The sequence below is a fragment of the Prochlorococcus marinus XMU1408 genome, from assembly GCF_003208055.1.
Classification (GTDB): Bacteria; Cyanobacteriota; Cyanobacteriia; order PCC-6307; family Cyanobiaceae; genus Prochlorococcus_B; species Prochlorococcus_B marinus_A.
On record NZ_QJUE01000005.1, the window covers coordinates 115344 to 173014 of the forward strand.

General features: G+C 35.8%; 60 protein-coding genes, 2 tRNA genes and 1 other RNA gene (2 of these 63 cut by a window edge). 33 read left to right on the top strand and 30 right to left on the bottom strand.

Going from position 1 to position 57671, the window contains the following annotated elements:
* Positions 1 to 1188, top strand: the 3' portion of a protein-coding gene (locus tag DNJ73_RS07020; protein WP_158467002.1) for a tetratricopeptide repeat protein. The gene continues 30 nt to the left of window position 1, outside the view; 1188 of the gene's 1218 nt are visible here — the last part of the coding sequence; the start codon falls outside the window, past its left edge; the stop codon is at positions 1186 to 1188.
* Positions 1189 to 1549: 361 nt separating this feature from the next.
* Here the strand turns inward: DNJ73_RS07020 and DNJ73_RS07025 are convergent, their stop codons facing one another.
* Positions 1550 to 2035 carry a DUF2214 family protein gene (locus DNJ73_RS07025; RefSeq protein ID WP_158467003.1) on the bottom strand — a complete coding sequence of 162 codons (486 nt, stop codon included), beginning with the start codon at positions 2033 to 2035 and terminating at the stop codon, positions 1550 to 1552.
* 260 nt (positions 2036 to 2295) lie between these two features.
* Between DNJ73_RS07025 and DNJ73_RS07030 the strand changes: the two genes are divergently transcribed.
* On the top strand, positions 2296 to 2688 hold the full coding sequence (locus DNJ73_RS07030; RefSeq protein ID WP_158467004.1) for a hypothetical protein: 393 nt from the start codon (positions 2296 to 2298) through the stop codon (positions 2686 to 2688).
* 709 nt (positions 2689 to 3397) lie between these two features.
* On the opposite strand, the gene DNJ73_RS10035 is transcribed toward DNJ73_RS07030, so the two are convergent.
* On the bottom strand, positions 3398 to 3538 hold the full coding sequence (locus DNJ73_RS10035) for a hypothetical protein (RefSeq protein ID WP_187152617.1): 141 nt from the start codon (positions 3536 to 3538) through the stop codon (positions 3398 to 3400).
* A gap of 158 nt (positions 3539 to 3696) precedes the next feature.
* Between DNJ73_RS10035 and DNJ73_RS07035 the strand changes: the two genes are divergently transcribed.
* A complete protein-coding gene (locus tag DNJ73_RS07035; RefSeq protein ID WP_158467005.1) occupies positions 3697 to 3921 on the top strand; it encodes a copper-binding protein in 225 nt (74 codons plus the stop codon).
* A gap of 23 nt (positions 3922 to 3944) precedes the next feature.
* Here the strand turns inward: DNJ73_RS07035 and lexA are convergent, their stop codons facing one another.
* The 6 genes from lexA to DNJ73_RS07065 all read right to left on the bottom strand — a co-directional run bounded on the left by lexA (position 3945) and on the right by DNJ73_RS07065 (position 9469).
* Positions 3945 to 4553, bottom strand: a complete 609-nt coding sequence (lexA, locus tag DNJ73_RS07040) for a transcriptional repressor LexA (protein WP_158467006.1) — start codon at positions 4551 to 4553, stop codon at positions 3945 to 3947.
* 65 nt (positions 4554 to 4618) lie between these two features.
* Entirely contained in the window at positions 4619 to 5575 is a 957-nt protein-coding gene (argF, locus tag DNJ73_RS07045; protein ID WP_158467007.1) for an ornithine carbamoyltransferase, read from the bottom strand.
* Positions 5576 to 5627: 52 nt separating this feature from the next.
* Complete coding sequence (gene ftsH, locus DNJ73_RS07050; RefSeq protein WP_158467008.1) at positions 5628 to 7502, bottom strand: ATP-dependent zinc metalloprotease FtsH; 1875 nt, start codon at positions 7500 to 7502, stop codon at positions 5628 to 5630.
* Between the two features lie 105 nt (positions 7503 to 7607).
* Positions 7608 to 8702, bottom strand: coding sequence for a bifunctional diaminohydroxyphosphoribosylaminopyrimidine deaminase/5-amino-6-(5-phosphoribosylamino)uracil reductase RibD (gene ribD, locus DNJ73_RS07055; RefSeq protein WP_257473406.1), 1095 nt, complete (start codon positions 8700 to 8702; stop codon positions 7608 to 7610).
* A 1-nt stretch (position 8703) separates the two neighbouring features.
* Positions 8704 to 9201, bottom strand: a complete 498-nt coding sequence (locus DNJ73_RS07060; RefSeq protein WP_187152618.1) for a DUF3122 domain-containing protein — start codon at positions 9199 to 9201, stop codon at positions 8704 to 8706.
* Positions 9194 to 9469, bottom strand: coding sequence for a hypothetical protein (locus tag DNJ73_RS07065; RefSeq protein WP_158467010.1), 276 nt, complete (start codon positions 9467 to 9469; stop codon positions 9194 to 9196). Before DNJ73_RS07065 ends, DNJ73_RS07060 begins: the two co-directional genes overlap by 8 nt.
* Before the next feature lie 98 nt (positions 9470 to 9567).
* Here DNJ73_RS07065 and cbiE point away from each other — a divergent pair, with 98 nt between their 5' ends.
* Positions 9568 to 10854: a precorrin-6y C5,15-methyltransferase (decarboxylating) subunit CbiE gene (gene cbiE / locus DNJ73_RS07070; protein WP_158467011.1), complete on the top strand. Its 1287-nt coding sequence runs from the start codon at positions 9568 to 9570 to the stop codon at positions 10852 to 10854.
* A 4-nt stretch (positions 10855 to 10858) separates the two neighbouring features.
* Here cbiE and DNJ73_RS07075 read toward each other — a convergent pair whose 3' ends face one another.
* Together DNJ73_RS07075 and pheS are read right to left on the bottom strand one after the other, a co-directional pair.
* Positions 10859 to 11767, bottom strand: a complete 909-nt coding sequence (locus tag DNJ73_RS07075; RefSeq protein WP_158467012.1) for an NAD(+) kinase — start codon at positions 11765 to 11767, stop codon at positions 10859 to 10861.
* Between the two features lie 95 nt (positions 11768 to 11862).
* Complete coding sequence (gene pheS, locus DNJ73_RS07080) at positions 11863 to 12870, bottom strand: phenylalanine--tRNA ligase subunit alpha (protein WP_158467013.1); 1008 nt, start codon at positions 12868 to 12870, stop codon at positions 11863 to 11865.
* A 68-nt stretch (positions 12871 to 12938) separates the two neighbouring features.
* On the opposite strand from pheS, the gene surE reads away from it, so the two are divergent.
* Complete coding sequence (gene surE / locus DNJ73_RS07085) at positions 12939 to 13727, top strand: 5'/3'-nucleotidase SurE (RefSeq protein ID WP_158467014.1); 789 nt, start codon at positions 12939 to 12941, stop codon at positions 13725 to 13727.
* 3 nt (positions 13728 to 13730) lie between these two features.
* Here surE and DNJ73_RS07090 read toward each other — a convergent pair whose 3' ends face one another.
* Positions 13731 to 14294, bottom strand: coding sequence for a DUF3611 family protein (locus DNJ73_RS07090; protein ID WP_158467015.1), 564 nt, complete (start codon positions 14292 to 14294; stop codon positions 13731 to 13733).
* 60 nt (positions 14295 to 14354) lie between these two features.
* Between DNJ73_RS07090 and DNJ73_RS07095 the strand changes: the two genes are divergently transcribed.
* From DNJ73_RS07095 to DNJ73_RS10040, 6 genes are all read left to right on the top strand, one after another.
* Positions 14355 to 15275, top strand: coding sequence for a bifunctional riboflavin kinase/FAD synthetase (locus tag DNJ73_RS07095; protein ID WP_257473407.1), 921 nt, complete (start codon positions 14355 to 14357; stop codon positions 15273 to 15275).
* Positions 15276 to 15432: 157 nt separating this feature from the next.
* A complete protein-coding gene (locus tag DNJ73_RS07100) occupies positions 15433 to 16479 on the top strand; it encodes a thiamine phosphate synthase (protein ID WP_158467017.1) in 1047 nt (348 codons plus the stop codon).
* A complete protein-coding gene (gene thiS, locus DNJ73_RS07105; protein ID WP_158467018.1) occupies positions 16476 to 16703 on the top strand; it encodes a sulfur carrier protein ThiS in 228 nt (75 codons plus the stop codon). The genes DNJ73_RS07100 and thiS overlap by 4 nt, the downstream gene beginning before the upstream one ends.
* A 9-nt stretch (positions 16704 to 16712) precedes the next feature.
* On the top strand, positions 16713 to 17678 hold the full coding sequence (locus DNJ73_RS07110; protein WP_158467019.1) for a DUF1517 domain-containing protein: 966 nt from the start codon (positions 16713 to 16715) through the stop codon (positions 17676 to 17678).
* A 159-nt stretch (positions 17679 to 17837) separates the two neighbouring features.
* On the top strand, positions 17838 to 17972 hold the full coding sequence (locus DNJ73_RS10225) for a hypothetical protein (protein ID WP_257473409.1): 135 nt from the start codon (positions 17838 to 17840) through the stop codon (positions 17970 to 17972).
* Between the two features lie 65 nt (positions 17973 to 18037).
* A complete protein-coding gene (locus tag DNJ73_RS10040; protein ID WP_187152619.1) occupies positions 18038 to 18175 on the top strand; it encodes a hypothetical protein in 138 nt (45 codons plus the stop codon).
* Here DNJ73_RS10040 and larB read toward each other — a convergent pair.
* The 4 genes from larB to era are packed head-to-tail and all read right to left on the bottom strand — an operon-like array spanning position 18172 to position 21437.
* A complete protein-coding gene (gene larB / locus DNJ73_RS07120) occupies positions 18172 to 18819 on the bottom strand; it encodes a nickel pincer cofactor biosynthesis protein LarB (protein ID WP_158467021.1) in 648 nt (215 codons plus the stop codon). The two genes, DNJ73_RS10040 and larB, sit on opposite strands and share 4 nt — an antisense overlap.
* 2 nt (positions 18820 to 18821) lie before the next feature.
* A complete protein-coding gene (locus DNJ73_RS07125; RefSeq protein ID WP_158467022.1) occupies positions 18822 to 19277 on the bottom strand; it encodes a TIGR03792 family protein in 456 nt (151 codons plus the stop codon).
* Positions 19267 to 20490, bottom strand: coding sequence for a tRNA (guanosine(37)-N1)-methyltransferase TrmD (gene trmD, locus DNJ73_RS07130; RefSeq protein WP_158467023.1), 1224 nt, complete (start codon positions 20488 to 20490; stop codon positions 19267 to 19269). The genes DNJ73_RS07125 and trmD overlap by 11 nt, the downstream gene beginning before the upstream one ends.
* A gap of 5 nt (positions 20491 to 20495) precedes the next feature.
* Positions 20496 to 21437: a GTPase Era gene (gene era, locus DNJ73_RS07135; RefSeq protein ID WP_158467024.1), complete on the bottom strand. Its 942-nt coding sequence runs from the start codon at positions 21435 to 21437 to the stop codon at positions 20496 to 20498.
* Between the two features lie 54 nt (positions 21438 to 21491).
* On the opposite strand from era, the gene DNJ73_RS07140 reads away from it, so the two are divergent.
* On the top strand, positions 21492 to 22004 hold the full coding sequence (locus DNJ73_RS07140; RefSeq protein ID WP_158467025.1) for a hypothetical protein: 513 nt from the start codon (positions 21492 to 21494) through the stop codon (positions 22002 to 22004).
* A 46-nt stretch (positions 22005 to 22050) separates the two neighbouring features.
* Here DNJ73_RS07140 and DNJ73_RS07145 read toward each other — a convergent pair whose 3' ends face one another.
* The 5 genes from DNJ73_RS07145 to DNJ73_RS07165 all read right to left on the bottom strand — a co-directional run bounded on the left by DNJ73_RS07145 (position 22051) and on the right by DNJ73_RS07165 (position 27843).
* Entirely contained in the window at positions 22051 to 22788 is a 738-nt protein-coding gene (locus DNJ73_RS07145; RefSeq protein ID WP_158467026.1) for a Bax inhibitor-1 family protein, read from the bottom strand.
* A 75-nt stretch (positions 22789 to 22863) separates the two neighbouring features.
* A complete protein-coding gene (locus tag DNJ73_RS07150; RefSeq protein ID WP_158467027.1) occupies positions 22864 to 23841 on the bottom strand; it encodes a PhoH family protein in 978 nt (325 codons plus the stop codon).
* A gap of 38 nt (positions 23842 to 23879) precedes the next feature.
* Entirely contained in the window at positions 23880 to 24212 is a 333-nt protein-coding gene (rpsP, locus tag DNJ73_RS07155) for a 30S ribosomal protein S16 (RefSeq protein WP_158467028.1), read from the bottom strand.
* 86 nt (positions 24213 to 24298) lie between these two features.
* A complete protein-coding gene (ffh, locus tag DNJ73_RS07160; protein WP_158467029.1) occupies positions 24299 to 25750 on the bottom strand; it encodes a signal recognition particle protein in 1452 nt (483 codons plus the stop codon).
* A gap of 38 nt (positions 25751 to 25788) precedes the next feature.
* A complete protein-coding gene (locus DNJ73_RS07165; protein WP_158467030.1) occupies positions 25789 to 27843 on the bottom strand; it encodes an IMS domain-containing protein in 2055 nt (684 codons plus the stop codon).
* A 113-nt stretch (positions 27844 to 27956) separates the two neighbouring features.
* Here DNJ73_RS07165 and pdhA point away from each other — a divergent pair, with 113 nt between their 5' ends.
* Complete coding sequence (gene pdhA / locus DNJ73_RS07170; RefSeq protein ID WP_158467031.1) at positions 27957 to 29033, top strand: pyruvate dehydrogenase (acetyl-transferring) E1 component subunit alpha; 1077 nt, start codon at positions 27957 to 27959, stop codon at positions 29031 to 29033.
* A 12-nt stretch (positions 29034 to 29045) separates the two neighbouring features.
* On the opposite strand, the gene DNJ73_RS07175 is transcribed toward pdhA, so the two are convergent.
* Complete coding sequence (locus DNJ73_RS07175) at positions 29046 to 29987, bottom strand: RpoD/SigA family RNA polymerase sigma factor (RefSeq protein WP_158467032.1); 942 nt, start codon at positions 29985 to 29987, stop codon at positions 29046 to 29048.
* Between the two features lie 158 nt (positions 29988 to 30145).
* Positions 30146 to 31759, bottom strand: coding sequence for an NAD(P)H-hydrate dehydratase (locus DNJ73_RS07180; RefSeq protein WP_257473410.1), 1614 nt, complete (start codon positions 31757 to 31759; stop codon positions 30146 to 30148).
* On the opposite strand from DNJ73_RS07180, the gene mnmA reads away from it, so the two are divergent.
* Positions 31738 to 32952 (top strand): tRNA 2-thiouridine(34) synthase MnmA, encoded by a 1215-nt coding sequence (gene mnmA, locus DNJ73_RS07185; RefSeq protein WP_158467034.1) that lies wholly within the window; start codon positions 31738 to 31740, stop codon positions 32950 to 32952. The genes DNJ73_RS07180 and mnmA overlap by 22 nt on opposite strands.
* Positions 32953 to 32954: 2 nt before the next feature.
* Here mnmA and DNJ73_RS07190 read toward each other — a convergent pair whose 3' ends face one another.
* Positions 32955 to 34427 (bottom strand): apolipoprotein N-acyltransferase, encoded by a 1473-nt coding sequence (locus DNJ73_RS07190; RefSeq protein ID WP_158467035.1) that lies wholly within the window; start codon positions 34425 to 34427, stop codon positions 32955 to 32957.
* Between the two features lie 117 nt (positions 34428 to 34544).
* Between DNJ73_RS07190 and DNJ73_RS07195 the strand changes: the two genes are divergently transcribed.
* From DNJ73_RS07195 to sodX, 3 genes are all read left to right on the top strand, one after another.
* Positions 34545 to 35144 (top strand): FKBP-type peptidyl-prolyl cis-trans isomerase, encoded by a 600-nt coding sequence (locus tag DNJ73_RS07195; protein ID WP_187152636.1) that lies wholly within the window; start codon positions 34545 to 34547, stop codon positions 35142 to 35144.
* A 95-nt stretch (positions 35145 to 35239) separates the two neighbouring features.
* Entirely contained in the window at positions 35240 to 35710 is a 471-nt protein-coding gene (sodN, locus tag DNJ73_RS07200) for a superoxide dismutase, Ni (protein ID WP_036905772.1), read from the top strand.
* A complete protein-coding gene (gene sodX, locus DNJ73_RS07205; protein ID WP_158467036.1) occupies positions 35685 to 36062 on the top strand; it encodes a nickel-type superoxide dismutase maturation protease in 378 nt (125 codons plus the stop codon). Before sodN ends, sodX begins: the two co-directional genes overlap by 26 nt.
* A 33-nt stretch (positions 36063 to 36095) precedes the next feature.
* Here the strand turns inward: sodX and trpC are convergent, their stop codons facing one another.
* The 3 genes from trpC to DNJ73_RS07220 are packed head-to-tail and all read right to left on the bottom strand — an operon-like array spanning position 36096 to position 39301.
* Positions 36096 to 36983, bottom strand: coding sequence for an indole-3-glycerol phosphate synthase TrpC (trpC, locus tag DNJ73_RS07210; protein WP_158467037.1), 888 nt, complete (start codon positions 36981 to 36983; stop codon positions 36096 to 36098).
* Positions 36984 to 37025: 42 nt separating this feature from the next.
* On the bottom strand, positions 37026 to 38468 hold the full coding sequence (gene lpdA, locus DNJ73_RS07215; protein ID WP_158467038.1) for a dihydrolipoyl dehydrogenase: 1443 nt from the start codon (positions 38466 to 38468) through the stop codon (positions 37026 to 37028).
* Positions 38465 to 39301 carry a TrmH family RNA methyltransferase gene (locus DNJ73_RS07220; protein WP_158467268.1) on the bottom strand — a complete coding sequence of 279 codons (837 nt, stop codon included), beginning with the start codon at positions 39299 to 39301 and terminating at the stop codon, positions 38465 to 38467. Before DNJ73_RS07220 ends, lpdA begins: the two co-directional genes overlap by 4 nt.
* 238 nt (positions 39302 to 39539) lie before the next feature.
* On the opposite strand from DNJ73_RS07220, the gene murA reads away from it, so the two are divergent.
* The 4 genes from murA to DNJ73_RS07240 all read left to right on the top strand — a co-directional run bounded on the left by murA (position 39540) and on the right by DNJ73_RS07240 (position 43454).
* Positions 39540 to 40916, top strand: a complete 1377-nt coding sequence (gene murA, locus DNJ73_RS07225; RefSeq protein ID WP_158467039.1) for a UDP-N-acetylglucosamine 1-carboxyvinyltransferase — start codon at positions 39540 to 39542, stop codon at positions 40914 to 40916.
* A gap of 40 nt (positions 40917 to 40956) precedes the next feature.
* Positions 40957 to 41038, top strand: a tRNA-Leu gene (locus DNJ73_RS07230).
* A gap of 8 nt (positions 41039 to 41046) precedes the next feature.
* A complete protein-coding gene (locus DNJ73_RS07235) occupies positions 41047 to 42228 on the top strand; it encodes an aspartate aminotransferase family protein (RefSeq protein ID WP_158467040.1) in 1182 nt (393 codons plus the stop codon).
* Complete coding sequence (locus DNJ73_RS07240) at positions 42207 to 43454, top strand: bifunctional folylpolyglutamate synthase/dihydrofolate synthase (protein ID WP_158467041.1); 1248 nt, start codon at positions 42207 to 42209, stop codon at positions 43452 to 43454. The genes DNJ73_RS07235 and DNJ73_RS07240 overlap by 22 nt, the downstream gene beginning before the upstream one ends.
* Before the next feature lie 16 nt (positions 43455 to 43470).
* On the opposite strand, the gene DNJ73_RS07245 is transcribed toward DNJ73_RS07240, so the two are convergent.
* Both DNJ73_RS07245 and DNJ73_RS07250 read right to left on the bottom strand, forming a co-directional pair.
* Positions 43471 to 44823, bottom strand: a complete 1353-nt coding sequence (locus DNJ73_RS07245; protein ID WP_158467042.1) for an FAD-binding oxidoreductase — start codon at positions 44821 to 44823, stop codon at positions 43471 to 43473.
* The gene (locus tag DNJ73_RS07250; protein ID WP_261792596.1) at positions 44820 to 46136 is read right to left on the bottom strand and encodes an amidohydrolase family protein; all 1317 of its coding nucleotides are present in this window, start codon (positions 46134 to 46136) and stop codon (positions 44820 to 44822) included. Before DNJ73_RS07250 ends, DNJ73_RS07245 begins: the two co-directional genes overlap by 4 nt.
* 205 nt (positions 46137 to 46341) lie before the next feature.
* On the opposite strand from DNJ73_RS07250, the gene DNJ73_RS07255 reads away from it, so the two are divergent.
* The 6 genes from DNJ73_RS07255 to ftsZ all read left to right on the top strand — a co-directional run bounded on the left by DNJ73_RS07255 (position 46342) and on the right by ftsZ (position 51511).
* Positions 46342 to 46414 (top strand) — tRNA-His (locus DNJ73_RS07255).
* A gap of 64 nt (positions 46415 to 46478) precedes the next feature.
* Complete coding sequence (miaB, locus tag DNJ73_RS07260; protein ID WP_158467043.1) at positions 46479 to 47870, top strand: tRNA (N6-isopentenyl adenosine(37)-C2)-methylthiotransferase MiaB; 1392 nt, start codon at positions 46479 to 46481, stop codon at positions 47868 to 47870.
* Positions 47871 to 47920: 50 nt separating this feature from the next.
* Entirely contained in the window at positions 47921 to 48979 is a 1059-nt protein-coding gene (locus DNJ73_RS07265) for a D-alanine--D-alanine ligase family protein (protein WP_158467044.1), read from the top strand.
* Positions 48980 to 49015: 36 nt separating this feature from the next.
* On the top strand, positions 49016 to 49426 hold the full coding sequence (locus DNJ73_RS07270) for a hypothetical protein (protein WP_158467045.1): 411 nt from the start codon (positions 49016 to 49018) through the stop codon (positions 49424 to 49426).
* Positions 49384 to 50244: a cell division protein FtsQ/DivIB gene (locus tag DNJ73_RS07275; protein ID WP_158467046.1), complete on the top strand. Its 861-nt coding sequence runs from the start codon at positions 49384 to 49386 to the stop codon at positions 50242 to 50244. Before DNJ73_RS07270 ends, DNJ73_RS07275 begins: the two co-directional genes overlap by 43 nt.
* A gap of 163 nt (positions 50245 to 50407) precedes the next feature.
* Positions 50408 to 51511 (top strand): cell division protein FtsZ, encoded by a 1104-nt coding sequence (gene ftsZ, locus DNJ73_RS07280; RefSeq protein WP_158467047.1) that lies wholly within the window; start codon positions 50408 to 50410, stop codon positions 51509 to 51511.
* A gap of 34 nt (positions 51512 to 51545) precedes the next feature.
* Here the strand turns inward: ftsZ and ffs are convergent.
* An RNA gene (gene ffs, locus DNJ73_RS07285) (signal recognition particle sRNA small type) lies at positions 51546 to 51642 on the bottom strand.
* A gap of 42 nt (positions 51643 to 51684) precedes the next feature.
* On the opposite strand from ffs, the gene panB reads away from it, so the two are divergent.
* Positions 51685 to 52458 (top strand): 3-methyl-2-oxobutanoate hydroxymethyltransferase, encoded by a 774-nt coding sequence (gene panB, locus DNJ73_RS07290; protein ID WP_158467048.1) that lies wholly within the window; start codon positions 51685 to 51687, stop codon positions 52456 to 52458.
* Here panB and hemW read toward each other — a convergent pair.
* Positions 52445 to 53674 (bottom strand): radical SAM family heme chaperone HemW, encoded by a 1230-nt coding sequence (hemW, locus tag DNJ73_RS07295; RefSeq protein WP_158467049.1) that lies wholly within the window; start codon positions 53672 to 53674, stop codon positions 52445 to 52447. The genes panB and hemW overlap by 14 nt on opposite strands.
* Before the next feature lie 108 nt (positions 53675 to 53782).
* Here hemW and DNJ73_RS07300 point away from each other — a divergent pair, with 108 nt between their 5' ends.
* The 5 genes from DNJ73_RS07300 to cbiB form a co-directional block, all read left to right on the top strand.
* The gene (locus DNJ73_RS07300) at positions 53783 to 54892 is read left to right on the top strand and encodes a PIN/TRAM domain-containing protein (RefSeq protein ID WP_158467050.1); all 1110 of its coding nucleotides are present in this window, start codon (positions 53783 to 53785) and stop codon (positions 54890 to 54892) included.
* 38 nt (positions 54893 to 54930) lie between these two features.
* Complete coding sequence (locus DNJ73_RS07305) at positions 54931 to 55605, top strand: ATP-dependent Clp protease proteolytic subunit (protein ID WP_158467051.1); 675 nt, start codon at positions 54931 to 54933, stop codon at positions 55603 to 55605.
* Positions 55606 to 55674: 69 nt separating this feature from the next.
* Positions 55675 to 56277, top strand: coding sequence for an ATP-dependent Clp protease proteolytic subunit (locus DNJ73_RS07310; protein WP_011295228.1), 603 nt, complete (start codon positions 55675 to 55677; stop codon positions 56275 to 56277).
* A 127-nt stretch (positions 56278 to 56404) separates the two neighbouring features.
* Positions 56405 to 57400 (top strand): ketol-acid reductoisomerase, encoded by a 996-nt coding sequence (gene ilvC / locus DNJ73_RS07315; protein WP_158467052.1) that lies wholly within the window; start codon positions 56405 to 56407, stop codon positions 57398 to 57400.
* A gap of 16 nt (positions 57401 to 57416) precedes the next feature.
* Positions 57417 to 57671: the beginning of an adenosylcobinamide-phosphate synthase CbiB gene (gene cbiB, locus DNJ73_RS07320; protein ID WP_158467053.1), read on the top strand. It continues 741 nt past the right edge of the window; the window shows 255 of its 996 coding nt (coding positions 1-255); its start codon is at positions 57417 to 57419; its stop codon lies beyond the right edge, outside the window.

Here is a 57671-nt window from a genome sequence, read left to right on the forward strand (position 1 = left end):
GAAATAACAGGGCTGCGCGAAAAAAAACTATTCAACGAAGCAATTCAATATCAAAAAGAAGGTAAATATAAAGAATCAGAAAATTGTTACCGTATCTTACTTAAGGAAGATATAAATGATCCTATATTATTCTCAAATTTAAGTGTTATTCTTACACAAACTTCCAGAATAGAAGAAGCTATAAATCTATTAGATAAATCAATTAGTATCCACCCAAATAATCATCTAGCATACTCAAATCTTGCAACAATATATATGCAAAAAGGGCAAACAGATAAAGCAAAAGATTTAATTAAAAAATCAATTGAAATAAAAAGCGATAATGCAGATGCTTATATCACTCTAGGAGCAATACTGAAAAGAAAAGGTCTGTGCAAAGATGCTGAAATTGCAACAAGAAAAGCTCTAGAGCTAAAGCCCGAAATGGCCTTAGGTCATTTTAATTTGGGGATTATTTGCACAGATAATAGTAAACTAGACGAGGCTCAGTCTTGTTTTAAAAAAGTTCTTAAGATAATTCCTAATCATGCAGAAACATATTCATTAATGGGAAAGAATTTTTATAAATTAAAGAACCTTAATGAAGCTGAGGTCTATATGAGACAGGCTATACAATTGAGTCCTAATAATGCAGATAATTACTTTACAATCTCAAATATCCTAATAGATCTCGGGAGGAAAAATGATGCAGAAATCTCTCTGAGAAAAGCTATTGAAATAAATCCAAATCATTCAGAATCATACTGTAATCTTGGAAATATACTAAAGGATCTTGGCAAATACGATCAGGCGGCTATTAAACTCAAAAAGTCAATTACTTTAAACTCAAATTGTGCTGAGGCCTATAGTAATCTAGGAGCAGTTTTAATTGAACTAAATGAATTAAAAGAAGCTGAAGAATTATTAATTAAAAGTATAAATTTAAAGCCTGATTTTACTCAAGCATATCTAAATCTTGGAAATATATATACAACTCAAAATAAATTAGATGAGGCAGAAGAATCTTTTAGAAAAGTATTAGAAATAGACAATAATAATGCATATGCCAACTATAAACTAAGTCAACTATATTGTTTAAGAAATAATTTTAAAGATGCTCTTAATGAAATTGAAAAAGCTATCAATAAAGATCCCACAAACTTTATCTATTTAGGTGAGTCAACAAGAATAAAGTATTTATTAGAGTAATTGATTTTAATATTAGAATCAACCTAAGAATCTCTTATATATATATTATTGAATGCAATATGAAGGTCTTGCTTAACTTTATTATTTATAGTATCAGATTCTCTCTTAAGAATACTTGGTATAATCCTTTTTAAGAAAAAACAATCACAAGCACTACCATAAAGTAGATATTTCATTTTTTATTTACTAGTTACTTTCATAAAATTTAAATAATTTATTTTGCAAATCTTAACCTACAGAATAATAAAGTAACTTTTTAAGGTTAATTATAAACATAAAATATTTCTATTTAATAATTAAAAAGGTTATTCTTATACTATTTATAAACCTATTTACTACATAAACTTTATATTTTATATCTTCAAGCTAATCCAACTCCTCTAGCCATAAGTGTTGCTAAAAATGGAATTGAGGCAAATCCTATAAGTTCTATATTCAATATTAATCTTAATCTTAGAACTAAACTTTGAGTAACTTGTGGAAGAGTACCCTTGCTTAACGGTATTGCCCAAAGGACATATGTAATTGTTGGATATAGAGATAATGAACCCACAAGACCAAAAACGACTATTTTTGTCCAAAAGATAGGATTATTTGTATAAAATTCGGATCCTTGGCCAAATTTTATAACTCTATAAATTCCACTGATTAAAAGTGCAATTCCTGCAATACCATAAATAATGTCTGCAATAACCATGTTGATTGCTTCATGCCTATTTGGATCGGGCTTTAATGAAATTCGTTCATATACCAACGCACCAAAACAAACCATAAAACTTAAATAATGTACATAAGCAATGGAAGCTGATTTCAGCAAATCAATAGGTAGAGCCAGACCAATCACAATTAATTTTTCCGATCAAATTATACGATAGCAAAAATCATTAAGCACAGTCGTGGAGATGGCTATTTGGAGGCGTAAAAGAAAAAATTAAAGCCACTCAAATAATGTAATCAGGTTGAGTAGAACCTTTTCAAAATCAAAATGTTCATACGCTATTGATTTTAAAATATCTAATAATACTTAAATTATCTGTAACAAGTTTATGATTAGTACCCCTTAAGACAATTAATTAGAGTAATTTAAAAAAACTTGGTTAAATGGGAATGGAAAAATTTAAAAAATTGATTTTTCGACTTTTTGCTGTAATTCTTATACTCACTTCGCCCTTTATTGGATCTCATTCAGGCATGACATTATCCATAGAGAATGATTCATCTAGTTATATACAAAGAATTTCTAAATCCTATACTAAAAAATATTGCAATGCTATTGCTTTTGGTCTCTCAAAAGAAAGTGCTATGAACTTCTCTCTAGAAGAAAACAATAAAGTATTTGAGAAAAAAAAATATATGAAACTCATAAATAAAGACGTTCTTGCTGAAGAGATAGCAATCTCTGTTGTAGAAAAATGTGGCTATCCAATCAATTTAATTGGTCAAAAAGGTATTCAAGAGTTCAAAAGTTATTATTTATCAAAAGATAGAAAACACTCTTAAGCTCATTAAAAAATAATTTACTTCAATTTATTAGCCAAAAATAGTAATTAATGAAAATCTGATCATTTCGTTTTGTTGATATATAGTCATTTTCTATCTAACTAAAAAAGCTAGCTAAAGAAGATTCTGAAGAAATTTCTCTAATATTCCAATGAATTTCAAAAGTCTTCTTTATTTTTCTTATTTTCTGCGGTTGCTCCATTAATAAAATTAAATTATCTAATAAATAAATTTACTCGCTTTTTAAAGAGTTGCCCCAAAAGAAATATTCATAACAAAAATTCATATCAAATATTAAAGGAATAAAAAAAAACCAGACACTCTTCAAGCACGAAAATTGGGTTGGTAGAACCTTTTCAAGAGATGGGAGTACAAACTGATACTTTTCCACATTTTTTCTGTTTCCTCATATTACAAAAAGTTTTATCCGAGAATTTTGACAAGAACTTTTTAATGTATCAAGAGATACTAAATGCTTGAAAATTGTTGCAGGAGAAGGGTTTTTACTATACACATGATTTTCTGTAATTAATCCACTTATACAATTGCCATCGTTCCTATTGAGATTTTTTTTAAAGTATGAATTTTGTGGAAAAGTGGAAAAACTCTTTTAAAAGAGCATTTAAAAATCAAAAAAAAATAATTTTTCAATTTTTAAGAAAAGACAAATAAGCTCTAACATCAAACACAGATAGTAGTTCTAGTATTTCTAGCTTGAACAAGATTTCATCTCTTCTACTTCTTTCGTTAATAAATCCAGTTCTTTTTCTAGAGCTTCCATTGTTTTAAATCCCAAGACATCAATCGTCTCATTGCCCAGTGAATTTTCAAATAAAACTTTTTCCATCATCTAATTTTTATTAATAAAGTAAATAATTAAAGACAAATTTCAATTAATTATGTTGAAAGTAAATTTTAGATAGTAAATAATTAGTTCATCTTGATTTATTTACTTTAAATTGCTGACTTAAAGCCTAATAGAGTCTCTTATACAGTCATATTGTAAATATGACTAATCCTTTTTCTCTTTATTGGAATAAAAACTGGACATTTCAAATTGTTCACATGGAAGGTGGGATTTACTTAGAAGCAAAAGGATTGGGAATTCAATTACGAAAACCTTTTTTACCTACTGAAAACCCACTAATTGCCGCAGATAATTTAGTTTGCATAGAAGACAAAAATAGAAAATCGTTGTTTAACTCATGGAAATCAAAAAGTTTTATAGCTTAGATTAACTGTTTCAAAAATTTAAATTAGGTTTTCCTCCAAACAGCCGCCAATTTTCCTTGAACATGCACTTGTTCAGCATCAATTTCTATGGGTTCATAATTTGGATTAGCCGCTTCTAGTCGAACTAAACTCCCATTCCGAAAAAAATGTTTCAAAGTAGTTCCAAGTCCAGGGACCATTGCGCTAACTATGGTTCCATTTCTCAATCGAGAAGGATCATTAACAGGTTCCATTAAGACCATATCCCCATCAGCAATAAAAGAATCAATCATTGAATCTCCATTTACCGTTAAAGCAAAAAGTCCTTTTAATTGAAGTATGGAATTAAAATCCAAGGTTTCCTGAACATCATCAAAAGTTTCAACTAATCCACCTGCAGCTATTGAACCCATAACAGGAATACCGGAAATACTTTCTTCTATTAATTGCAAAGTTCTTGCTTGTCCTTCTTGCCATTTTATCCAACCTTTTTCCTGTAAGTGTCTTAAGCGACTTTGTATAGGCGCTGGAGATCTTAAGCCCATGGCTTGCATCATTTGCCTAATCGAAGGGCTATGATGATGATTACCGATAAAATCAACAAGCCAATCGTAGAGTTCTTGCTGAGCAGTAGTTAAAGCTTCGTCAGGCATTCGGATAGATTAGGCACATTTGTCCTGCAATACATATGTACCACGATTTAAAAAAATCGCAACCCTTAAAGGCCGCCAAGTTGAACAGCGAGCAAGGCTTGCTGAACATGTAGTCGGTTTTCTGCCTGATCAAAAACACTACTATTTTTTCCTTCCAGCACCTCTTCCGTAACTTCCTCACCTCGATGAGCTGGTAAGCAATGTAAAAGGACTACCGAATCATCAGCAAGGTCTATTAATTTTTGATCAACTTTATACTGTTCAAAAATTTCTTTCCTTTTTAAATGTTCCTTCTCTTGTCCCATAGAAGCCCATACATCTGTGTAGATAACTTGAGCCTCTTTGGCTGCTTTAAATGGATCATTACAAATAGATATTTTCGAACCAAATTCAGTGAGAGATCGAGCCTTTTCTAAAATATTTGAATCAGCTTCAAAGCCATTTGGAGAACAAATATTCACATTTACTCCTAACAATGCTCCGCATATCATCAATGAGTTTGCGACATTATTCCCATCTCCAATGTATGAAAGATTGATCCCTTTAAGCTCTCCAAATTTCTCCTGAATTGTTAAATAATCAGCCAGTGCCTGACAAGGGTGTTCAAGATCTGTCAAAGCATTAATTACTGGAATAGAAGACCACTCTGCATATTCTTCTATTTCTTGCTGCGAGAAAGTTCGAATTGCTAGGGCATCACAGTAACGACTTAAAACCCTTGCTGTGTCTTTAATGGGTTCACCTCTGCCAAGTTGTGTTACTTGTGGATTCAAATCAACTGTTTGTCCTCCAAGTCTTGCCATTGCCACTTGAAAGCTTACTCTTGTCCTAGTAGAGGCTTTTTTGAATATCAAACCCAGGACCCTATTTCCAAGGTCTATTCTTCTATTGCCTACTTTTAACTGCTTTGCTAATTCAAATAAAGACAATATCTGATTTGTATTTAAATCAGATGATGAGAGAAAATTGTTTTTACTAAAGGAAGATAATTTAGAAGCTAAGCCAGAAGATGCTGAAGCCATAAAAAAGCCTCAAATATCCTTTATCGGGGATAAAGGATATAAAGTCAAGTAATTAATTTAAAACTTTTTCAGGCATAACACTACTAGACAGCATTTCTTTAAGTTCATCACCCTCTATGACTTCTTTCTCAAGAATTTTCTGTGAAATATCCTCTAATAAAGAAAGATTATTTTTAAGAATATTTAAAGCACTTTCGTGTGCATCATCTACCAAGCTTCTAACTTCTTTATCAATAGCTTGAGCGGTAGCATCACTAAGTTCTCTTCTAGGATTGTTATTACCTCCAAGGAACTGACCACCTCCCTGCTTATCATACGCCAGAGGACCAAGAATATCACTCATTCCATATGTTCCAACCATTTGCTCAGCTAAATCAGTAGCTCTCTGGAGATCATTTGAAGCACCAGTTGTGATTTTTCCAAAAATTATTTCTTCTGCAGATCTTCCCCCTAAAAGAGTAGCTATCTGACCTTGTAATTCTTCTTTTGAATTTAAAAATCTTTCCTCTGTAGGAAGTTGAAGGGTATATCCCAATGCACTCATGCCTCTTGGCACAATTGATATTTTCGCAACTTTGCTACCGCCAGGCATTAAATGACCAACTATTGCATGCCCAACCTCATGGTATGCCACAATCTTCTTCTCATCGTCTTGCAACACTCGACTTTTCTTCTCTAAACCAGCAACGACTCTTTCAATAGCTTCATTTAAATCTTGTTGTTCAACTTCAACTCGTTTGCCTCGTGCAGCTAATAAAGCTGCCTCGTTAACCATATTTGCTAAATCAGCTCCTGCAAATCCACTTGTGGCTTGAGCAATACGGTCTAAATCAATATTGTTTGAGAGCTTTACTTTTTTTGTATATATTTCGAGGATTGTTTTTCTACCAGATAAGTCTGGTCTATCAACTAATACCTGTCTATCAAATCTACCAGGGCGTAATAGTGCAGCATCTAATACCTCAGGTTGGTTTGTAGCAGCAAGTACTATCACTGGTTTATCAGTTGAGGCAAAGCCATCCATTTCTGTGAGTAGCTGATTGAGAGTTTGCTCTCTCTCGTCATTACCTCCGACAACACCCATTGAACCTGATCTACTTTTACCTATTGCATCAAGTTCATCAATAAAGATTATGCATGGTGCTTTCTTCTTTGCTTGCTCGAATAAATCTCTAACTCTTGCTGCACCTGCACCAACAAATAATTCAACAAATTCAGAACCAGATATTATGAAGAATGGTACTTCTGCTTCACCAGCAACGGCCTTTGAAAGAAGTGTCTTACCAGTTCCTGGAGGTCCTACTAAAAGAACGCCTTTAGGGATTCTTGCTCCAATATCCGTATATCGTTGAGGCTTTTTGAGAAAATCTACTATTTCTGTTAATTCATCTTTAGCTTCATCTACTCCAGCAACGTCATCGAAGGTTACTTTTGATTCATCGTCGGGGACATATACCTTTGCCTTACTTTTAGTGAAACTCAGAGCTCCTTGAGCACCTCCCCCTCCCATACTTCTTCTAGCAAAGAACTGAAGAACAAGAATAAAAATTAATGGGGGTACGACCCAACTCAAAATAGTTGTAAAGATATTTGGTTTCTTAGGAGGAGCAGCTGCAAATTCAACGCCTTTATTCTCCAATCTTTGAGGTAAATCCATATCAAAAATTGGAGTAGTCGCTAAAACTGAAGGGGCGCCTTCTTCAGTAGAGGACAATTCATATCTAATTTGATCTTGAGTAATATACGCTCGTTTTACTTCACCATCATTAACTTGATTGATGAAAAGAGAGTATGGAACTCTCGGGACTTGCATATTCTGACTTGGGAAAAAACTACTAAAAAGTAGTAGTGCTCCAAAACCTATTAGAACTAAATTAATTATTCCAAAACGTTTATTAGGTTGATTTTCGTCCTGTCGTATTGGCATTAGCAGAAAATTAATTGATACTAAGTTAAACAATTTTCAACCCAAATCGACCTGTTTAACTGGAGGGAGATCCGAACGAATATATAATTCTAAAGAATTAACCCACTAAAAAAATAGTCTCCAACAAAGATCTTCCATTTTTCGATCTAAAAAAGAATGTTGCAATTTGTAGGAAGATTTTATTGATTCAAATCCAAAACTGTTTAGAGGTGTCATTGCTGACTTGCCTCCGAGGAGTTTTGGGGCAATAAAAACCACTAACTCTTGAACACAATTCATCTCGATTGCTCTTGTAGCAAGAAGAGGGCCACATTCCCAAAGGATTTTATTGCAGCCTCGTTTACCAAGTGCAGAAAGTAATTCAGATGGTTCACTTAAAATTAAAGGCAATTTATCTGGTCCATCTGGTAAGTCATCAAAGAAAGCTTCATTACCCTCAGGTCCATAAGCAATAATTGTTTTAGCAAGTTTTGTATCCCAAAGTCTTGCAGTTTTAGGCAAGTCCAATGACCTAGAGAAAACCACTCTCAAAGGTTCAAAACTTGATAATCCTCTTGATGTCAAAAGAGGATTATCAGCTCTTAGAGTTCCGCCTCCAATAATTACAGCATCACATTTTGCTCTTATCTGATGAACATTCTCCCTCGCATATTCGCTAGTAATCCATTTACTGCATCCATTAGGTAAGCCGATTCTTCCATCAAGACTCATTGCCCATTTAAGAATTCCCCAGGGTCGGCCATTAAGAATTCGGAAAATAAATTCGCGATTAATCCATTCACATTCTTTTCTCAAAACACCCTCAATAACCTCTAATCCAGAATCTTTGAGTCTTGAAATGCCATTTCCTGAAACCCTAGGGTCTGGATCAACCATACCAATAACAACTCTCTTTAACCCTGATTTTAGGATTGCTTCAGTACAAGGAGGGGTTAGCCCATGGTGGCAGCAAGGCTCCAGAGTTACAACTATCGTTCCATCGATTGATTTGTCTTTGGCTTGAGCAAGTGCCTCTATTTCAGCATGAGCTTTTCCTGCCCCTGAATGAAATCCTTCTCCAACAAGTTTTCCATTTGCGTCCAAGACTACAGCTCCAACAAGGGGATTTGGGCTTGTCCTACCCTCTGCCAGAAGAGCTAGCTGGATTGAGCGCCTCATCCATGGCACCCATATTTTTTGATCGAAAGGCAAATCAATCATTTTATCCAGCCAATGTTCTCCATTCACTCACTAAATAAGGAGGGATTGGTAAATCATTTATCAATCCAGGCAAACTAAGTCTCAAAGGCCTATTTTTGTCCAACCCAGCAACCAAAGGGGTTAGATCAAATTCTGCAGCAGAATCATTCAAAAATTCAACATTAGCTTTGTTTGTCTTAGTTATATCTTTTAGAAGCCACGTCTTTCTGCCTGAGTTAACTGTTAAATCAACAGGATGATCAATCCTCAAAGAACCAGGATATCCCAATATTCTTAAAGTTAAATTGTTTGAGACTTTATTACTTGGATAAACAATAATTTGCCATGTTTGATAGTCTATATCTCGCAAGCTTTCTAGACTTCTTTTAATCTCATTTTTATCAAAATTTCCATTTACTTTTGAATCTGCATAGATATTTTTTGGATTAGTAAAAAAGCAACCAAAAATAAAACAACCTGCAATTATCCAACAAAAAGTCCGACGAAATATTTCAATCATTAATGTCATATTTTTCAGATTCAAGAAGGGCATCTAATGCTATTGCTGAGCGAACGAGTGACTGATATTTCTTAATGATACGTTGATTACGTTCAATTATTTTAGAAGAATCATATTTTTCTGAGCGATTAGTGGGATTATTAAAAATTTGTACGCCGTCGTCCATTAATTCTAAATCTTTTTGTTGGTTAATAAGAGCTATCAAAATCTCATGAAGTCTAAACCTTCTGCTTAATGACTCTTCAGTTTCATTTCTTTTAAGATTCACAAAATTTTTAAAATAACTATTGAAGTTTTAGTTGATTTTAAGCGGAAAAATAGTAAAGCTATAAAAAAAGCAATTTTATTCGTATATTTATCTCAGCTATGCCTAATGAGTCTAAGCAGATACACGTAATAGGAATTGATACTTCAAATGCTGAGGGTCTTTTTGAATCCAAAAAAAATCAGATTTTCAAAGCTGAAATAATCGCTGGGCCACAAAGAATTTTAGATTCATTTCAAGTCTGGTTGAAAGAAAACAAAGTGAATAATTACAGAGGAAAGTTCATTTCCACTGATCAATTAAATGATTTCATATCTGTATTAAAAGAAGAAGACAAACAAACAATTATATTTTCAGGAGGCGATCCTCTTTGGTTTGGGATTGGTAGGTTATTAATTCAAAACTTCCCTTTATCAAAGCTTAATTTTGAGCCAGCTGCTACTTCTTTCCAACTAGCTTTTTCTAGACTTGGTAAACCTTGGCAAGACACTCAATGGATCAGTCTTCATGGAAGAGATCCTTTTTTATTTGAAAAAGCAATTAAAAAGCTTCCATCTTCTCTCATAGTATTAACTGATTCGAAAAGAGGAGGGGCTAAAGAAGTTTATAAACTACTTAATTCATTTGGACTTGAGGAAAAATATGAATTTTGGACTTTTGAAAGACTTGGATATAAAGATGAAAGGATTAAAAGAATTAATTCCACTGGTGATTTTCCCATTGATTTGGATCCATTACATCTAGTTATTCTTTTTGAAAAATCAGATCCAATAAACAAGACAACTGAATTACCTTTATTTGGAATTAACGATTCAGTTTTTCTTCAAAATCCAGACTGCCCTGGATTGATGACAAAAAAAGAAGTTAGAGTTCAACTTCTTGCTGAACTTAATCTTCCAAGGCGAGGAGTAATATGGGACATTGGTAGTGGCGTTGGCAGCATAGGTCTGGAAGCATTAAGGCTCTCTCCTCATCTGAAATTAGTCTCAGTTGACAAAAGGATTGGTAGTAAAAATATAATTGAAGAAAACGCAAGGAGACTTGATGTTAATCCATCTTTAATAATAGAAGATGAAGCATTAAATATATTAAAAAAGAACAAAATAAGCAATGATCTTATACATCCAGATAGAGTTATAATAGGAGGTGGAGGCTCAAGTTCACATTTAATTATAAAAGAGGTATTAAAAAAAATAAATGGTTTTTGTATTTTAATAATACCTTTAATATCATTAAAATCCATATCAAAATTAGAGTCAGTTTTAAAGCCCAAAGTTAATAGATTATCGATCAGTCAACATCAATCATATAGAGGAGTAAGTATCGGAGATGATGTCAGATTGTCACCTTTAAATCCCGTTTTTATTTTGAAAGGTGAAATTCAATAATTTTTTATCTTTTATCAGGTTTTGCAACGTGTGGTAGGCCCCAACCCAATTTATTTCTGAGAACTTGAAAGAACTCATGATCTGAAAGTCGGATAAATTTGACTGGATGATCACTTTTTCTAATTAACACCCGGTCCTCTGGCCACACATAACAACCTGCACTACCATCAACAACCATCATCAATCTTTCAGGGGTAGCGGGAAAAACTGTTACTGGTTCTTCATTACTAAACACAAGAGCTCTTGATGCAAGTGAATGTGGAGATATTGGAGTGAGCTGCAGAACTGGACAATCAGGCGTGATCACTGGCCCTCCAGCACTCAGTGAATAAGCAGTTGAACCTGTAGGAGTAGAAAGTATGACACCATCCGCAGAAATATCCACAGGAGCATGCCGACCAACAGAAATTTCAAAATGACACATGCTTGTCATAGGCTCTCTGTGTAATGCCATTTCATTAAGACAAAGAGCTTCCCACCGACATTGATCTCCTCTCATAACACTTACAACTAAGCTTGTTCTTTCCTCGATGTCCCATTGTCTTGCAACTAGATGTTGGAAAATTTTATCTATATCTGTAAGGTAAGCCTCAGCTAAGAAGCCTAAATGTCCAGTGTTAATGGTAAGAATTGGTATGCCAATTGGTGCCGTTTGTCTCGCTGCAGACAAAACAGTCCCATCTCCTCCTAAGACAACAGCAAGCAAAATTGAAGAATCAAAACCATCTGGAATACAAGAGTTGTATCCTTGAGAACTCATATATTGGTCAGGATTGGTAAAACCTAATAAACCACCTGAGCTACTAACTCTTACGACTTCAAAACCAGAATCTTCTAGCTTTTTTTGAAAAGTTTTTGCTGTCTTAACAGCAAGCTCTTTCCCGTCATTAACGATCAGTCCTACACGGGGCACCGATCATACTTCACAAACTATTTATCAATATTAGCAATTAAATCTGAATAATTTTATTTAATACAATTAAAAATTAATTCAAAAAATATTTAACTTTAAAACTGTTCTAAGAATCTTAAATCACTCGTATATAACTTTCTAATGTCATCAACTCCATGACGTACCATACAAAATCTTTCAACACCAAGACCAGCTGCAAATCCACTATATTTTTCTGGGTCAATCCCCAATTCCTCAAGAACAGCTGGATCTACCATTCCGCAACCCATAACCTCTAACCATTTTCCACGCCATTGAACATCAACTTCTGCTGATGGTTCAGTGAATGGGAAATAACTAGCTCTGAAACGAATGGGCAGGTCTCCAAAAAACGCTTTTAGAAATGCCATTACTGTTCCCCTTAGATGGCTAAAGTCAAGCCGTTCATCTATTGCTAATACCTCTATTTGATGGAACACCGGCGAATGAGTAGCATCAACTGCATCTCTTCGATAAACCCGGCCAGGAGAAACAATTCTTACAGGTGGTTTCTTGTCCTCAAGACAACGGATCTGAACAGGAGAAGTATGAGTTCTCAAAAGATATTCACCTCCTAAATAAAAAGTATCTTGCATATCTCTTGCAGGATGATCAGGCGGAATATTTAGTGCCTCAAAGTTGTAGTAATCATTTTCTATCTCAGGTCCTTCAGAGACTTGATACCCTAAGCCCAAGAACAGATCAATTATTTGCTCGGTAGTTGTTACCAAGGGGTGTCGATGTCCTTGAGGCACACCAAAAGGAGAAGCTGTAACGTCTATAGTTTCATTAATTAATATCTGATTTAATACTTGAGTTTTCAAGTATTCAAGTTTTTCTTTTATTAATTCTTGTAATTGAGTTTTTAAAACGTTCGCTCTTTGGCCGATCAAAGGTCTCTCTTCATTGGAAAGATTTTTCATCTCTCCCAATAGAAGTGACAGTTTTCCCTTTTTTCCAAGAAAACCTAACCTTAATTTCTCTATTGTTTCAGAATCTTCAGCAGCAGCAATCTCTTTTGCAGCCTCACTTTCTAATATCTCAAGCTCTTTAATGAGCTGTTTTAGGGATAATGTTGAACTCAATGCATTCCTATCTCAAAAACTAGTTTAATCGTCAATCAGTCCCAGTTCTAAAAAACAACTGCTAAAAAATGAAACCATTGAGAATTTTAATTAGTAATGATGATGGAGTTTTTGCTGAAGGAATAAGAACATTAGCTTCATCAGCAGCAAATAGAGGACATGAAGTTAATGTCGTCTGTCCAGATCAGGAAAGATCCGCAACTGGACATGGTTTAACTTTACATTCACCAATAAGAGCTGAAAGAGCAGACGAATTATTTGGAGAAGGTATTAAGGCGTGGGGTTGTAGTGGGACACCTGCCGATTGTGTAAAACTAGCCCTTAATGAACTTCTTGATCAAAAGCCAGATTTAATTCTTTCTGGAATCAACCATGGACCTAATCTTGGTACTGATATTTTTTGCTCAGGGACTGTAGCTGCTGCTCTTGAAGGTACTTTGGATGGGATCCCCTCTATTGCTGTAAGCATTGCAAGTTTTCAATGGAAAAGTTTTAATTTTGCAGGAAAACTAGCCTTAGATCTCGCAGAAAAAGCAATCGAACAAAGTTGGCCTAAAAATTTATTACTAAATCTAAATATCCCTCCTTGTGATGAAACAAAAATGGGGGCTTTAGTTTGGACCAGACTTTCAATCAGGCAATACGAGGAACAATTTATTCGTCGAATAGATCCAAGAGGTAACACTTATTTTTGGATGGCTGGGGAAGCTGTAAAAGATCTTCAATCAGCTGGTGAAGGACCCAAAGGATGGCCAAGTGATGTATCTCAAATAGCTTTATGCTCTCCTTCTTTAACTCCTATTCAACCTGATCTTTTTTGGAGAGGAAATCTAGATGATTTGCCAAAACTAATATAAAAGTTAGTTTTTCCTATAAATTCGTTGTAATAACCACAAAGAAAAAATCAAACCAATTAAGTGCGCGAATAAAACTTGTGTATTACTTAATACGGAAAGCATTTCTAACGAAGTAATTGGATAATTTTCCATTGCTCTCATTCCTGCACCTATCGATATCCCAGGGGCTTGCATTGAAGCCTGAACAAACAAAGCGCCCGCCAAGGATTGATAACCTACCGATGAAAAAACCAAACCGACTAAATCTACTATCAAGCCTCTTTTAAGTAATCGACTAGTCTCTCCTCTACTTGGACGGGCCTCACTACCTAAGGCTCTCGCAGTTTTTACAATCAGCCAGCCTTGCCAAAGGCTAAATAGCAATAAAATAAATGACAATGTCGTGAGAGACAAACCTGGACCAAGCCCCAATGCTCTCTCAGAATTTCTAGCTAAACTACTTCCAACATTGTTGAACAACAAAACGCCCACTACTACTACACCCAAAATTGTTTGAATCCAAAACCGAATCCAACCAATTCTTCTCATTCCTAAAGAAAGTAATTGAAAGTCGCGTTGATCTGCCATCACGATGAATAAGGCGATAACCCAAACTTGCCATCTAAGCACAAAAATTGCACGTTTATCTTGATCCCTCTCTGTGCTCCTGAAAATGCAAAGCTCCCTACTGCACTGGCTTTAGGTAGTTTCGACGGCCTTCACTTGGGTCATAAAAAAGTAATAAAAGCTATCTTAAAAGAGCCAATTGGTGTGCCAACAGTTGTAAGTTTTTGGCCTCACCCACGCGAAGTTCTCTTCGGTGAATCAAGACTAAGATTAGACTTACCTTCTGAAAAAACCTTTCTACTCAAGCCACTTGGAATAGAACAATTAGTTTTAGTTCCATTTAATAAAATTCTTGCATCTAAAAGTGCTGAAACATTTGTAGATGAAATCCTAGTAAAAACCCTTCATGCTAAACACATAGCAGTTGGAGAGAATTTCAGGTTTGGTCGTAATAGGGAAGGTGATATTTCTACTCTGAAGAATATTGGAGCAACACTAGGCATAAAAGTTTCTGTTGTTCCTATTCTCGAGGACGAACATGGTCGACTAAGTAGTAGCAGAATACGGAAAGCACTTTCTGATGGGGATTTAAAACATGCAAAATATCTTTTGAATCGTCCTTATACCTTTAGAGGGATTGTAGAGAGAGGTAAAGGGTTAGGCAAAAAGATTGGATGGCCAACAGCAAATTTAAAAATAGATGGAAGAAAATTCCTTCCATCATTTGGTGTCTATGCAGCCTGGGCTTCCATAGCAAATAAAAAAGAACGTTACGCTGCCGTTATGAATCTTGGCCCTCAGCCCACAATTGATCCAAACTCATCTTCTGCCGTAGAAGTACATTTATTATCCAAAGAAATCAATCTGCTAAAAAAAGAATTAATTATTGAACCAATCCAAAGGATAAGAGCTCAACAAAAGTTTGAAAGCGTAGAAGCATTGAGCAAACAAATAAACTTAGACGCACAATTAGCAAAAAATATTTTAGCTACCTACGTTTAAATTCAAGTAATTGTGGGATAAGCGTTAGATAACCCCCACACAACAAACAAACCTATGCCCCCTAACAAAAAGACACCCCAAATAAGCACATTCATATTGTTTTCAGAATCATTTTCCACAATAAAATTGAAAAACATATTATCTAATAAAGGATGACATGAAATCAATGCCTGTCACCCCTCCTTCTGATAATCGTATTGCTCAATTAATAGACGCAAACCTTGATCGAGCAAGAGAAGGCCTACGAGTGATGGAAGATTGGTGCAGGTTTGGGCTCAAGAGAAAAGATTTTTCTATCCAAATCAAAGATTGGAGACATCAATTAAGTGCGCATCACCATATCATTTATCGAAAAGCAAGGCTTACATCCCGTGACCCTGCTATGGGCGTTTCACATCCTTTACAAAAGAACAGATTAACTCCAGAAGCAATATTTATTGCGAATTCGTCCAGAGTTCAAGAAGCATTAAGAGTAATAGAAGAATTTACTCGGATAACAGATCCAAAGCTTTCTGAAGTGGCTTCAAAAATCAGATACGAATCTTATGAGTTCGAAATCAAAGTACTAGATACAAAAGAAGAAATAGTCAGGAGAAAAATCCTAAAAGATTGCTCCCTATATCTATTAACATCAAATAAAAAAAACCTCAAAGAAATTGTTCTTCAAGCCTTAGATGCTGGTATAAAGATTGTTCAATATAGAGAAAAATTTTTAAATGATATTGAAAAAATAAATCAAGCTAAAGAATTAGCCTCTCTATGTAAAAAATACAATTCTCTTTTCATCGTCAATGATCGTGTAGATATCGCCCTTGCTGTTGAAGCCGATGGCATTCATCTAGGGCAAGAAGATATTCCAACTAAAATTGCTAGAGAGCTTTTAGGGCCTGAAAAAATTATTGGAATAAGTACACATTGCATTGAAGATATAAAGAATGCCGAAAAAGAAAACTGTGATTATATTGGTATAGGACCTATCTTCCCCTCTGAAACAAAAAAGAAACTTCATCCAATTGGAATTGACTACCTAAGAAAGGGATTAAATGAAACTCTCCTACCGGCATTTGCTATTGGTGGAATAAATAGCTCAAATATCAATAAATTAAATCAGATCAAGAAGCTACGTATTGCCGTTTCAGATGCAATTATCAATTCAAATGACCCCTTTTCAAAAACTGAAGAGCTTTTCAAGTTATTAAAATGAAATTAAAAATCAACGGTGAAATTAAAAGCATTAACAATTCAGATAAAGATTTTTTCCTGGAGGATTTAATTAAATACTTAGGTTATCAACCCCAATTGGTCGTAGTTGAGTTAAATGGTGCCATCATTAACTCGCATAAATGGATCAATACAAAAATAAAAGATGGAGATTGCCTAGAGGTTGTGACAATAGTTGGTGGAGGTTCCTACAGTGAACTCAATTAAGATAAGTAAGTGGCCTATTTTACTAGCTTCAATTTGATTAAAAGAACAAGAATTTTCTCCTTTCTTGGTGTTTTAGCAATAATCTTATCTTTTTTATTTCTGAATCCCAACTTAGCAAACGCTGCTAGTGGAGGGCGAATAGGTGGGGGGAGTTTTCAGGCTCCCTCTTCACCACGAAGACAAAATTACGGAGGCTATGGAAATAATAATTTTCGAGGTTATGGTGGTGGCTACAGAGGAGGTGGGATAGGTTTCCCTTTCTTATTGCCAATATTTGGGTTTGGTGGTGGTGGAATTTTTGGGTTTTTAATACTTATGTCAATCGTTGGCGTGATTGTTAATTCATTTAAAAACTCTTCAGGTTTTTCCAACTCAACGAATACATCAATAGTTTCGCAATCTGCGATTCCATCCAAAGTTTCTTTAATACAATTTCAGATTGGTTTACTTGCAAGTGCAAAAGAAATTCAAATAAAGCTTAGAGAACTTGCTTCCTCTTCAAACACCTCAACTTCATCAGGCCTTCAAAGAGTCCTTCAAGACACAACACTTTCCTTACTAAGAAAGCCTGAATTATGGGTCTATTCAAATATAGAGTCAGGCTCTGTTCCATTTGCCTCCGCAGAATCAACATTTAATCGGATATCAATTACTGAAAGAAGCAAATTAAAAGCAGAACTCACATCAAACTATTCAGGTCAAATTTCTACATCAACAAATAATGAATCCAAGCCTGGAGATTCTGATTCGACAAATGAATACATCGCGATAACGATTCTACTAGCAACTAAAAAGGATTTAAAACTCAAAAACTCAGCAAACAACGAAATCATTACAGAAGCATTGAGACTCTTAGGATCGATATCATCAAATGACTTAATCGCTTTAGAAGTTATATGGCAACCCGACGGAGAGGGAGAGACGCTGAAAGAAGAAGAGTTAATAATTCAGTACCCAAATCTTAAACATTTATAAAGTCAGTACCCAAAATAACCAAAAACCTGATTTCTTTATATTTTTTTCATCTTATTTACGTAAACAACAAACAATTTTTACCTAAATAACAGTTAGGATTCCCTCACAGATTTATTTTTAACAGAAGTGTCGGCTTCTTCACAACCAGAACCCCGCTCAATGAAATGGGAAAGCTCGGGAGAGCTTGCTCAAAGAGATTTATCAGAGCTTGTCAATCGTCTTCTAGATGTTGAATCAAGTAATAATAGTGATGAGCTAACAAGACTTAGTAGCAAATATGACGAAGAATCTTAAGACTTTTAATTCTCCCTTGCGCTCCTTAATTTAATAGCTCAATTTAAGGCAAAGTAATAGGTTTAATGAGAAGAAAGACTATTCAATGGATAAATACCCCAGTTCTTACTGAAGCAATATTTCGTTATGAGAAAGGACTACTTCCTAACTCAATGAAATTATGGTTAGAACAGGTCCTAGAAATAAAATCGAAAAAAGATTAGGCTAATAAAATCCTCATAGCAGCCATTGCGGCACCGTAACCATTATCAATATTCACCACCAATAGTCCTGGAGCACAACTTGCAAGCATCCCTTCCAAAGCAGTTTTCCCACCGCCACTAACCCCATATCCCACTGAAACAGGAAGTCCAATAATTGGCTGAGGAATTAATCCAGCGAGTACTGTAGGTAAAGCTCCCTCCATTCCAGCACAAGCAATAACTACTTTTGCTGATTTAATTTCTTCCAGTCTATTTAGCAACCTGTGAAGTCCTGCCACTCCAATATCAATCAATAATTTAGTTTTTATTCCATGCAAATTCAAGGCTATTTCTGCTTCTGATGCCACTGCTATATCACTTGTACCTCCAGTCAAAATAATTACCTCTTCCTCAGAAGAAGTAAATTCCTTAAATACTCCCATAGTTAAACAACCAGATATTTCATGAAATTCTGCAGAAGGAAATTCAACTAAAAGTTTTTCTCCTTTTTCTTTGGAAAGTCTAGTCACCAAAGCAGTTTCAGACTCATATTGATATTGTTTCAATATTTCAGAAATTTGTTCAATTGTTTTATGCTCCCCCCATATGGCCTCAATCACACCGAGTCGCCTTCGCCTCTGAAAGTCAATATTTGATTGATTCATTTTTACTCTGGATTTAATTCCCCTTCAAAAATCAATGGAAAAGGATTTCCACTAGTTTCACCTGTTTCCTTTCTGGCAATCTTTTCGAAATCCTGCTGTACAAGATTTATTTCTGTCTGAGAGATGTTTTTCCAAACGGCTCTTGACTCCCAACCAATTAATAAGGTTGCTTCCTCAACTTTAGGATCCCAAAAAAGTTGGCGTCCTAAAAAACCGTCTTGTTTCAATAACCATGGCTCCCAACTTCCTTTTTCTGCTTTTAACCAAGCATTTTTAAATTTTTTTGGGACATCAAGCTTAAGGTGCTCAACAATAGATTCTTTTGGGAAATTCAATTTCGATAAAGACTCAGCTTGAATATTTTTAACGTTCCCAAAAATGATAGAAAGAAAAATCACATTAAGAAAAAGGAACCTAAATGTTTTTCCTATAAAATCTTCACTTCTACTATTTTTCATTTTTTTTCATCAAAACAACTGCATGACAAGATATCCCTTCCTCTCTTCCCTCGGCACCTAATTTCTCATTTGTAGTTGCTTTAACTCCTACATCATCAACATTAACTCCTATTTTTTTAGATAGTTTCTCCTTCATCAAGTCAATATAAGGTTTTAATTTAGGCCTTTCAGCAACAATAACAGAATCAATATTTTGAATTTGCCAACCTTTCTTCTCAATTAATTCAATGACCTGTTCAAGAAGAATCAAACTATCTGCATTTTTCCATTTAGGGTCATCTGGAGGAAAATACTTTCCAATATCCCCCAAGGATAATGCCCCTAATATGGCATCCATAATTGCATGAGTAAGAACATCTGCATCACTATGTCCATCAAGACCTAAACCCTCAGGATGATTTAACTTGACTCCACCAAGTATTAAAGGTCGACCAGGAACTAATCGATGCATGTCATAACCGTTGCCTATTCGTAAGCTCAATTCAGTTTTCAATAATGAACTTCTCTTTTCAGATGATAATTGGTTGAGCTTCCAAAGTTCGAACAAATCTGGTCTACGAGACTGTGTTCTGATTTCTCTTTGCTTCTGCCTCCATTCTTTAATTAATTTATGGTTACCACTCAGAAGGACATCAGGAACTTTCATGCCTTTGAATTCTGAGGGTCGTGTGTATTGGGGATGTTCTAAGAGAAATTCATTATGACTTTCCTCTTCTAATGATTCGGCACTGCCTAAAGTTCCAGGCAATATACGAACTACTCCATTAATAACAGTTATTGCAGGAATTTCCCCACCCGTAAGAACAAAGTCTCCAATTGAAATCTCTTCATCAGCTAAAGACCTAATCCTCTCATCAAATCCCTCATAGCTACCACATATCAAAATGAGTTGATCTTCTTTTGACCATCTAGAAAAATCAGATTGAGATATTTTTCTACCTTGTGGAGTCATCAAAAGTATCTTTTTTTTATTGAGTTTTGGAATTTGATCAATTACCGAAAAATAAGGTTCAGGCTTTAAGACCATTCCAGCTCCTCCGCCATAAGGTTCATCGTCAACTTTTCGATAATTATCTATTACATGGTCACGAGGATTGTATATATGAATTGATGCAATCTTCTCCTCAAAAGCCTTTTTTATAAGTCCATGGTTAAAAAAGTTTTTAAATGCTTCTGGGAAAAGGCTTACCACATCAAACCTCAATTTACTCATATGAATTAGCTCCCTTCATAACCAAACTCATTAAGCCGAGAAGATTTACTTCTCCAGTCAGGAACAACTTTAACAAACAATTCTAAATAGACATTCCCATTAATTAAAGTTTGAATTTGCAGTCTCGATTCCTGGCCAATTTTCTTCAACATACTCCCTCCTTTACCAATTAAAATTCCTTTCTGACTTTTTTTCTCAACACAAATAGTTGCAAGGATTCCTGTTGTGGAATTCTCTTTAGATCTTTTTTTCGAAGGTATATCTTCTATTTTATCAATAGAGACTGCAACACTATGCGGAACCTCTTCGCGTGTATTTATTAAAACTTGTTCTCTTATAAATTCAGCCATCAAAAACTTCTCAGGATGGTCACAAGTCATATGACTTGGATACAACTGAGGACCAAAAGGTAGTTTTTCTTCTATTTGATTAATCAATTCATCACATCCTTCTCCTGTAAGAGCGCTACAACAAACAACTGGCCAATTTTTACCCTCAAAAAAATCTAAATATTCCTTCTTTCGTTCTTTAAATTGACTCAACGTAACAAGATCATATTTATTCAATGCAATAATTACAGGTATTTGTAAATTTCTAATCAAATTCAAAATAAATGCATCACCTCTACCTGGAGAATAATTTGCTTCAAAAATAACTAAAACTGCATCCACCTCTCCAATAGATCTTTTGGCGCTCTGAACAAGTCTTTCTCCTAATAAATGATGGGGTTTATGAATACCAGGAGTATCTACAAAAATAATTTGGGACTTTTTATTAGTAAGTATTACTTTTAATCTATTTCTAGTAGTTTGAGCAATAGGAGATGTAATTGCTATTTTTTCACCAATAAATTTGTTTATTAAAGTTGATTTACCAACGTTGGGTCTACCTATTAATGCAATAAATCCTGACTTAAAACCCTCTTGATTTAAATCGCCCAAAGACATTTTTTTCTCTACGATTGATTATCTATAGCCTTACTCTAAAAGAGCAATAAAACCATGAATGAACAGAAACCAACTTTTAAAGAGGCTATGCAAGCATCACTGCTTTGGTGCAAAAGCTGGGAAAATGATGAAATAAGTGATGAAGTTATTTCTGATCGAATAGGTGAGCTTATAAAAACGGTGGAGGGGGCAAGAGGTTTTTTTGCAGTAAGTTTCTCAATAGATTGTCCTTTAATGGATAGGTTTCCTGATGCATTAATTTTTCAATTAAGAAGTTCTGGAGAAATTGTTGTTGACATAACAGTAAAAAATCTTGCTATGAGCTCAGCGATGATAATTACACATAAAAAGAATAATGATCCGCAGGAAATGCAATCAGAAAGAATAAAAATTCGGTGTATTGAATTACTTAAACTATTAAATTCAAATCAAGTAAAAAAACGATTAGATGTTTTACTTGAAGCAACAAAAGGGAATGGAGAAGACTTGAGATTTCTTGATAGATGGGGTTTTGACGATGAACAAATCAAGGCAATATCAGAAAGTATTTATGAAGTTGCAACATAAAAAAAGAGCCTTATGGCTCTTTTTTTATGTTGCATTTAATTTATTCTTAATCTCTTCTTCCACCACCCTGAAGGGCAATAATAAGACGAAGGACAAAAACAAAAAGGTTTATATATGTAAGGTACATCCCCAATGCTCCCGCTAAATATTGTTCATCGTTATATCTTCTTGGCATTGTATAGAAATCTACAAATGACATAGCAACAAAAAGTACTGTTCCAAAGCCAGCAATCATTAATTCAAATCCACTGCCACCAAACATCCCTGGAGCAAATAAACCACCAATAAACTGGAAAAGCATTGCAATAATTAGACCAAGCAATCCAAGCCCAACTGCGCCTTGCAAAGCTTGACCGACGTTATCACTCATTTTCCTTCCTACAGAAGAAGCAATTACGAATGTGATCCCAGTAGCGAAAACAGCTGTTCCTATTGCTCCCATTCCTGCTACTTGAATTGCTAATCCAACAATCCCACTTAAAGTAAATCCTGTTAATAAGCTAAATCCTGTCAAGAGTGGAAGCGCTTTAGAGTTATTTGCATTGTTGGCAGCGCTGCTTGCCATGAAAAATAGAACTATCTCGGCAATAAATGCGGCTATAAATAGCGGACCAAATAAAGGATTGTTAGTTGCTTGTAAAGATAGTCCACCCAAAACACCTAATCCAGTTAAAGCCATTCCTCCGCCTACATAAGGCAAGGCTTTATTTACTACATTTGGGCCAATAAGTGCACTTGATTGTGCTTCGCGAATTGCTTGTTGAAAATTGCTGTTTGCTGGCATAACGCACCAGATAATTATTAATACTTATTTTGACACAAAAAAAATAAGTCTTCACGAATGTGAATGCGGATCACCCTATCGTCTTTGTCTGTCTAGTTCTGCATAAGCATCAACAACACTTTGAACAAGAGGATGTCTTACTACATCTGCCGATGTGAGTCTGCAAACTGAAATCCCATCAACCTTTTCGAGTAAATCTGCTGCTTCAATAAGTCCACTCATCTGTCCAAATGGAAGGTCTACTTGTGTTACATCTCCTGTTACTACCATCCGTGACCTCTCACCTAATCTTGTAAGAACCATTCTCATTTGAGCTGGGGTTGTATTTTGAGCTTCATCAAGTATCACAAAAGATTCTTCAAGAGTCCTTCCTCGCATATAAGCCAAAGGAGCGACTTCGATTACGTTTTTTTCAATTAGTAAATTAGTTTTTTCTTGTCCAAGTAACGAATGGAGTGAGTCATATAAAGGTCTCAAATAAGGATCTACCTTTTGCTGGAGATCTCCTGGTAAAAAGCCCAATCTTTCTCCAGCTTCAACAGCAGGTCTAGTCAAAACAATTTTCTCAATTTTTCTATCTGTGAGCATTCGCACAGCCAATACAGTTGCTAAAAATGTCTTACCTGTGCCAGCTGGTCCTAAAGCAAAAGTAAGGTCATTTTTTTCCATTGCTTCTACATAGATTTTTTGTCTAATTGTTCTGGGTCTTAAAAGATTTCCTCTTTGACTTCTTGCTAAAACTTTATTTGTTGATGAAGCATGATCATTTTTCTTTCCAATATCCAAAGCTCCAGCCGCTGCATGTAAATCGACCGGTGACACAATTTGTCCATCCTGCCAAATTGGTCTAACTAACTCAACTATTGCTGCAGCTCTCTCGAGTTGATAAGAAGTTCCTTTTATTTCAAGTTGCAATCCCCTCAAAGCAAAAGAAGCACCAGTAAGACTTTCCAATCTGTGAAGTGTTGACTGACCAGTTCCAGACAATGCAGTAGCCGCATCGGAATCAGGTAGATCTATACAAAAGCGACCTTCAGTGGTTGCTTCAGACATAAATTTTCTTGAGGTTTTTAATATTCATCTAAAACTTCTTATTCAGAAGTTTCTGATGCAGGAGCATCTTTTTTCTTTGCAGATCTCTCTCTTTCTTGTTTTTTCTTACCTAATACCTCAGCTGGCCGAACTTTTTTTTCTAGAAGGCCTCCTTTTTCCAATAAAGTTCTTACTGCGTCTGTCGGCTGTGCACCCTGCCCTAGTCGAATTCTCAATGCCTCTGTATCTAATCTGGTTTCTTTGGTTCTTGGATTGTAAAAGCCTAATTCTTGTAGAGGGCGACCATCACGCCTTGATGTGCTGTTACAGGCAACTAGACGAAAACTGGATTCACGCTTTTTACCAAACCGCTTTAGGCGGAGCTTGATCATCTTCGATTTATATGTAAGTGGATTGAACTCTAAGGTTCTTCACTTTAATAATACTCTACAGATGTTTGATTTAGCCTTTGTGATCTCTAAAGATCACCAAAACCTTTCTTTTTTTTAAATGGGCGTTGTCTTCTCGGAGCCGAACCAGGTCCTCCTCTTCCTCTCCTTGACTGATTATTTGTATTAGCGCCGATTGAAGAAGGCATGCCAGGGAGGCCTCCATCCATTCCAGGTAACCCCCCTCCTGTAGACATCTGCTTCATCAAGCCTCTCATCCTTTGAAAATCAGCAAGAACCTTATCAACATCTGCTGGCTGATGACCACTTCCACTTGCAACTCTGCGTCGTCTTGATGGTTGTGCTGCCAATAATTCAGGCTTAATCCTTTCATCTGCTGTCATTGAGCCAATCATTGCTTCAATTTTTTTAAGCTGATCTTCTCCACTTTTAATCATTCCATCATCAATTTTATTCATCCCAGGAATCATTTTTAACAATCCCCCCAACGAGCCCATTCGCTTAATCATCCTCATCTGCTTTACGAAATCAGAGAAATCAAAAGTTGCTTCTTGAAGCTTCTTTTGCATTATTTCTGCATCAGCAATTTCAACTTCTTTCTGTGCTTTTTCAACAAGAGTTAAAACATCACCCATACCCAAAATTCTGCTTGCCATCCTCTCCGGATAAAAAGGTTGCAATGCTTCAACCTTTTCTCCGGTACCAATAAATTTAATTGGTTTTCCACTAATTTTCCTAATTGAAAGCGCAGCCCCACCTCTTGAATCTCCATCTAGCTTTGTAAGAACAGCCCCTGTTATTCCTACTTTTTCATGAAAACTTCTCGTAATATCTGCGGCCTCTTGGCCAATCATTGAATCAACTACTAACAAAACTTCATCAGGTTGAACGGCTTCTTTAATGCGAACCATCTCTCCCATCATTTCGGTATCAATTTGAAGTCGACCAGCAGTATCTACAAGAACAGTGTCAAATCCTTCTTCTCTAGCCTTTTCCAAACCTTTTCTAGCAATCTCCTCTGGCTTCAACTTGGAACTTAAATTAAAAACTTCTACATCAATTTGGTTACCTAGAGTTACTAATTGATCAATAGCGGCTGGTCGATATGTATCAGCAGCAACCAATAATGGCTTTTGACTTTTTTCTTTAAGAAGCAGTCCAAGCTTTGCAGTGGCTGTAGTTTTTCCTGCCCCTTGAAGCCCAGCCATCAAAATAACTGTTGGCTTTTTCTCTGAATTCGCCAAGGGATCATTCTCTCCTCCCATCACATTCACAAGTTGCTCATGAACTACTTGAATAAATTTCTGCCCAGGGTTTATACCTCTTACAACTTCTGTACCAATAGCTTTGACTCTTACTTCTTCAATAAACTCTTTTACTACAGACAAACTAACATCTGCTTCTAATAGAGCTCGTCTAACTTGTTTAAGTGCTTCATCTACATTTTCCTCTGAAATTTTAGCCTCACCTTTGAATGCTTTTACAGCATCTTCAAATTGATTAGTTAGTTCCTCAAACATTTTTTTAGGGCTAAAGAATTAATTTAAAAAATTATTTTTTAATTACTACTAATATAATCAACGACTTGCCAAATATTTTTATTTTTTCCTAAAATATATTTTACTTTCAATGAGGGTATGACGGTTTCAGATAGAATCTCACCTGAAGAACTAATTCTCTTATCTTGATAGTTTAATTCAACATCTGCTGCGATTCTTTTATCTGCTCTTTGAACAATATTTATTGAAGTTATTCTTGCATCAATAATTTGCCTTTGACCCAATAAACTGTCTTTCTTTCTTTGATCAATAACTCTATTGAACAAAGAAGGTCTTGCAACGGAAATAAGAGTTTTACTTTCTAAACCACTCAAAATATTTGCTTTTCCCTTTAACCAAGATTCAATAAGAGATTGAATTTCTTTATCTGATGGTGAAGACGATTTGAGAGGAATTATTTTATTTGTGTCTAATGTTTCTTTATTGTTTGATATTTTACTTGAATTATTAACTTTGGTTTTAATATTTTCAGACTTCAAAGCTTCCGGCTTAGAAATAATATTAAGATTATTGTTTTGAGACGGTTTTCTCTGCGTAAGTATTCCTAAACTTGTTCCAATAACAAATAAACCAATAAATGCAGCAAAACTAGTATAAATTGGTCGTTTTAATATAAAAGATTTAAAATCTAATTTTTGTATAGTTTCAAATGCTAAATAATATTTTTTTATTACCATTTTGACTAAGTCAGATTTTAAGAAAGCTTCTTGGCTTTTTAATCTTGCATTTAAAGATTTTTCTTTATAGATTTCATCCAAAGAGCCACCTGGTATTGGTAAATCGGCTTTTGCCTCACGGATATTGGATGAGTTGGTCTCTATTTGTTGTTCAGGTCCTAAAGAAGATAAGAATGAAAAGCCAGCTTTTGCAATACCTAATGCCCCCTTTGTTTCCAACTGCTCTACATATTCTTGTACTTCTTTATTTGCGAACCAATCGTCAAGATTTACATTTTGTGTTTCAACATCCCTAAAGCCCACTAAAACATCTTTTTTCAACCAATTCCGACAGTAGTCACAAAGAGCCCCCAAAGCCTCTCCAGGATAGTTATTTAACCAGTCTTTTAATTTATCGTCTGAACTGCTTCTAAAACGAGCCTCAGCTTGTTTAACATCCCCAAGCAAGAGATCTAAGCAACCAATCAATGGCATAGCATCAAAACCATTAATATTGATATTTCGAAGATATTTTCGTGCCTCTTGTAAGAGCTCTGGATCCCTATAAGAGAATCCAGAAGCAATCAAGGCAAAAGCAGCAAGAAATCCTGCATCTTCCGAACCCCTTCTGTACCAATTAATGTAAAGTTTTGATTGTTCTTTTGCAGATAAAAATTTTCTTATTTGAAGAAAAAATAGCTCAAAATCATTTTGATTTAACCCGCCTATTTTTTCTGAATTCTTTTTACCTTCCAGTCCGCCTCTTTTATTAACAAAGTCCTCCAAAAGCCTTATGCCTTCTTGATGAGATTTCTCATCTTCTTTATCTCTACTCAATAAATCAAGGATTCTGTATGGAAGTAAATTCTCCAAATCGGATTCAAGAGTTTTTCTCTCTTCAACAAGCTTTCCCATCCTCTGCAATAGTTGAATACCTTCCTGAAGCAACTCAGCCCCTGAGGCATATCTTCTGCGAGCCTGCTCGTCAATGGATGCATCTCTGCAAGATAATGCTGCAACTAAAGTTAAATCAGACTCTCTGCCACTACCCAAAGCAGGGGCTTGAGGAGGTTGTAATGCTTTTTTTGCAAGCTTAAAAGCTTGGAGAGAAGCATTTGATTCCCAAAGAAGAAGTAAACCTGCGACTTCTCGATTTGAAGACAAATCAAGCCCTGAAGAACCTTCAAGAAGAGCAAGTTCGTAAGATTGTCTTTGGGTGGGATTTGATAGAAGATCAGCAGAAAGTCTTAATAACTCAGATCTCTGAGCCAAAACTTCATATGTAAATCCTTGCTTGGGAGGACGATCTAGTCTTAGCTGAAAAGCCCTTAGGACTTCTTCAGCATTTGCAGAAGGGCTAACCCCCAATAAGCGAAAATGATCAATAGGTAATTCCAATCGCTACTAGGTAATCAGAAAAAAGCTCTAGGCATCGTAAGGGGTTTTAACCATTTTGCATCCATTGACGCTTAAAGTCTAAAAAGGATTGATACGTGAATATGAACAAAGTCATGTCTCCCAACCCAAACCAAACCAGCCAAGACCCTATCCAGCACAGGGAACACGCCGATAGACTAAGCAATCTTGGTCATTCCAAACCAGCTGAAATCAACAGAGAAATTGGTTTAAATCTTTTCAAAGATATGACTTTGGGAAGAAGATTTGAAGATAAATGCGCTGAAATGTATTACAGAGGAAAAATGTTTGGGTTTGTTCATCTTTACAACGGGCAAGAAGCAATAAGTACAGGAGTTATTGGAGCAATGCAACGAAAGCATGACTGGTTTTGTAGTACATACAGAGATCATGTTCATGCTTTGAGTGCTGGCGTCCCAGCGAAAGAGGTAATGAGCGAGTTGTTTGGGAAAGAAACTGGATGTAGTAAAGGAAGAGGCGGATCTATGCATCTATTTTCAAAAGAACATCATCTACTAGGAGGCTATGCATTTATTGGTGAAGGTATTCCAGTCGCTCTAGGAGCCGCTTTCAGCAGCAAATACAAGAGAGAGGCTCTTAATCAAGATAGTGATGCTGTAACTGCAGCTTTTTTTGGTGATGGTACTTGCAATATTGGACAATTTTATGAATGTTTAAACATGGCTCAATTATGGAAATTGCCAATCATATTTGTAGTAGAAAATAATAAATGGGCAATCGGGATGGCTCATGACAGGGCTACTAGTGAAACAGAAATATGGAGGAAAGCTTCTGCCTTTGGTATGCCAGGAGAAGAAGTTGATGGTATGGATGTTTTAGCCGTAAGAGGTGCGACTCAAAGAGCCTTAGAGAGGGCAAGATCTGGAGAGGGACCTACTTTAATAGAATGTCTTACTTATAGGTTCAGAGGACATTCGCTAGCTGATCCAGATGAACTTAGATCTGAAAAAGAAAAAGAATTTTGGGCCAAAAAAGATCCAATAAAAAAGCTAAAAATTGATTTAACTAGTTCTGGTTTAGCCTCTGAAGAAGAATTAAAAAATATTGAAAAAGAAATTGATTTAGAAGTTAATAATGCTGTTGACTTTGCTTTAAAAGCACCAGAGCCTGATCCCAATGAACTAACAAAATATATCTGGGCAGAAAACTAAATTTATAAATTTTCAAATTCCACTTGGTAGTTTTCTAGTGAGGTTTCTCAATTTCCTCAAAGCTTTTAGTTCTACTTGTCTAACCCTCTCACGTGAAACTTGTAACAGTCTTCCAATCTCTGCAAGAGTATGTCTTTCATTACCTTCTAATCCGAATAGAAGTCTAATCACATGCTGTTCTTGTTCGCTTAAATGACTTAACCACCTTCCAAGTTGTTCTTGATGAATTTTTTGTTCAACTTTATCAAGTGGTTCTTCTCCAGAACCATCTGCTATTAAATCTCCTAGGAAGCTACGGCCTTCATCGCCATTAACTGGAGCATCAAGACTACTTGTAGTAAGAGCTTGTCTCAAAATAGAATCAAGTTCTTCCACCTCTATTTCCATCGCCTCAGCTATTTCAAGGCGGCTAGGCATTGCTCCAAGTTTATGAGCCAAATCTAAACTGATTTTTCTAATAGTCGCTAATCTCTCACTAAGGTGAACTGGTAGTCGAATTGTTCTTGACTGACAAGCAATAGCTCTAGTCATACTTTGTCTAATCCACCAAAAAGCATAAGTAGAAAATTTATAACCACGTGTAGGGTCAAATTTTTCTACAGCTCTTTCCAAGCCAAGGGAGCCTTCCTGAACTAAATCTAGTAGTTCTAGACCTTTACCTTGATATTTTTTAGCAACGCTAACTACAAGTCGAAGATTAGCTTTCATCATTCTTTCTTTTGCTCTTCTTCCTATTCGAATCAATCTTCTTTGATGAGAATTAAAGTCTTTGCTCTGGTCTTTTATTTGCCCATCTTCGGTGAGAGCCATCATCGTTTGAACCTGATTACCAAGCTCAATTTCTTCGGCAGGCGTTAATAGAGGAACCCTCCCAATAGAGGAAAGATACCAACTAATTGGATCACTACTGCGTCTTTTTTGTGATTCAGCAGGTTTGGGTGCAGATGAAACCATTGTTTCTTGACCCCGTACTTCAAAGTGATAAGACTTTCCTACAGAAATTGTCAAACTGGCCTGGGTTTCAAGAAGCCTTCAGATTTTGTTGACGATTAGTTAACAAATGACACCAAATCCACCCTTAAATGCCTTGAAAATGGTTGTTTCAAAACATTTCAAGTGCTTTCCTTTTTCATTAATTCACTAAGAAAAGTGCAAATAGTGCTTGCCGTGCTGCCTTTTATGCAAAAAGCTCCTGCATATGCATGCATCAAAGCTGATGCAGCAAGCAAACTTGAATCCAATTTTTTATCACATGCGAGGCCAGAAGCACCCATTCCTGAAACAAACCCAGCCAAAACATCACCAAGGCCAGTTCTTGCAACACATGAATTCACTTGTCCTATTTGCCAGGTTTTACCTCCTGGATCAGAAATAACACTATGAGCAGACTTCAATAAGACAGAAGAACTGCAAATTTTTGCAGCTTCAATTCCAGCCTTCAATGGATTCGAGCAATCAATTGAAGGAAATAGCCTTTTAAATTCTTCTAGATGAGGTGTAAGCCAGGTAGGACCTTTTCTATCATTTAGCCATTCCCAACCTTTCGAAGTTATCGACAGCCTATTGATTGCATCAGCATCAAGAACAAGGAGGCCTTTGAAATCCTGCAAGTAAGAACCAAAACAATCTTTTTCTTCTGCAGTCCCTAATCCAGGTCCAAGCAAAATCGAGTCAAACCTATTCAAGTCAACTTCATTTAAAACTTTGGAAAAATCTGAAGAACCATTCTGAAAAGTATTTAGATCTCCAAGCAATAAAACTTCAGGGTGAGAACTCCAAAGATTAGATGAGACTGAATGAGGCAAAAAAGCGCTAACACTCCCTGTTCCACTTGCTAAAGCGCCATTCAAAGCAAGGGATGCTGCCCCTCTATATTTCTCGCTTCCAGCAATCACCAGAACTCTTCCTCTCTGATATTTACTTTTACTTCTACTTGGCCTAGGCCAAACGAAAGTAGATAAATCTGAAAACGAAATCCTTAGAGGCTGGGTTTCAGGAAGATCAACCAAAATCTTATTTGGGATCCCGATATCTACTCTCTCCAAATCGCCTACAAAATCAATAGCTGAATCTTGAATCAACCCAGTCTTAAAGAGGCCTAAAGATAGTGTAAAAGAAGTTTTAAACGATGTATTTGATAACGTATTTCCATTATCTGAGTCTAATCCTGCGGGGACATCAATACTAATTAATTTATCAGGACTAGTTTTCTTCTTCGTATTCAATAAATAAACTATTTCATCAGAAAAAATTCTTGATTGACCTAATCCAAATAATGCCTCAATCCATAATGAATTAGAATTCGGATCAGGTTTATGCTTCAGGTTTTCAATACCTATTCGAATTGCATAGTCGAAATGTTTTTGTGTTAATTCTTTTTTCAATGGGAATGGACACCAAATAGAGATATCAACGCCTGCCATATAAAGTTCTCTTGCAACAACAAGTCCATCGCCTCCGTTGTGCCCTGGCCCTACTAATACAATTGCACCATTTTCAATCAATCTTTGCCTGTCTAATATCCATGTAGAAATACCAATCCCTACCTTTTCCATAAGAGCTTCAACAGGCATACCCATAGAAAACATTTCTTTTTCTATGATTTGCATCTGCTCAGAAGAAACCATCAAATGTTCAGAATCAGATTGAGGCCAATTCAAAATCAAAAAGCAACCAAACCCACTATGAATAGAAGCTACTATTAATGCCCATGAATGTGGAAACAAGAGAAACAAAAAAAGTTTTAAATCATTTGACTTCAGAAAAAACAGTCGCGAAAACATTAAAAAGACTGCAAGCATTTTCTGGAAATCATTCGGTTGTAGTGGGGCTTTCCGGAGGTGTAGATAGCTCCTTAACTGCTGCTCTTCTTTGTGAAGCTGGTTGGGACGTAGTGGGATTAACTTTGTGGCTAATGAAAGGAAAAGGATCTTGCTGCTCAGATGGATTAATTGATGCAGCAGGGATATGTGATCAACTTGGAATTAAGCATCACATAGTCGATTCAAAAGAAATTTTTCAAAAAGAAATAATCAATAACGTCGTAAAAGGATATGAAGAAGGAATTACTCCTTTGCCCTGCTCACGCTGCAATAAATCAGTCAAATTCTCAGAAATGCTGAAATGGGTTAAAGAAAATAAAAATGTCGAAAAGATTGCTACTGGGCATTACGCAAGAATTAGATATTCAAATGAATCTTTCGACAGAAATGATCTTCCGAGTGATGGAATTAAAAGACATAAGCTTTTAAGAGGTAAAGATCTCAACAAAGATCAAAGCTATTTTTTATATGATCTCCCTCAAGAAATCTTAGGAAAAACAATTTTTCCTCTTGGAGAATTAACTAAAGAGATAACACGAATCGAAGCTTTTAAACATTCATTAAAAACTGCCGAAAAGCCAGAAAGTCAAGACCTATGTCTTGCTGAACATTACGGATCAATGAATGCATTTATTGATAAGTATTTACCCCAAAAGCGAGGAGAAGTTGTTCTTAAAAATGGTCAAGTTATAGGTTCCCATAATGGAATACAGCATTTCACGATAGGACAACGAAAGGGATTAGGTATTGCTTGGGAAGTGCCTTTACATGTTGTTGAACTTGATGCCTCTTCAAACAGAGTAATTGTTGCTCCAAGAGAAGATTCTGGCAAGTCAGAATGTATTGTAAAAGATATAAATTGGGTATCAATTGAAGCACCTAAAGAACCAATTGAAGTTGAGGTACAAATTAGATATAGAAGTAAAGCAGTGCAAGCAAAGTTAATACCAATTATTGATAATCCTAAAGAAAATTATTGTTATAAATGTCATATTCATTTTGAAGAAGATCAATTTTCAATTACTCCTGGACAAGCAGCAGTATTTTACAAGGGTGATTATGTATTAGGAGGAGGACTAATTTCGAAGGAGTATTAATATTAACTGTACTTACGTAATCGCAAAACACCTATTAAACTTATAAGAATAACTGCAATCAAAGGCAAATCAGAGATAAATGTATATATTGTTTTCTTTCCATTTAATTCAAGATCAACGAGGTGAACAAGTTCTTTATTTGGTTTAAGAAGGGTATCAATTCTTCCATTACTTTTAATCAAAGATGTTGGTCCGGTATTGGAGACAGCTATCAAATTTTTTGATGTTTCTATACTCCTTAATTGAGCAATAGATAAAAATTGTCTCTGCAAAGAAATAGGATAGGGATCTAAATTTGCAATCACTAAAATCCATTTAGCTCCCTGATTTACTGCTTTAGCTATAGCTTTCCCATTACTCAATTCATAACAAATAGCACCTGCAAAAGAGGGGCCCTCCCAATCAAGAAGTCTTGATGTATTCCCACTTTCAATTCCACCTACTGCAGAAAGTCCATTTTTCAAAAAGTTAGGCAATGGAGGAATCCATTCGCCCAGGGGGACTAATCTAGATTTGTCCAATACATCCGAAAAAGACTCTTCACCTGGATTAAAAATTAATAGTGAGCTTCGTAGAGAACCATTTATTTTCCTGAAACCTCCAGAGAGAAATTTAATAGGAAAATCTCGGATCTTTGATCTATCCAGAGGCAACGTTCCCTCTGGAGCAATTAAAAAAGATGCATTCATTTCAATAGCATCAGTTAAGGCTCTATTGACTTTTGAGGGCAAAGCACTTATTTCTTTCTGACTAAATTTTTGTCTTATTGGAATATTTGTTTGCCACATCGCAACCTTTTCTGCCGAATCAATTGGAGAATCCAGTAACAAGATAAATCCAATTAAATGAGCCAACGAGAAATAAGCAAGGCCAAGAATAATCAATTTCTTGATTTTTTTTCTAGCTTGAAATGCAATTGAAAGTTGCCAAATCCACCATCCAGCTAAAAGATGGATAGAGGCCAAGCCTCCCGCGCCTATCCATTTTGCTAATCCAGCCAAATATCTATCTTGTGGTAATAAACTTGGCCCCACTCCCATCCAAAACAAAGGTCCTCTAGAAAGTAGCTCTTCAGAAAGCCCCCATATTGTTGACAATAAGACTGCATAAATAAACTTATTTTCTAATTTAGAAAACTGCAGTCTTCCAGGAGCAAAAAAGCCACTCAAAGCTGACCAAATAAAAACCAGAACTCCTCCAAAGACTCCACAAAAAAGCCATATAAAAATGGTAATAGGTAAGCTTAAATTTGAGCTTATCCCTACCCAACTGATTGGATGCAAAGAAAGCAACCACTTATGACTCCATAAAATAGCCGTCGCACCCCAACAAAAGCCTCCCCATGGATTTTTACTAGCAGGCCAAAGTAAAGATATTCCCAAAAGCATGTATATATAATTGCCTTCACTAAGGGAGATTCCTGCTAGAGCTCCACCAGCAAAAGCTTTAATAAAAAGAGAATAGATATTATTCATAAATCCAATTTAATAAAAATACACCGACAAAATTCATACTCTCTGGTTAGTTATCTTTTAAATAGATGTAATTTGGGTACTAATCTGCAAGAATATTTCCGATTACTTAATATTGCTGTGAGAGAAATCTTAATTAGCTTTTCTGTTTGCCTTAGCTGCTTGATTATTGCAGTGATCAGCCAAATCATCTCACCAACTCCAACGAATGCCTCACAAATTGACCAACCAATCCAGGCGGAAATAAGGCAATCCACAAAAACCAGCGAGTCTGTCACTAATCCATTTGAATTAGATCCTGAAGATCCAAATCCATCACTTTTTACTATGGCCTCAGATAAAACCAATACAAGCAACGCTCCTCTCGGAGGAGCTGAGATAGGAGCATCTCAAGTAACTTCAAGTGGTCTAAAAATCACTGAATTAGTCTTAGGAGATGGTCAAGAAGCCACCCCAGGAACAAGTGTCTCAGTAAATTACAAGGGTACTCTTGATGATGGGAAAGAATTTGACAGCAGTTATGGAAGAGGTCCTTTTGAATTTTCTTTAGGAGCAGGGATGGTAATAAAGGGTTGGGATGAGGGAGTTGCAGGGATGAAAGTTGGAGGTAAAAGGAAATTAGTTATCCCTCCAGAATTGGGGTATGGCAGCAGAGGGATAGGTCCAATCCCCCCTAATTCAGTTTTAACTTTTGAAGTGGAATTATTGAGTGTTAAGTGAATTTCTTAAATTATTCAGAAAGCTCTAGAAAAAATTATGGCGTTTGTTGACAAACGCCATTAATGTAAAAAAAAATGTTCACAAATTATTTTCAGATGTTGAGCGAAACACTTACATCAATCTTTAACAAGCTTCCAGCAAAATCTGTTCACGCTCACTGTGACGGACCTTGCGGTGTATATGACCCTGCTTCTGCAAGAGTTGCCGCAGAGGCAGTTTTGTCTATGACAAAAAAACTTATTGCTCTAGCTCCAGCTGGTAACGATCAAGCTTCCATTTCAGCCTATAACAACACTTTTTCTCGTTTCGTTGCAATTAAAGAAGAAGAATCACAAAAGGCCAAAAAAGAACTTCTAATTCTCTGGACTGACTACTTCAAGCCTGAACACTTAGCTACATATCCAGATCTTCATGACACTTTTTGGAAAGCAGCAAAGCTTTGTAGTGCATGCAAGGTAAATATTGATCAAACCAAGGCAGAAGAATTATTAGCAGCTGTACAAAAAATTCACTCGATGTTTTGGTCTTCAAAAGGTAGAAGTGATAGCTGGGTTACCGCAAGCTGATAAAAGTCTTTTCCACAAGCCAGACTTATTTACTTTATTTACTTTAATAATCGGTTACCGACAACATTTACGTGTTGTCGGTACTTCTATGGAAAGAACTCTTAAAGAGGGAGATTTAGTTATATATAAAAAGTTAAACCCAAAAAATATTGGCTTAGAGATTGGCGATATCGTCGTTGCCTCTCATCCAAACAGAAAAAACAAGTTAATAATTAAAAGAATTCATAGGATTTATCAAAATAAATTTGATTTAAGGGGAGACAACACATTTTCAAGCACTGATAGTAGAGAATTAGGTTTAATTGAATTAGATTTAATCATTGGGAAAGTAGACAAAATTTTCCCTAAATAGATTTAAGAGATTAATATAGATCTTTTCCTTAATCTATAACTTTCCAATTAACTTTTTAACTCCACCTAATATATCTTCCTGTGACATAAGAGATTCACCAACCAAAACAGCATCAGCCCCATAACTCTTTACTAAATCCAAATCCTCACGAGTAAATAAACCTGACTCGCTTACCAAAGTAATAGAATTTTCTTTAATTTGGTTAGCATAATTCTTAGCCAATTTCTTTGTAACTTCAAGATCGGTTTTAAAACTCTTTAAATTTCTATTATTAATACCTATTAAATTAAATAAATTAATATTTAGTACCCTTTCAAGTTCTTCTGAGTTATGAACCTCTACTAATATCGTCAGTCCCAAATGTTCAGCGACCTTAGATAAGTACTTTAAATCAGAATCAGTCAGGATTGCAGCTATTAAAAGTGCAGCATCAGCTCCAGCAGCTCTTGCTTGGTAAAGCTGATAGGGATAAAGAATAAAATCCTTACAGAGGATTGGGATTGCGATTTCTTTTCTAACTTCAACTAATACATCAAAACCACCTTGAAAAAATTTTTTATCTGTTAAGACTGATATACAGTTAGCACCTCCATCTTGATACATTTTACCTATTGTTCTCGCGTCAAAGTCCTCCCTTATTATCCCTCTACTTGGACTAGCTTTTTTTATTTCTGAGATTAGTGCTGGTTTTGAATTACTATTTCTTAATGCGTCTATAAAATTTTTTGTTTTGGGTAAATCCTTGATCTTTTTCTTTAAATCTTCAAGCGAAACTTTTTTTCTTGCAATCTCAACTTCTAAATGTTTTTCCCAAACAATTTCCTCCAAAATATTTTTAGGTTTTGAATCTGGATGAGGTATTGCATACTCTAAATTAGCTACTTTTATACTTGGGTTAGGAGGTCTTCTTCTGATTTTCATAATTTAAATAAGTGATGATCTATAAAAATAAAATTTGATTTACTACTTCTTGATTTGTAAAGCAGCCTGTTTATAAGCAACCTCCACAACTTCGCTTAACGTTGGATGCGTATGAACTTCTTTTGCTAAGTCATTGACTAGTTGCCTTCTAGAAATTGCATTAGAAACCTCTTGTATAAGATCAGCCGCATGTAATCCATAGATATGAGCCCCAAGGACCTCTCCCGTCTGTTTATTAAAAATCAACTTCATAATTCCATCACTTTCTAATTCAGCCAAAGCCTTAGAGTTTGCTTTAAAATAACTTCTAACAATTCCAAGTTCAAAGCCTTCGTTTTTCGCTATATCTTTTGCTTCTTCTTCCGAAAGTCCAACGGAACTTATCTCAGGATGAGTAAAAGTCGCTGCAGGAATACTTCTGTAATCAATTTCTATTGCTTTTCCTAAAATATTTTCTACAGCAATACTCCCTTGAGCTGCAGCAGTATGAGCCAACATCAACTTACCCGTAACATCTCCGACTGCCCAAAGATTAGAAATTGGTTTTTCATTTACCAATACTCTCATCTGATCATCAATTGGAATAAAACCTCTCGTCGTTTCAACTCCAACGGATTGTAGATTTAGATTTTTAGTCGACGGTACTCGGCCTGTTGCGACCAGAACAGCATCAACTTGTAACTCCTCAATCACTTCTCGAGTCTTTGCATCTGTAAGCTCGACCTCGACTGGACAACCTGGTTTGACTTTAGTAGCGAATACTCCAGCTCGAGTTTCAATATCTCTTTTATCAATTAGGTTTCTTGAAGCAATTTTTGTGATATCAGGATCAAAAGTAGGCATTACTTTATCAAGAGCTTCAATCATGGTTACTTCACAACCTAAAGCTGTATAAATATCAGCGAATTCCAAGCCTATATAGCCACTACCAATTATGGCAATCCATCTTGGCAACCACTCTAAATTAATAGCCTCATCACTTGTGAAAACAGTTCGTCCATCAATTTCAATTCCAGGCGGTACAAAAGGATCTGAGCCTGTAGCCAAGATAATATCTCTGGTAGAGAAGATTCTGTCAACTCCATTTGTTTCTCTTAAGCCGACCTTTTGATTGCCTTCTAAACGCCCTTCTCCTCTAAGTATCTCAACTCCCGATCTTTCCAATGTTTTGGTTAGATTTTTTCGAATTGTCTCAACTAAGTTTTTTGCATGTTCGGCAATTTTTTTACGTTCAAATCTAACTGGAGCGGAATGTATACCAAATTCAGCAAGATGAGGAACATTTGCAAGCTCACGAACTTTACCACTGGCTGCTAGTAATGCTTTAGAGGGGACACAGCCTCTGTTGACACAGGTCCCACCCATATCTCTTGATTCGATAATCGCCACTTTCAAGCCAGCCTCTGCTGCATGTTTAGCAGCATCAAAACCTCCATATCCTGCTCCAACAACAATTAAGTCAAAGTCAAAAGAAATTTCACTCACGGTTTTTTTTGGATACCCTTAACCATTTTTACTCTTTGTCGCTCCAACAAGAGAGGAACTGCAGCAGATGCCACATTTAGTGAATCAACTAATGAGCTATGAGGCAACGTAACAAAGTCTGAACAACAGGCTTCGATTGAAGAATGAACACCTGAGCCTTCATTCCCAAGAACCAATACAGTAGGGAGATCCCAGTCTAATTCCCAATAAGGTTTCACTTTCTTATCAGTAATTTTATTCGGCGAAATTGTTCCTACTACTTGGTAATTATCATTAATTGCAATATTGAGTTTTGAAACAAGAATTTCAGTACTTGAAGAAGATGAATTTCCAATCCGTTCAAAAGGTAAATGAAGAACTGAGCCAGCTGAAGATCTTAAAACCTTTTGATTTAGGGGATCTGCTCCAGAAGCTAACCAAATAACTTCATATTCAGCAGCAAGGGCCGATCGGAATAAATTTCCCAAATTGCCAGGATCTTGAATCCTATCTAAAGCTAAAATGTGTTTTGGGGCTTTTACCGGTTTTGGCAACCCTGACATTGTGAATATCGATGCGACACCATCAGGCGTCACTGTTGACAAAGATGCTTCTAAAACATTTGTGGTTACTAGGGTTAATAAAGATTTTGAAGCTATTTTTTTTAAAACTTCCTCATGCTCATCACACCATTTAGGAGTTGCAATAACTTCTTTTGGCAAAAAATTTGTTTTCAAAGCCTCTTCTAACAAATGAGACCCCTCAAGCAAAAGAGAAGAATGCTCTTCACGTCCACTTTTTTTCAACAGACCCCTTAATTTTCTAACCAAAGGGTTCCTTCTACTTGAAATCAATGGCGAAAAAGAATTCTTAATTTTCAAACCTCAAATTATTTAATTTCTGAAAGATAAGAGATGTTTCTTGCCTTGAAATAAACACTGATATTTTCTTTGATCAAAAAAACATGTACAAATCTTATTCAAACTTTAAACATTATCAAGATTTAATTGGAACCCATCAATTTTCAATAAGGGTGACTGGACTATTTTTAATCCACTTGGCATTATGGCTTGGTAAGCAGTGCGCTCCAATATGAGTAGTGTGGCGACAATTAAAAGGAAAGTTATTCCGCCACATCTGGAGGTGAAAGGAGGGCATCAACTTAGTGGGGTTTTGAAAGTTAGTGGAGCAAAAAATTCTTCTTTAGTTTTAATGGCAGCAGCTCTTCTGACAAAAGAAACACTCCTCATTAAAAATGTCCCGAAACTGACTGATATTGAGGTTTTATCAGAAATTCTTCTTAATCTAGGAGCAAAGTTAACTAAGAGGAATAATTCTATTGAGATTAATTCTAGGTGCATTCATAATGCTGAGTTACCTTATCAACTAGTTCATAGTTTAAGAGCTAGTTTTTTCTGTATTGGCCCTTTACTTGCAAGGCTTGGAGAAGCAAAAATTCCTTTACCAGGCGGTTGTAATATTGGAGCAAGACCTGTTGATGAACACATCAATGGTCTAAAAGCTCTAGGCGCAGAAGTAGTTATTAATAATGAGGTTGTGAGCGCTCAAGTTTCAACCAAAAATAAAAGATTACATGGTGCGAATATCACTCTTAAATATCCAAGTGTTGGAGCTACAGAAACTATTTTGATGGCTTCTTGCTTAGCTATGGGCAAAACAACCATATCGAATGCCGCTAGAGAGCCAGAGATTCAGGATCTGGCAAAAATGCTTAATTCAATGGGAGCAAAAGTTTCTGGAGCTGGAACACAAAGAATTACAATCAAAGGCGTTAAAACCTTAAGAGGGACTTCTCATTCGGTAATCCCTGACAGAATAGAAGCTGGGACTTTTCTTATAGCATCAGCCATAACACGTTCGCCCTTGATTGTAGGACCTCTAGTACCAAACCATTTGAGCGCTGTTATTTTAAAACTTCAAGAATGTGGCTGTTCTATCTCTCATCATGGCAATCATTATTTAAAAATTATTCCAAGAGAAATTTCAGGAGTTGATATAACTACAAGTCCATTTCCTGGCTTTCCAACTGATCTTCAAGCTCCCTTTATGTCATTGATGGCCACAGCTAAGGGTTCAAGCAAAATCAAAGAAAAAGTTTTTGAAAAGAGGATGCAACATGTTAATGAGCTAATCAAGATGGGGGCCTGTATTTCTCTAGAACAAAATACTGCTCACATAAAAGGAGTCAAAGAATTAATCGGTTCAAATGTAAAAGGAGGAGATTTACGTTCTTCTGCTGCCATTATTCTTGCTTGTATCTCGGCCAAAGGAAATAGTATTTTCACAGGTCTTGATCACTTAGATAGAGGGTATGAAAAATTAGAAGAAAAATTAAGTAATGCCGGTTCTATAATTTCTAGAAAATTTGATCAAAAAACATCTCAAATTTCTTTTTCTAACAAAAAATTTACTGAAGACAATATTGATACTCAAAAAAATGCAGCTTAGTTTCATATTTTTGCTAGTTTTGACATAAAATAAACCTACTGGGAGCGTGGTGGAATTGGTAGACGCACCGCACTCAAAATGCGGCACCTTCGGGTTTGTCGGTTCAAGTCCGACCGCTCCCACTTCATTGATGAAAACTTACCAACGTTTTCCCTTAGACCTAGTAAAAGGTAAAGGGTGTTGGGTGTGGGATGAGAAAGGTGAAAAATATCTTGATGCTGTAGCAGGCATCGCAACTTGTTCTCTGGGACACAGTAATAGAGCATTAATCAAATCCTTATCTAAGCAATTAAGGAAACTTCAACATGTCTCCAATCTTTACCAAATTCCGGAACAAGAAGAACTGGCTCAATGGTTAACTTCCAACAGTTTTGCCAAGAGTGCATTTTTCTGCAATAGCGGTGCCGAAGCAAACGAAGCTGCTATTAAATTGGCAAGAAAATATGGTCATATCAAACGTAACATCGATAATCCAATCATTCTTTGCTCAAAAGAAAGCTTTCACGGAAGAACTCTCGCAGCTGTAAGTGCGACAGGACAACCGAAATACCATAATGGCTTCGAGCCTATGGTTGATGGATTTAAGTTTTTTTCATATAACGACAATGAATCTTTTAAGAATCTATTTGATGGTTTAGAAAAAACAGGTCCCAAAATCGCCGCTGTGTTAATTGAACCAATACAAGGAGAGGGAGGAATAAATGTTGGGGAAAAATCATTTTTTCAACTTATTAAAGCTAAATGTACAGAAAACAATGTTTTATTGATGTTTGATGAAGTCCAAACAGGGATGGGAAGAACAGGTACTCTTTGGGGATATGAGCAATTAGGGATTGAACCTGATGTCTTCACATTAGCCAAAGGACTTGGAGGAGGTCATGCAATCGGAGCACTATTAGTTAATCAGCTAGCTGATGTTTTTCAGCCTGGTGACCATGCCAGCACTTTTGGAGGAAATCCTTTTGCTTGTAGAGCAGCTCTAACCGTTGGAAGAGAAATACAAAAAAGAAAACTCCTCATTAAAATTACCGAGAGAGGTATTCAATTAAAAGAAGGATTAATTAATCTTTCACTTAAATATTCTGATATATTTTTTTCTACAAGAGGCATCGGTCTTATTCAAGGTCTCGTTTTGAAAGACAATAAAAAAATAACATCTCTTGATATTGTCAAATCGGCCTTGGAAGAGAAATTACTTTTAGTCTCAGCTGGTGCAAAAGTATTAAGAATAGTACCCCCTTTAATCATTACAAAAAAAGAAATCAACGAACTTTTATCAAGATTAGATAAATGTCTAATGAAACTTTCATAAAAAAATCTAATTTCACTTTTGAAAGTAAAAACACAGAATATAAAGATATGAATCTAGGAATAGATCGTATGTCACAGGCTATTAGTGCCATGGGTGATCCATGCAAAAAAATACCTGCTATTCACATAGCAGGTACGAATGGGAAAGGATCTATTGCTGCTTTTATAAATAGTGTTCTAAGTATAGTAGATATAAAAACTGGAGTAACTACTTCTCCTCATTTGGTTGATTGGGTCGAAAGAATCTGTATCAATAAGACCCCCATATCAAAAAAAGAATTTAAATCATTAAGTCTCGCCCTCAGTCCAATTTTAACCAAATATGATTTGACTCCTTTTGAATCGATTGTTGCAATAGCACTAAAATATTTCACATTAAAGGAAGTTAAGCTTCTCATACTGGAGGTAGGTCTTGGAGGGAGACTTGATGCAACAACCGCTCACAAACATAGACCTATCATTGCGTTTGGAGCTATTGGTCTTGATCATTGTGAATACTTAGGTAAAAGTCTAAAAAAAATAGCTATTGAAAAAGCAGCTGTAATAACCCCTAAAAGTACGGTTATTACAGCTGCGCAGCACAATATTGTAAAACAAGTTTTCAAGGAGACTGCTATTAAACAACAAGCAAAAATACATTGGGTTGATCCACTTCCTTCAGACTGGGAACTTGGTCTATCAGGAATAATACAAAAAGAAAATGCTGCCGTAGCTAAAGGTGTGATTGAATCATTAGAGAATATTGGTTGGAAAATTTCTCAGGAGCAAATTAAAGAAGGCTTATCTGTTGCAAAATGGCCTGGAAGACTTCAATACATAAAGTGGAAAGGAATGCCAATAATTGTTGATGGTGCCCATAATCCACATGCAGCCAAACAATTATCAATTGAAAGAGAGACATGGTCTGACCAAGAAAGTGGCATTACTTGGATACTAGGGATCCAAAAACAAAAAGATATGATAAACATTTTACATAATCTGATAAGAGAAAAAGACATTGCTTGGATAGTTCCTGTCCCAGGTCAACAAAGCTGGTCTACAGATCAGATTTTAAGTTTTTGCCCTGAATATAAAAGTCAGCTTAAAGAAGCATTGAGTGCAGAAGCAGTTTTATCAATAATTAGAAAACGAAAGAAATGGCCTTCTCCTCCACCCATCATTACAGGATCACTATATTTAATAGGTGATCTTTTTCAAAGGCAAGCTTTAAAAAATCAAGTTGTTTAAAAATAGAGTATGTGAATTAATTGTCTTTTATTTTCCACCCTTTGAGTTTCCCGGGATTAAGAATTCCTTTTGGGTCAAAGTTACTCTTCGCTTGAACTTGGTCTGAATCAATCACACCAAGCCCCCCATCTTCAACAGTGATTGTATGCGGATTAAAAATCACTGCACCAAGTTCTTTACATTGAAGAATTAAGCGATTCATAGCTTCTTCACCCTGCCATTTAACAATAGGGAGTGATGCTAATCTTTGTACTCCATTCTGACGAACACATTCCAAATGCCATAAAAGATTCGGTCCCCAATCGGATTTCAATTTCCTCATCATTTCCGACTCAGGCTGAGGAAGAAGCATTTGTAGATATGTCCACTCAGGATCTATTCCGCGCATATGTAAAGTTGTATGGTTCCATGAAAGCTCTCTTAGGCCAGTTCCGGCCTTAAGATTTTCTGGACCTAAATCATTAAAACCTGCACCAACTGATCTAGAAAGTCGTTCAATTGTACTAACACCATCCGGCGAAACCAAAAGTAAAATTCTATGTTTGCCTGATGGTTTACCAGACCAATGAGGAAGACAACTAACGATTTCTTTATCTAATAAAGTTCCCAAATAAAGCTCTAATGCAGCACAATTAAACTTAATTAAAAGATCAATAGCCTGATCCCAATCCAAACAGTCGACAACTATTTGTTGCCATTTAACATACGCAGCAGTTGTTAGAGTCAAAGCAGTAATAATTCCATTAGTTCCATAAGCATGATTTAAAGCTTCAGAATTTTTTGCATCCAATTCAAGCTTTCTTGGTGAATCCTCGGTCGTTACAATTTCTAATGCTTGCAAATGCCCAGGATCTCTGAGGAATCCCCAACGAACGGATCCTATGCCACCTGAGCCTCCAGCAACAAAACCACCAACCGAAGCACTTCTCCATGTACTTGGAAGCAAGCGCAACTGACGACCATGTTCAATCAACTCATCATTAATCTCTCTTAGTAAACAACCAGATTCAACTGTGATTTCACCTGATTTGGGATCGAAATGTCTAATCTTCCGGAGACCAGACATAATCATGACAACTCCACCTTTTAGAGGAACACACTGTCCATAATTCCCTGTTCCAGAACCTCTTAAAGTTAAAGGGGTTGAATACTTATTACAAATTTGAGCCACAATAACAATTGCATCTACCGACAGTGGTCGAACGACAATATCAGCCAAGCAATCTTTTAATTCACTAATTAATATCGGCGAATAATCAAAGAAATCTTTAGAGAACCTTTGTAAATCACTATTTTTTTGATAGATCTCTAAATCAGAAATTAACTGTAGTTCACTTAAGAGCAAAGCTACTTTCTCTTTATTGCTCATAACTCAGAATTGCTAAATTTTGAGTTATTATTTTTAGGTAATTCATTCAAGAATTCACCATTAACTACTACTCTTCTTTTAGATCTTTCAGACAAAGTTTTTACCCAACTATTTGAATCTAACAAAATAAAATCAGCTGGACTTCCCTTTTCCAAAATCCCATCCCATTGAAGACTAAGTATATGCGCTGCAGAGGTAGTGAAAGGTGAAAGGCCCAATCTATCCCAAGGAGACAAATGAGCTATTGGCATTGAAAAGGCCATTAAGTTTATAGGATCAAAATTAGATAAAGGAAACCATGCATCATTTACATTGTCTCCTCCTACAGATACAACAACCCCAGCCTTTTGAAGTTGAAATATTGGGGCTAGAGGACGTTTAGTTAAAGTGGATCGTTTTTCCCTGCCAAGTAGCCAAGAGTTAGTAAGTGGTAAAGCAACAACTTTTAATTTATTTTTAGCCATTTCTTTTGCCAAACATGAAATAGCTTTTTTTCTTAATAAGCCCATACTGCTCAAATGACTACAAGTTATTGATATCTCATTTTTAACTTGACCCAAGACCTCAAGAAGTAATTTCAAGCCAGCAGCCGGGCAAGACTGAGACTCATCAATATGAAGATCAATATCACACTTAAGTCTATTTGCGAGTTGCACTAGATGTAATAAGGATTGATAAGTCTTCCTCTTATTTAAAGGAGGAGCTATAACTCCTCCTAAGAGATCTCCATTGAAAGCAATTTTTTGAGCTAAAAGCTCACCTTTGTAAGTTTGCCAAAAATCTAATGGAACCAAAGCGACAAACTGTAAGAAAATTTTCTCTCGCCATTTTGTTCTAACTTTTTCTAATATCTCCCAATCTCTCATTGCATTTTTTCCAAAGCTATCAATATGAGATCTAATTGCTCTAATACCATTAGTCAAAGCTAAATTTAGGGACGTCTCAACGCTAAAAAGTAATTCATCTTCAGACCTCAATCCGTATTCACTTAGATTCGATGCTAAGGCTTCTTGGTAGCTACCCTTCAAATTAGAGGAACGTGACCAAGAGAATGCTTTATCTATATGTGCATGAGGTTCCACAAATCTTGGTAGAAGCATTTCCTTTGGAACTTTAGAAATATCTTTTAAGCCCTTAATTGAAATAATTTTTCCATCCCTCCATTCAACTTGAATAGGGGACAATCCTTCTTTATCAGTTGAGGTTCCTAATACATCCAATCCATTACCAATCAAACATCTTGGAACAAGAACATCTATGCACCCAGACTTTGGAGGGCTTGCAATCAATTCAACATTTTTTGCGAAATTCACTTTCAAATAGATTTCAATCCCGGGCTTTTATAAATCGGGGTACTTATTCCACAGTAACTTCATTACCTGTCAATTGCGTTGTGATCAAGATATAAAAATTGATAATTTTAATTCGTACTATCTAGAATAATTTCAAGCGAATTTGTTTACCAAAATCATTTTGGAATCTCAAAATGACAAATCATTGGTAGATTAAAAGCACAAGGCGGGCGTCGCCAAGTGGTTAAGGCAGCGGCTTGTGGCGCCGCTATTCGGGGGTTCGAATCCCCTCGCTCGCCCTTGAACAACTCTTTAAGGAATGTATCTAAAAAATCTTTTTTTCAAGAAAAAAATACATCAGCGATGACAACATCAATAGTCCCTACTAAACAGATCACATCTATTAGAACTAACAGAGGAAGCTATTGGATTACCACTTTTGGCTGCCAAATGAATAAAGCAGATTCAGAACGGATGTCTGGGATATTACAAAAAATGGGATATCAACTTGCAGAAGAGGAACTAAAAGCGGATTTAATTCTTTACAACACTTGTACTATTCGTGATAATGCTGAGCAAAAAGTTTATAGCTATTTAGGAAGGCAAGCTAGAAGAAAGAAATTAGATCCTCATTTAAAAATCATCATTGCAGGCTGCTTAGCCCAACAAGAGGGTGAAACCCTATTAAGAAGAGTTCCTGAGATAGATCTTGTCATGGGTCCTCAGCATGCCAATCGACTAGAGACACTACTTAATCAAGTTGATAATGGACACCAAGTTTTGGCCACGGATGAACAGCACATTTACGAAGACATAACAACAGCAAGAAGAGAGAGTGATATCTGCGCTTGGGTCAACATTATCTATGGATGTAATGAGCGATGCACATATTGCGTAGTCCCTTCTGTCAGGGGCAAAGAACAATCGAGGACACCTCAAGCAATTAAAAATGAAATAGAAAAATTAGCACGAATTGGCTATAAAGAGATAACTCTTTTAGGGCAAAATATCGATGCTTATGGCAGAGACTTTAAGGCTTATGAATATAATCAATCTGGCCAATTAACACTTTCCTATTTATTAGAATATATTCATGACATAGAGGGAATTGAGCGTATTAGATTTGCTACGAGTCATCCTAGATATTTCACCAAAGAATTAATAAATGTATGCGCAAAACTCCCTAAAGTTTGTGAACACTTTCATATTCCATTTCAAAGCGGGAGTAATCAAATCCTCAAAAAAATGGCTAGAGGTTATACTATTGAAAGCTATAAAGAAATTATAAATTATATTAAAAAATTAATGCCTGAAGCATCTATCACCTCTGATGCTATTGTAGCTTTCCCTGGTGAAACAAAAGATCAATTTCAAGAGACATTATCTATAATTAAGGATATTAAATTTGATCTTGTTAATACTGCAGCGTACTCACCAAGACCAAATACGCCAGCAGCTTTATGGCCTAATCAATTGTCAGAAGAAATTAAAATAGAGAGACTTAAAGAAATAAATAATTTAGTAGAAAAGACTGCAAAAGAAAGAAACTTTAGATACAAATATTCATCACAGGAAATACTCATTGAAAACATCAATTCTAAAAATAATTCCCAATTAATGGGCAGGACTAGAACGAATAGACTAACCTTCTTTCCAAGGTCCTCCAACAATGGCAAGTCATATAAACCTGGTGAAAAAGTTAATATAAAAATAAATGAAATACGACCATTTTCTTTGACTGGTGAAGTGATATAGAATGTTAATCATTTTCAATCAATTCTCAAAGTATTTAAAATTAACTAAATATGTCGAATAAAAAACTAACTATAGGTCTTGTATTTGGTGGGAATTCTAGTGAACATGAAGTGTCTATCAAATCCGCGAAGACTATTTACCATGCCTTATTACATTCTTATAATAATCAGCATTTTATTGTAAATCCAATTTACATAGACAAGCATGGATTTTGGTTAGATTCAAAATACTCAAAATCAATACTTGAACAAAATATATCGATTTCGACTTATAAAGGTAATAAAGACTTAAGAAATAATTTAATAAATCTACCGAAAGAAAGTGATAAAATTGATGTATGGTTCCCTGTATTACATGGGCCTAATGGGGAAGATGGAGTTATTCAAGGTTTATTCAAATTAACAGGAAAGCCTTTTGTTGGGTCAGGAATTCTTGGCTCGTCTTTAGGAATGGATAAAATAGCAATGAAATCTATTTTTAAATCTTTTAATATTCCTCAAGCTCCATATATTTTTTTAAGTAAAGAAGATTTATTAAATAATTTCTTCATGAAGTCAATCTTTGAAAAAACTGAGAAAATTATAAACTATCCTTGTTTTGTAAAGCCCGCCAACTTAGGTTCATCTATTGGAATCAATAAAGCTTATTCAAAGGAAGAACTTATTGCTGGAATCGAATTCGCATCTAACTTTGATGAAAGAATAATTATAGAAAAAAACATAGCGGGAAGAGAACTTGAATGTGGAGTATTAGGGAAATCAACTATGAGAGCATCAGTTGTTGGTGAAGTTAAATTTCAAACTGATTGGTACACGTATGAATCAAAATATAATAATAATCTAAGCAGCACAATTATCCCCGCTGACTTGAAGTTAGATATATCCAAAGAAATACAAAAATTAGCTATCGAAGCATGTAAGGCTATTAATGCATTTGGTTTAGCAAGAGTAGATTTCTTTTATCAAGAAAATGCACAACAGATTTACATAAATGAAGTTAATACCTTGCCTGGTTTTACAAATAAAAGTATGTATCCAATGTTGTGGGAGGCTTCTGGGTTAAAACTAGAAAAACTTGTTGCTAGTCTCATAGAAACAGCTAGAGAATAAATTAACCATGGACTTATTAGATCTATTTCTCAAAAAATGATTCACGGTCTCCTTTGGTTGCCATTACTAATGGCTTTTATTCTTATTGCTGCTCTCGGGTGGCTTGAGAGAAGGCGACAAAACCTTTATTTGATTTGGGCCAAAGGGTCAGAGCTAGCCAAACTTGATGGAACAGGCGCTGCTAGATTAAAAGATGGCTTTTTATGCTGGAGCAGCTTCGAAGCTGGAAATTTCAAAGAGGAAGAGACATTCGAAGTAAAAAAATTAGAAATGGTTGAGCTGATGGCTCTCAGTTCAGGAGAAGCACCTCTAACAAAAGAATCGGAAGGGCGATGCAGGCTCAGGCTTGTTGGCTCAGGTAGAGAAATTGATGTGCCTTTTTCAGATGCTGAACGTGCTCGTCAATGGATGGATCAACTAATGTCCAAAGCAAGATGCGACCTTTGAAATCAAATACAAGAAAAACCAAAAAATTAAATAAAAACAAAAAGATATCAATTAAAAAAGACTCAAATATTTTTAAAAATAAGAAATTTTTCATTGAATTATGGCAGTTCATTTTTTTTTCATATACTTCAATTATTCTTATCTTTATATTTACGAACCAGGCTTGGAGACCTATAAGTTTTGAACAAACTAAAATAACAGGCCTATCTGGAATAACAAAAAATCATATAAAAGAAACCATTAGTAATTTTTATCCAAAAAATTTGTTGGAATTAAATCCAAAAGAAATTGAATCATATTTAATAAAAAAGCTTCCAATTAAAAATGTTTCAATAAGCCGTAAGTTCTTTCCACCTGAAATTCATCTAAACTTTATTGAAAGAGAGCCAATTGCTTTTGCTAGTAGATTCATTGCAAAGGAGATTGAGAAAGGGATGATAGATATTGAAGGAACTTGGATACCACTTCAATTTATAAGTAAGACAAAAAAAAATAAAATAAAAATATCAATAGATAATTGGAATCAAAATAAAAAGAATGACATCCTTCTAATACTTAAGAATAGGTTTATCCTTAAAAGTCCTCTTCAAGAAATCAAAATAAGTCCTCTTCAAGAAATCAGTATAAAGACAGAGCACTTCAATTCAGTTCTTCTAGGTTCCGATACTGATCGCTTAATCGAGCAAATTAATAAACTCAACCAGCTACAAAAATCATTACCAAATCTTTTAATCAACACAAAAGTAAAAATTGTGGACCTTAAAGATCCAGGCAAACCAGAATTAAAAATCGAAAAAATACTTAATAGTGAGAAGTAAAAGCCTTGCTATGACATGATTCTCTTCAAACTTTCAAGGAACTGATGGCAATCCTGAGATATTTATACAAATTAATTTGTTAATCAATTTGAACCAATAAACCAACAGAATCCATTAATGATGTTCATAATGCCAAAAACGAGTTCTAATCCTGAATATGGTGATGGGAATTGGAAACAAATCTAGTTTCAACATGGATGAAGGAATCCTCCCCAGTCAATCTGCACGTATTGAGGTAATCGGTGTTGGTGGTGGTGGAAGTAATGCCGTCAACCGAATGATCAATAGTGATCTTGATGGAGTTACATATCGAGTGTTAAATACAGACGCTCAAGCCCTTATCCAATCATCTGCTACTCATAGAGTTCAATTAGGTCAAAGCTTAACTAGAGGGCTGGGCGCAGGCGGCAATCCAAGTATTGGACAAAAGGCAGCAGAGGAATCTAGAACTGATCTCCAGCAAGCCCTGGAGGGGGTTGACCTAGTATTTATTGCCGCTGGCATGGGAGGTGGCACTGGAACAGGAGCAGCCCCAGTTGTTGCTCAGGTCGCAAAAGAAAGTGGTGCCTTGACAGTAGGAATAGTTACAAAGCCTTTTAGTTTTGAAGGTAAACGTCGTTTAAGGCAAGCTGACGAAGGTATTGCCAGGCTTGCAGAAAATGTAGATACGTTGATTGTCATTCCAAACGACAGACTAAAGGACGTAATTTCCGGAGCACCTTTACAAGAAGCCTTTAGAAGCGCAGATGATGTTCTAATGAAAGGAGTACAAGGAATAAGCGATATAATTACATGTCCAGGATTAGTGAATGTAGATTTTGCTGATGTTAGATCTGTTATGACAGAAGCTGGAACTGCACTTCTAGGGATCGGCTTAGGTTCAGGAAGATCAAGGGCTTTAGAAGCAGCTCAGGCTGCAATTAATAGTCCACTTTTAGAAGCAGCTAGAATTGATGGTGCTAAAGGATGCGTAATAAATATAACTGGAGGAAAAGATATGACACTCGAAGATATGACATCTGCCTCAGAGGTTATTTCAGACGTTGTTGATCCAGAAGCAAATATCATCGTAGGTACAGTTGTTGATGAAAAACTTGAGGGTGAGATTCAAGTAACAGTTATTGCAACTGGATTTGACAGTAATCAAATTTATTCAAATGAGAGAAATAGGGCAAGACTTTCCCCTCAATCTCTTTACGAACAATCTGACTCAAAGGAATCAGGTGCATCGATACCTGAGTTTCTACGTATAAGACAAAACCGTTAATATGGTTTAATTTAATCAACCTAATTGATTTATAGGTGACCCGGAGTCCACGCCTGCTTTGAGCATCCCATATGGCTGCTACCTTCCGGTCCTGACCAGTTTTAGGCGTCACAGCCGCATGGGGCCGAGTCAATAATATTCTAGCAATACTTAACCACGTTATTAAGAATTAAATGCAAACCACAGAATTGGTTCGTTTTAAAGAATCAGGTAAACAGATAACTGTACTAACTGCATGGGATGCGATTTCATCCTCAATAGTCGAAGCCTCAGGAGCTGATGTTGTTCTCGTAGGAGATTCACTTGGAATGGTTGTTTTGGGCCACAAAACAACTCTTCCTGTAACACTTGATCAAATGCTTCATCACACAAAAGCTGTTTGCAGAGGTTTTTGTAACCCTCTCGCGAAACAACCATTGGTAGTTTGTGATCTCCCTTTCCTAAGTTATCAATGTGGAGAAGACAAGGCTGTAGAAGCGGCAGGAACTCTCCTGAAAAATTCCTGTGCTTCAGCCGTTAAGCTTGAAGGAGCGGAGCCTGAGACTTTATTAGTAATTCAAAGACTTATAAGAACGGGAATCCCTGTAATGGGTCATCTTGGCTTAACACCGCAATCAGTTCATCAACTTGGGTATAAATCTCAAGCAACCAATAAAGATAGTCAAGATAAAATTCTTAAAGACTCCGAAATGCTTCAAGAATCTGGGTGTTTTGCTTTAGTTGTGGAACATATTCCAGGAAAAATAGCCAGTAGATTAAAAAAACTTTTATCCATTCCCGTAATTGGCATTGGAGCGGGGAATGATTGCGATGGGCAGGTAAGAGTTACAGCGGATATTCTTGGCCTCTCAATTGAACAGCCTCCTTTTGCAAAGCCTTTACTTGCAGGACGAGAACTTTGCATTGACGCTCTAAAAAATTGGATTGAATCGATTAATCCAAAGTGAGAGAATCCCACCATAAAAACATCTGAATCAAAATCTGATTGCTAATCTGCATTCCTTTAGGGTCACTCAAGCAATACCTTCCATTTTTTTTTAATAAATAACCTTCCGTCAAAAAAGTTATCCAATATTTCTCCAATAATCTTAAGTTTTTTTCGCATTCCTTTTGGGTCCATCCAACACTTTTTGCAAGTTCCTCAAAATGAACACCTTCTCTTCTTCTGAGACCGATCATCAATAGTTCATCCAATGGCATTCGACTTGATTCCTCATTAAACAAAGTTTTTTCTAATAGTTGACTTTCTTGTTTCTCAACCCATTTTTTATAACTAACGATTGTTCGGGGTCTAGAAAATCTCTTTCCCCAAGGAGAACTTGTTGCTCCCATACCAAATCCCCACCATCCAGAGCCAGCCCAATACATACGATTATGGCGAGATGCATGGCCAGGTAAAGAATAACTTGAGATCTCGTATCGAGAAAAACCTCTGCTTTTAAGATATTTATTAGTTTCCAAATCTATTTTTTGAGCTAAGGATTCATTTGGTATTTTCAAAAGTCCTTTTTTATGTCTTCTACCAAAAACTGTCTCTGGCTCGATAGTTAAATCATAAATTGATAAATGAGGTGCTTCAGTTTGAACTGCTTGTTCCAACTCACAAAGCCATTTTGTCAAATTTAAACCTGGAAGATTTTGAATCAAATCTAGGCTCCAGCTTCTTAACATTCCCTCTTTAAATAAATTATTTAGCCAATTGCAAGCCTCTATTAATTGTGAACGATTATGCTTTCTACCTATTGAAGATAAGGTGGTGTCATCAAAAGCCTGGCCACCTAAACTCATTCTATTAATTCCAATTTCTAAATATCCTTTAAGTTCATTTTCTAAAAATGTTGCTGGATCAACCTCCATAGTTATCTCCACACCATCCTGAAATCCAAATTTTCGTTTGAGTTGTTTTAATAAATCGTCCAATTCATTTTTTTTCAATAAAGAAGGTGTTCCTCCTCCCAAATAGACGGTTGAGAGAGCAGGGCCCTTTGGAGCAATAGAAATCTCTCTATGAAGTAAATCTAAATATGCGTTAATGGAAGTTATCCCTGGACTGCCTAAAGCTTCAGCGCTATCACCTAAAGGGATAATCGAAAAATCACAGTAAAAACATCTTTTATGGCAAAAAGGTATATGGACATATGCACTTCTCGGTGGAGTTACCATTTGAGCTTTAGATATACAAACGCAAATAAAAGGTCATTTTTGCAATCCAAATCTTTGAAAATAAATAAAGCTTTAGTAAAAAACGAGAAGCAAGCATAACCTGAATATATGGCAGACTTAGTTATTCTGGTTTTATTTCTTATTTCAGGGGCAATCACCGGCTGGATTGGGGTGAATTGGTTGCCTAAAGAAACTTTAGACCAAATCACTAATTTAAAAAATTTAAAAATTGCTTTATCCGGTCTAACAGCGCTTGTTGGTCTTTTAATAGCGTTTCTTTTCCAACAGTTTAGAAATCAACTAACTAAAAAAATTAGAACTATGCCCACAGATCTACTTATAAGTAGATCTGTGGGCATAGTTCTTGGACTTTTAATAGCAGCACTTTTATTAGTACCTGTATTACTATTACCTTTACCAACTGAATTATTTTTTGTAAAGCCTATATTTGCTGTACTTAGCAACATTTTTTTTGGCGTACTTGGATATAACCTTGCTGATGTTCATGGAAGAACAGTTTTACGTCTTTTTAATCCAAATAGCACGGAATCATTATTAATGGCAGATGGAATACTTACTCCAGCCAGTGCAAAAGTTTTAGACACTAGTGTGATAATTGATGGTCGGATTCAGGCCCTACTAAGATTTGGATTAATTGAAGGACAGTTAATTGTAGCCCAGTCAGTTATGGATGAACTCCAAAAATTAGCTGATTCAAGTAACAATGAAAAAAGAGGAAAAGGACGAAGAGGTCTTAAATTATTAAACCAATTAAGAGAAAGTTATGGAAGAAGATTAGTTATAAACAGTACAAAATATGAAGGAGAGGGAGCAGATGAAATCCTTTTAAAATTAACATCGGATATTTCAGGAATATTAATTACTGTTGATTACAACTTATCTCAGGTAGCTCAAGTACAAGAAATAAAAGTTCTGAACCTTAGTGATCTAGTTCTTGCAGTCAGGCCTGAAGTTCAACCTGGTGAAAAGTTAAATTTAAAAGTAGTTAGAGAAGGTAAAGAAAATTCACAAGGTATTGCCTATCTTGAAGATGGCACAATGGTAGTTATCGAGGAGGGTCTCCAATGGATTGGTAAAAGAATAGAAGTAGTTGTGACTGGAGCGTTACAGACACCAACAGGCCGAATGGTTTTTAGTAAGGCATCCAATGATCAGCCCCCAAACAAATTTGAAACAACAAAAGCATCTCAAGGCTAGATCTAGCTAGGCTCGAATCCAAGAAGACTTAACTTCATATGACTGCATCTTCTCCGTACTATGGCGATTCAGCCGTAATGAGAACTCCACCACCTGATTTACCATCACTTCTTTTAAAAGAAAGGATAGTTTATTTAGGCTTACCTCTATTTTCTGATGATGATGCCAAAAGGCAACTGGGAATGGATGTAACTGAACTAATTATTGCTCAACTTCTTTTTCTGGAATTTGATAATGCAGAGAAACCTATTTATTTCTACATAAACTCAACTGGAACAAGTTGGTACACAGGAGATGCCATTGGATTTGAAACAGAAGCCTTTGCAATTTGCGACACTCTTAGATATGTCAAACCTCCGGTTCATACAATTTGCATAGGTCAAGCAATGGGCACAGCCGCAGTAATTCTCTCAGCTGGAACAAAAGGACAAAGAGCAGCATTACCTCATGCTTCAATTGTCCTTCATCAGCCCAGAAGTGGGGCGCAAGGCCAAGCAACTGATATTCAAATTAGAGCAAAGGAAGTCATACACAATAAGAAATCAATGTTAGAAATTCTTAGTCAAAACACTGGAAGATCAGTAGCTCAATTATCCAAAGACTCCGATAGAATGAGTTATCTCAACCCTCATGAAGCAGTTGAGTATGGGGTCATAGATCGCGTACTTACAAGTAGAAAAGACCTGCCAAGCGAAAATGTTTTACCCAAATAACTAATTTAAAGTTTTTCGAAAATTTTTTTAAATCATTATTAACACCAACCTTTCAACATTTATTAAGTCATGCCAATAGGTACTCCAAGCGTTCCATACCGCCTTCCAGGAAGCCAATTCGAAAGATGGGTGGATATTTACACAAGACTTGGTGCAGAGAGGATTCTATTTCTTGGTCAAGAAGTAAATGACGGCATTGCAAATAGCCTCGTAGCGCAAATGCTTTATCTTGATTCTGAAGACAGTAGTAAGCCTATCTATTTGTATATCAATAGTCCTGGTGGGTCAGTAACTGCTGGCTTAGCGATTTATGACACTATGAAATATGTAAAAAGCGACTTAGTTACCATTTGTGTTGGTTTAGCCGCCTCAATGGGTGCTTTTCTACTTTCTGCTGGAACAAAAGGCAAAAGGCTTGCACTACCTCATAGCAGAATCATGATTCACCAGCCACTTGGTGGTACTGCTCAAAGACAGGCAAGCGATATAGAAATTGAAGCGCGTGAAATTCTGAGAATAAAAGAAATGCTAAATAAATCTATGGCAGAGATGACTGGACAAACATATGAAAAAATAGAAAAAGATACTGATCGAGATTACTTTTTGAGCGCAGAAGAAGCCAAAAATTATGGTCTAATCGACCGAGTAATAACTCATCCAAGTGAAAGTTGATTTAAAAAGTTTTGTGGGATATTTATTAAATTGTCTTGATAGAAAAAAAATATATCAATGAAAGTGGTTTCAATAGCACTCTATTTCGTAAGCTCAGCCTAAATACAGTTCTGAAATACCCAATCAGATGGCAAAACTTTTTTACGACTCAGATGCAGACCTAAGTCTTCTTCAAAATAAAACCGTTGCAATTATTGGCTATGGATCTCAAGGCCATGCTCATGCACTCAATCTAAAAGATAGTGGCATCAAAGTTATAGTAGGTCTTTATGAAGGAAGTCGATCAGCCAGTAAAGCGACTTCTGATGGATTGGAAGTATTAAGCGTCTCAGAAGCATCCGAAAGGGCAGATTGGATAATGATTCTTTTGCCTGATGAATTCCAAAAAGATGTATATAACAAAGAAATCGCCCCTCACTTGAAACCAGGAAAAATACTAAGCTTTGCGCATGGGTTCAATATTCGTTTTGAGTTAATAAAGCCACCTGAATTTGTTGATGTTGTAATGATTGCCCCAAAAGGACCAGGTCACACAGTCAGATGGGAATATCAAAATGGTCAAGGGGTTCCTGCTTTATTTGCCATTGAACAAGATGCATCAGGGAAAGCCAGATCTTTAGCAATGGCATATGCAAAAGGTATTGGAGGAACACGTGCTGGGATTTTAGAAACAAATTTCAAAGAAGAAACAGAAACTGATCTATTTGGAGAACAAGCAGTTTTATGTGGAGGCTTATCAGAATTAGTTAAAGCTGGTTTTGAAACACTTGTAGAGGCAGGCTATCAACCTGAATTGGCCTACTTCGAATGCTTACATGAAGTCAAATTAATTGTTGATCTTATGGTTAAAGGGGGACTGACAGCAATGAGAGATTCAATTTCAAATACAGCTGAATACGGAGATTATGTGAGCGGCCCAAGGTTGATTACCAAAGAAACAAAAGAAGAGATGAAAAATATTCTTGCCGATATTCAAGATGGTACTTTTGCTAAAAACTTTGTGAAAGAATGCGATGAAGGGAAACCAGAAATGAAAAGAATTCGCCAGAAAGACTCAGAACTCCCAATAGAGCAAGTAGGCAAAACACTTCGCTCCATGTTTAGTTGGCTTCAATCAGACTGAAAACATCATTAACTTAATCTTAGTTGCTATTTTTCTTGATCTTTTAATTGGTGATCCCAAAAGCTTGCCACACCCAGTCGAATTAATGGGTGTGGTTATTAATTTTCTACAAGAATTAGCTGAAAGAATAGCAAAAGATAATAAATCTAAGCTATTCATTGGAGGTATAATAATTACATTTATAGTCACATTCTTGAGTGGAATATCTGGATGGATTATTGAAAGATTATTTTTATTCTTCAAAATAGAAAATCCTATTATTAGTTCACTA

Excerpts from the sequence above, each read along its gene's own strand:
- DNJ73_RS07030 (WP_158467004.1), top strand. The coding sequence starts at position 2,296 with ATGGAAAAATTTAAAAAATTGATTTTTCGACTTTTTGCTGTAATTCTT.
- DNJ73_RS10035 (WP_187152617.1), bottom strand. The coding sequence starts at position 3,538 with ATGATGGAAAAAGTTTTATTTGAAAATTCACTGGGCAATGAGACGATT.
- DNJ73_RS07035 (WP_158467005.1), top strand. The coding sequence starts at position 3,697 with ATGACTAATCCTTTTTCTCTTTATTGGAATAAAAACTGGACATTTCAA.
- lexA (WP_158467006.1), bottom strand. The coding sequence starts at position 4,553 with ATGCCTGACGAAGCTTTAACTACTGCTCAGCAAGAACTCTACGATTGG.
- argF (WP_158467007.1), bottom strand. The coding sequence starts at position 5,575 with ATGGCTTCAGCATCTTCTGGCTTAGCTTCTAAATTATCTTCCTTTAGT.
- ftsH (WP_158467008.1), bottom strand. The coding sequence starts at position 7,502 with ATGCCAATACGACAGGACGAAAATCAACCTAATAAACGTTTTGGAATA.
- ribD (WP_257473406.1), bottom strand. The coding sequence starts at position 8,702 with ATGATTGATTTGCCTTTCGATCAAAAAATATGGGTGCCATGGATGAGG.
- DNJ73_RS07060 (WP_187152618.1), bottom strand. The coding sequence starts at position 9,201 with ATGATTGAAATATTTCGTCGGACTTTTTGTTGGATAATTGCAGGTTGT.
- cbiE (WP_158467011.1), top strand. The coding sequence starts at position 9,568 with ATGCCTAATGAGTCTAAGCAGATACACGTAATAGGAATTGATACTTCA.
- surE (WP_158467014.1), top strand. The coding sequence starts at position 12,939 with ATGAAACCATTGAGAATTTTAATTAGTAATGATGATGGAGTTTTTGCT.
- DNJ73_RS07090 (WP_158467015.1), bottom strand. The coding sequence starts at position 14,294 with ATGGCAGATCAACGCGACTTTCAATTACTTTCTTTAGGAATGAGAAGA.
- DNJ73_RS07100 (WP_158467017.1), top strand. The coding sequence starts at position 15,433 with ATGAAATCAATGCCTGTCACCCCTCCTTCTGATAATCGTATTGCTCAA.
- thiS (WP_158467018.1), top strand. The coding sequence starts at position 16,476 with ATGAAATTAAAAATCAACGGTGAAATTAAAAGCATTAACAATTCAGAT.
- DNJ73_RS10225 (WP_257473409.1), top strand. The coding sequence starts at position 17,838 with ATGAAATGGGAAAGCTCGGGAGAGCTTGCTCAAAGAGATTTATCAGAG.
- DNJ73_RS10040 (WP_187152619.1), top strand. The coding sequence starts at position 18,038 with ATGAGAAGAAAGACTATTCAATGGATAAATACCCCAGTTCTTACTGAA.
- larB (WP_158467021.1), bottom strand. The coding sequence starts at position 18,819 with ATGAATCAATCAAATATTGACTTTCAGAGGCGAAGGCGACTCGGTGTG.
- DNJ73_RS07125 (WP_158467022.1), bottom strand. The coding sequence starts at position 19,277 with ATGAAAAATAGTAGAAGTGAAGATTTTATAGGAAAAACATTTAGGTTC.
- trmD (WP_158467023.1), bottom strand. The coding sequence starts at position 20,490 with ATGAGTAAATTGAGGTTTGATGTGGTAAGCCTTTTCCCAGAAGCATTT.
- era (WP_158467024.1), bottom strand. The coding sequence starts at position 21,437 with ATGTCTTTGGGCGATTTAAATCAAGAGGGTTTTAAGTCAGGATTTATT.
- DNJ73_RS07140 (WP_158467025.1), top strand. The coding sequence starts at position 21,492 with ATGAATGAACAGAAACCAACTTTTAAAGAGGCTATGCAAGCATCACTG.
- DNJ73_RS07145 (WP_158467026.1), bottom strand. The coding sequence starts at position 22,788 with ATGCCAGCAAACAGCAATTTTCAACAAGCAATTCGCGAAGCACAATCA.
- DNJ73_RS07150 (WP_158467027.1), bottom strand. The coding sequence starts at position 23,841 with ATGTCTGAAGCAACCACTGAAGGTCGCTTTTGTATAGATCTACCTGAT.
- rpsP (WP_158467028.1), bottom strand. The coding sequence starts at position 24,212 with ATGATCAAGCTCCGCCTAAAGCGGTTTGGTAAAAAGCGTGAATCCAGT.
- ffh (WP_158467029.1), bottom strand. The coding sequence starts at position 25,750 with ATGTTTGAGGAACTAACTAATCAATTTGAAGATGCTGTAAAAGCATTC.
- pdhA (WP_158467031.1), top strand. The coding sequence starts at position 27,957 with ATGTCTCCCAACCCAAACCAAACCAGCCAAGACCCTATCCAGCACAGG.
- DNJ73_RS07175 (WP_158467032.1), bottom strand. The coding sequence starts at position 29,987 with ATGGTTTCATCTGCACCCAAACCTGCTGAATCACAAAAAAGACGCAGT.
- mnmA (WP_158467034.1), top strand. The coding sequence starts at position 31,738 with ATGCCCATGAATGTGGAAACAAGAGAAACAAAAAAAGTTTTAAATCAT.
- DNJ73_RS07190 (WP_158467035.1), bottom strand. The coding sequence starts at position 34,427 with ATGAATAATATCTATTCTCTTTTTATTAAAGCTTTTGCTGGTGGAGCT.
- sodN (WP_036905772.1), top strand. The coding sequence starts at position 35,240 with ATGTTGAGCGAAACACTTACATCAATCTTTAACAAGCTTCCAGCAAAA.
- trpC (WP_158467037.1), bottom strand. The coding sequence starts at position 36,983 with ATGAAAATCAGAAGAAGACCTCCTAACCCAAGTATAAAAGTAGCTAAT.
- murA (WP_158467039.1), top strand. The coding sequence starts at position 39,540 with ATGAGTAGTGTGGCGACAATTAAAAGGAAAGTTATTCCGCCACATCTG.
- DNJ73_RS07235 (WP_158467040.1), top strand. The coding sequence starts at position 41,047 with ATGAAAACTTACCAACGTTTTCCCTTAGACCTAGTAAAAGGTAAAGGG.
- DNJ73_RS07240 (WP_158467041.1), top strand. The coding sequence starts at position 42,207 with ATGTCTAATGAAACTTTCATAAAAAAATCTAATTTCACTTTTGAAAGT.
- DNJ73_RS07245 (WP_158467042.1), bottom strand. The coding sequence starts at position 44,823 with ATGAGCAATAAAGAGAAAGTAGCTTTGCTCTTAAGTGAACTACAGTTA.
- miaB (WP_158467043.1), top strand. The coding sequence starts at position 46,479 with ATGACAACATCAATAGTCCCTACTAAACAGATCACATCTATTAGAACT.
- DNJ73_RS07265 (WP_158467044.1), top strand. The coding sequence starts at position 47,921 with ATGTCGAATAAAAAACTAACTATAGGTCTTGTATTTGGTGGGAATTCT.
- DNJ73_RS07270 (WP_158467045.1), top strand. The coding sequence starts at position 49,016 with ATGATTCACGGTCTCCTTTGGTTGCCATTACTAATGGCTTTTATTCTT.
- DNJ73_RS07275 (WP_158467046.1), top strand. The coding sequence starts at position 49,384 with ATGGATGGATCAACTAATGTCCAAAGCAAGATGCGACCTTTGAAATCA.
- ftsZ (WP_158467047.1), top strand. The coding sequence starts at position 50,408 with ATGGGAATTGGAAACAAATCTAGTTTCAACATGGATGAAGGAATCCTC.
- panB (WP_158467048.1), top strand. The coding sequence starts at position 51,685 with ATGCAAACCACAGAATTGGTTCGTTTTAAAGAATCAGGTAAACAGATA.
- hemW (WP_158467049.1), bottom strand. The coding sequence starts at position 53,674 with ATGGTAACTCCACCGAGAAGTGCATATGTCCATATACCTTTTTGCCAT.
- DNJ73_RS07300 (WP_158467050.1), top strand. The coding sequence starts at position 53,783 with ATGGCAGACTTAGTTATTCTGGTTTTATTTCTTATTTCAGGGGCAATC.
- DNJ73_RS07305 (WP_158467051.1), top strand. The coding sequence starts at position 54,931 with ATGACTGCATCTTCTCCGTACTATGGCGATTCAGCCGTAATGAGAACT.
- DNJ73_RS07310 (WP_011295228.1), top strand. The coding sequence starts at position 55,675 with ATGCCAATAGGTACTCCAAGCGTTCCATACCGCCTTCCAGGAAGCCAA.
- ilvC (WP_158467052.1), top strand. The coding sequence starts at position 56,405 with ATGGCAAAACTTTTTTACGACTCAGATGCAGACCTAAGTCTTCTTCAA.